This is a genomic window from Calditrichota bacterium (assembly GCA_013112635.1).
Lineage (GTDB): Bacteria > Calditrichota > Calditrichia > Calditrichales > J004 > JABFGF01.
Genome location: JABFGF010000010.1, coordinates 1 through 57671, shown reverse-complemented (window position 1 = coordinate 57671; position 57671 = coordinate 1). Strand labels below are relative to the sequence as shown.

Here is a 57671-nt window from a genome sequence, read left to right as displayed (position 1 = left end):
TATGGCTATGGCTTTTGCATACCCAACTGGACTTTTTGATTTCCGTTTAGAATTGACTGGAATGGTGTTTCTTCAACAACCCAATACTTATGTTTATAGTGCTGAAGAATGGGCGTTTTTGTCACCGAGTATTCGGTATAAGCCAATTAACTGGATTGCACTTGATTTTGGTGTGGATTTTAGGATATCTCCAGATGATAGAAATAATACTTCTGGTATTCCTGACGTGAGCTCTCAAGTCGATTTACCTCCAAACTTTCCTGATTGGACTGTTCAATTAGGTTTAAATATTGATTTAAACCTTGTTGGAGAAAGTGCTACAAGCGATTTGAGCTATGAAGAAAAAAAAGCACGAGAGAAAGTAGAAATGTTTGAGGCTGTAGTTTCAGAACGTGAAAAATCTGAATCAGTGCAAAATGAAATTGAAAATCTTAAAAAAGTACGAAAAGAAGCAGAAAAAGAAATTGATGAACTAAAGAAAATATTAGATGATGATCAATAATAAAAACTTGAGATTCGACTCTAATACTATTAGGAGGTTGAGATGAAAAAAGTCAGCCCTGTTTTGCTGATACTATTGTTTTTAATGTCAAATTTATTTGCTCAAGCGCCTGTTGGTAGTAAAAGTTTGATGCACACACATACTGCCAGGACTTTTGATGCCGGTCGGTTTGAAATTCATAGTGATTTGAATTTCTTTTCAAAATTGGCTGAATTCCTGGGAGACGCAAGCGCTAAGCCAGAAGATTTTCAAGAAAAAAACTATTGGCTTATAAACAGTGGATTGGCTCTGACATATGGTGTTTCGGATAATTTTGACCTAACAATTGCACCAGGTCTTTATCAAGATACTCATTCTGCAAATGAGTTCAATCTTCCTGATGATATAAAAGTATCTCTAAAGGCTGGCTCGTTTGATTTTGCAAATCGACATATGTATGGTGCTTTTATTGCTGCCACAAAATTTCCTGTTGGGGAAGATCATAATTATCCTTTCACGTATTATTCAAGTGGTGCTGTTGAGTTTGGCTTTTCCGGTGCACTATCCTACTATATGGATCCATACATTCCGGATCGCTCTTTTAGTACTCATCTTAATGTTGGATGGTGGAATCATAATGAGGCAGGCGAGGATTTGTACAAGGGGCTGACAGCATCAACAAATTCTTCTGAACTTATATATGCTCTTGGCTTTTTATATCCAACAGATATGTTTGATTTTCAATTGGAGTTAAGTGGGGCAACATTTTTGGAAAAACCTGATAAATTCGTCTTTAGTAGAGAAGACTACATGTATGTTACACCTAGCATTAAATATAAACCGTTTAGCTGGTTTGCTTTTAATCTTGGGGTAGATGTTAGATTAAGTGCCGATGAGGATAAAAGCGTTGGGTTACCTACTTTTGAAAACTTAAACTTACCAAATTATACAGCATGGAAAGCGCATCTTGGATTTGAAATTACCTTGCTTCCATTGACCGCGGCAACACAAAGTGCTGCCCAGGTAGATAAAAACCAGTTCAATAAACGTGTAGAGTTTTTCCAGAAAATTATTGAAGACAGAGAAAAGTCTGAAAATATTAAAGAAGAGCTGGATAAACTCAAAGAAGAACGGGAATCTGCTGAGAAAGAGCTTGAAGAGCTCAAACAAATTCTCGAAGAAGAAGGAAATTAACAATTTTATCCCCTGGCTAATCACCAGGGGATTTTTTATTTATACTTATTAGCTCCCTTTCTTGCTTGCCTTTTAAATACTCCGTAACTTCCTCCCTTAAATTTTAATCATAATCAGGTATATTAAATGACTACTGAAATTATAAATCAGGTAAAAGAGTATAATAACAGAATCACCAATTTAAGAGGGTATCTTTGACTTAGATTTAAAAGAAAATCAGCTGAAAGAACTTGAAAAAGAAACCACAGCGGATGGATTTTGGGATGATAAAAAAGCTGTAAAAAAAGTTTATGACCAAATAAATAAACTCAAAGAGTGGATTGAATCCTGGAATAAGTGCAAGGGCATACTTGAAGAAATTGAAGTTATTCTTGAGCTGGCAGAAGAATCTGATGATGGTGAATTAAAAAGTGAACTTGACGATAATCTAAGTTCTCTAGAGAAGTCATTAAAAGCCCTTGAGTTTAAACGTATGCTGGGTGGCGATAATGATTCAAAAAATGCAATTCTCACAATTCATCCAGGTGCAGGAGGCACAGAAAGCCAGGATTGGGCAGAAATGCTAATGCGTCTCTTTTTGAGATATGCAGAACGAAAAAGTTTTAAAACTGATATTTTGGATCACCAAAGTGGAGATGAGGCAGGAATAAAAAGTGTTTCCATTGAGGTTACCGGGAATTATGCATACGGGTATTTGAAGGCTGAGGCGGGAGTACATCGCTTGGTACGCATTTCACCGTTCGATTCAAATAAACGTCGTCATACATCCTTTGCCAGCGTATTTGTTTTGCCCGAGGTTGATGAGGATGTTGATATTGAAATTAATCCTGCCGATCTTAGGATCGATACTTATCGGGCAAGTGGTGCCGGCGGCCAGCATGTAAATAAAACAGATTCCGCTATTCGTATTACACATTTGCCAACAAATATTGTTGTGCAATGCCAAAATGATCGCTCACAGCACAAAAACAAAGCAAGCGCATTAAAATTTTTGAAAGCACGTTTATTTCAAAAACAGCTTGAAGACAAGAAAAAGGAAATGCAGGATATTGAAGAAGGAAAAAAAGACATTGCATGGGGCAGTCAAATCCGTTCATATGTTTTTCATCCTTATAATATGGTAAAAGACCACCGGACAAATATTGAAACAAGCAATGTTCAAAATGTGATGGATGGTGACATAGATGATTTTATTGAAGCATATTTAGTTAATTTTGGAGATAGTTAGGAGAAGTTTTGGAAGATTTAAATCAACTTGTAAAAATAAGAAAAGAAAAAATTGACAAGCTACAGGAAAACGGATTTAACCCTTATCCGTATAGTTTTGAAAGAACACATCAAACCCTTGAAGTTAAAGATAATTTTGAAAAACTTGAAGGCCAATCGGTTTCTGTGGCCGGAAGGATAATGGCCGTGCGCATGATGGGTAAAGCCTCATTCTGCCATATCCAGGATATGCAAGGACGTATTCAGCTTTATATTGCCCGTGATGCAATCGGTGAAGACGTTTATAAAATGTTTAAAATGCTGGATATTGGCGATCATATTGGCGTAACCGGCACAGTTAAAAAAACCAAAATGGGTGAGGTCTCTGTTTTTGCTACTAGTTTGGAGCTGTTGTCTAAATCGATTAGGCCATTGCCAATTGCCAAAGAAAAAATGGAAGACGGCAAGAAGATTATTTATGATCAATTTGTGGACAAGGAACTTCGATATCGGCAAAGATATACAGATTTAGTTGTTAATCCCGAAGTACGTGACGCTTTTATCAAACGAAGTAAAATTATTACAGCGATTCGGGAAGTTCTTGACGGCAATGAATTTCTCGAAGTAGAAACGCCTGTTTTACAGTCAATTTATGGCGGGGCTGCTGCTCGTCCATTTACAACCCATCACAATACTTTGGATATGAAGTTATATCTCCGTATCGCCAACGAGCTTTATTTGAAACGGTTAATTGTTGGTGGCTTTGATCGTGTCTATGAATTTGCGAAAGATTTTCGAAATGAAGGTATGGATCGCTTTCATAACCCGGAATTTACCCAGGTTGAGCTTTATGTGGCCTACAAAGATTATAACTGGATGATGGATTTTGTAGAGAAAATATTTAGTCATGTTGCGAAAAAAGTTGTTGGCGGAACATCGCTGCAATTTAATGAACACGAAATTGAATTATCCGGACCTTGGCGCAGATTGCCAATTTTAGATTCAATTAAAGAATATACCGGCCATGATGTATCCAATCTTGATGAAGATGGTTTAAAAAATGTTGCCAAAGAATTAAATGTTGAGATTAGCCCGGAAATGGGTTATGGGAAAATTATCGATGAAATTTTTGGGGAACATGTTGAGCCGAAATTGATTCAACCTACCTTTATTACTGATCACCCGGTTGAAATGTCGCCGCTTGCGAAAAAACATCGTAGTAAACCAGGGCTTGTAGAGCGCTTTGAACCGATCATTGGTGGAAAAGAGGTTGGTAATGCTTTTAGTGAATTGAATGATCCTATTGACCAACGTGAAAGGTTTATGGCACAAATGGACCTTAAAGCCCGTGGTGATGAGGAGGCCCAGGTTATTGATGAAGACTTTTTGCGTGCGTTGGAAATAGGAATGCCACCCACAGCAGGATTAGGAATTGGGATAGACCGTTTAACCATGTTATTTACAAATCAGCCAAGTATCCGCGATGTGATCTTTTTTCCGCAGATGCGTCCTGAGCAAAAGAACCAGGAATAATAAACTAAATGTCATTCGAATATTTTATTGCAAAACGTTATCTCGGGGCAAAAAGGAAAACCGGATTTATTTCTATTATAACCTATGTTTCGATTGCCGGGATAATGATTGGTGTAACAGTACTTATCCTTGTACTCTCTGTTATGAATGGATTTGAAGGTGAAGTGCGCTCACGCTTGATTGGTGCTGATGCGCATTTAAGAGTCCGCAAATACTTTACTGAAACAATTGCCCAACCGGATTCTCTTATAAAACTTATAAAACAAAATAAGCAGGTTACGGGAGTTTCTCCGGCAATTTCGGAAGAGTCGATGATAAAATCGAAAACAACCCAACGCCCAACAATTGTAAAAGGCATTGATATAAATACAGCCGATGATGTAACTGAAATATCCAATAAAATTACTTATGGCGAGCTGGACTTTTCTATCAAGATAATTAATGAAAGAAAACTGCCTGGTATTGTTTTGGGAAGACATCTTGCTGATGCAATTCTTGCTTTAAATATTGGTGATGTGGTATCGGTTTGGTCGATGCCGAAAGAGGGTGGTATTTTTGCTCAACCAAAAATTAAACAGTTTTATGTTGCCGGATTGGTAGAATTTGGTTATTACGAATACGACAAAATTCTTTCATATATTTCGATTGAGGATGCCCAGGATTTATTTGATATGCAGGGTGTTTCATGGATTGACGTAAAGATTGAAGACTATGAAAAAGCAAATATCGTCGGCAAAGAAATAAGTGATGAATTGGGTTATCCGTACACATCCCAAACCTGGATTGAGCGGCATAAGTCTCTTTTTTCCTGGATGGAGATGGAGAAGGTGTTGTTTACATTAATTTTCAGTATGATTTTGATGGTGGCTGCATTTAATATTATAAGCTCTCTCGTGATGGTTGTAATGGATAAAACAAGGGAAATAGGTATCTTAAAATCAATGGGTGCAACATCTGGCAGTATAATGCGCATTTTTATGTTTGAAGGAATTTTGGTTGGTTTAATTGGAACGGTTCTTGGAAATGTAATTGCATACTCTGTTGCCTTTCTGCAAATTCAGTTTGATCTTATCTCACTGCCATCTGATGTTTATTTGATTGATGCAGTTCCAGTTGACCTCGAGTTTATAGACTTTATAGTAATCTCAGTAGTTTCGATGAGCTTAAGCTTTATTTCATCTGTTTATCCAGCCTATAAAGCATCAAAACTTGTACCTGTTGAGGCAATCCGCTATGAATAAGATGAATTCTACGTATGCTATCCAGGTAAAAAATCTTTATAAAAGTTACAGTAGTGGCCCGCAAAAAGTTGAAGTTATAAAAGGACTTAATCTTGAAATAAAAAGCGGAGATGTTGCTATAATTACCGGACCATCAGGTGTTGGAAAAAGTACTTTGCTTCATGTTTTGGGATTATTGGACAGGCATGACAGCGGCGAAATAAAAATCGGTGGTGTGGATATAAGCAGTTTAAATGAAGAGACAAATGCAAAGTTGAGAAATGAAACCATTGGTTTTGTGTTCCAATTTCATCATTTATTGCCGGAGTTTTCTGCTTTAGAAAATGTTTTAATCCCTTCAATGATTTATAAAAAAGAAAAAGAAACTCGGGAATATGCATTACATCTTTTAGATATGGTCGGTTTGTCACACAGGTTAAACCACAGGCCCAGAGAACTATCGGGTGGAGAGCAGCAGCGTGTGGCAGTTGCGCGAGCCATCGTTAATAAACCTCAAATTGTTTTAGCAGATGAGCCAACCGGCAATTTGGATAAAGCCAATGGCGAATCACTGTACAGTTTACTTTTAAAACTTAACCAGGAAATGAACCAAACTTTACTTATTGTTACTCATAATGAGCACATGACGGCAAAAGCGAACCACCTAATCGAATTAGAAGATGGTAAGGTGTCAAAAGAACGATTCCCTGAAAAATAAATAATTCATTTTTCTTTCCCATCCCATGTCAGAATCAAATCACAAAACCTTCGATATACAATATTTGAAAGGCATTGGGCCCAAAAGGGCTGATGTGCTGGCTGCTGCCGGGATAAAATCTATTAAAGATTTAATAGGTTATTTCCCACGCCGCTATATTGACCGTAGTACGATTTTACCTTTAAACAAACTAATCGAAGGCCAGGAAGTTACGGTAATTGGAAAAGTAGAAGCTTCCGGGATTAAGCGAGGGCGAAGGCCACAGTTTTATATAACTGTTACAGATGGAAAGGGTTTGTTGGAGGCTGTTTGGTTCAACGCTGTTTCCTACTACAAAAATGTTTTCAAGATTGGTGACTGGGTTTCACTATCTGGCAAAGTAATCTACTATCAAGGTTACCAATTAAATCATCCTGATTATGATAAGCTGGGTGAAGATGACTTTGAAAATATGACTAATACAGGCCGGATAATCCCATTTTACCCACTTACGGATTCTTTGCGAAAAGCAGGGATTAGCTCATCTACTTTTCGTAAAATTTTCATCCAGCTGTTTGAGAAGTTTTCGTCGGGATTTAAGGAACATCTACCTGATAAAATTCTAAAAAATCAGAAATTTACTGAGATAAATCATGCTCTGAAAGAGATGCACCTGCCATCAAGCCAAGCTCTTTTTGAACAATCTACAAAACGTTTTATTTACGAAGAATTTTTTTACCTGCAGCTTTTGTTTGCCCTGCAAAAGAAACACATGGCAGAAAAACCGCTTGGAATTTCTTTTTCCGGATCGAGTCCTATTTTAAAAAAGCTTTTCGATAATCTGCCTTTTGAAATGACTTCTGCGCAAAAAAAAGTTGTTAAGGAAATTCGGACAGACATGAAATCCAGCTCACCAATGAACCGCTTATTACAAGGTGATGTAGGCTCCGGGAAAACACTTGTTGCAATGATGGCCGCACTTATTGCTATCGACAATGGTTACCAGGTTGCTCTAATGGCGCCGACTGAAATTTTGGCTGAGCAGCACTTTTCTAATATTAAAAATTTTCTAAAACCATTTGGTGTTGAAGTAATTCTTTTAAAAGGCGGCAGAAGTCCAAAAGAAAAATCACTGATTTTACATAGAATTCAGCAAAACGTGAATGCCTTGATTATTGGGACCCATGCTTTGATTCAGCAAAAAGTAGACTTTCCTAACCTGGGTTTGGTAATCATTGATGAGCAACACCGCTTTGGCGTAATGCAGCGAGGCAGCTTAATTTCCAAAGGTACAGAACCTGATGTTTTGGTGATGACTGCAACGCCTATTCCACGGACGCTGGCAATGACAGCTTATGGTTCTCTGGATGTTTCCACAATAAATGAAATGCCGGCCAATCGTTTGCCAATCCGAACTGTGTGGCGTTTTGATAGCCAAAGCGGCAAAATTTATGAGTTTATCCGCAAGCAGGTAAATGCCGGTGAACAGGCTTATATCGTTTATCCACTTGTGGAAGAAAGTGAAAAACTGGATTTGAAGGCTGCTGTGGAAGCATTTAAATTTTTGGAAAATGGCCCACTACAAGGCATTTCGATTGGATTGCTGCATGGCCGGATGAAGGCCGAAGAAAAAGATGCGATTATGCAAAATTTTGCAAATGGTGAAATTAAAATTCTTGTTGCAACCACAGTTATTGAAGTTGGTGTGGATGTTTCAAATTCTACCATTATGCTAATCGAACATGCAGAGCGTTTTGGTTTAGCGCAATTACACCAGTTGCGTGGAAGAGTCGGTCGAGGCAAGAAACAATCTTACTGTATTTTAAAAACTCCAAACAATGTTGGAGAAATTGCCCGGGAACGCATCCGCACTATGACGGAAACAACAGATGGGTTTGTTATTTCGGAAAAGGATTTAGAGATCCGTGGGTGGGGAGATTTTTTTGGCAAAAAGCAAAGTGGAATGCCGATTTTCAAACTTGCAAATCCTATTCGTGACCGGGAAATATTGGAAGAAGCGCGTAAAGATGCGTTTATATTAATCGATGAGGACCCACATTTAAGAAGCCCTGAAAATGGAGGAGTGCGAAAAAAAGTATCCAGAGAATATAGCGAACGATTGGCTTTATTTAAGATAAGTTGAGAATTGAACAATAAAATTTACTTGTGTAAATTTATTGTCTTTAAATATTTAAACGTTGATTATATGTCTAAAAAGATTTCAATAATAATTCCGCATTATAACGGAATTGATATTCTGCGCGATTGTCTGCAATCGTTATATAAAAACTCGTTTACAGATTTTGAAACCATCCTAATTGACAATGGCTCAACAGATGGCAGTCAGAAATATGTAAAAGAGACCTTTCCACAGGTTGAGCTTATTGAAAACGAAAAAAACCTTGGTTATGCCGGCGCTTGCAACCAGGGAATGGAATTGAGTAAATCGGAATATATTTTACTGTTAAATAACGATACTGTTCTTCCTGAAAATTTTTTATTTGAAATGATTGCTGCCATTGAGGATGACAAAGCTATTGGAATGGTCCAGCCAAAAATAATATCAATTCAGGATAAACGATTTTTTGACTATTCCGGAGGTGCAGGTGGGGAGATGGATATTTTTGGTTATCCTTTTGCACGTGGCCGCATTTTTGATACAGTTGAAATGGATAAGGCGCAGTATGCTAATTTGGGCAGCAAAGTTTTCTGGACATCCGGTTGTGCATTACTGGTTCGTAAATCTGTTATAGATGAAATTGGACTATTAGACGAAGACTTTTTTGCCCATCAGGAAGAAATAGATTTAAATTGGCGGGCCCAATTGGCCGGCTATAAAAATGTGGTGACTTATAAAACACATATTTATCATTACTCCGGTTATACTTTGCGTAGTGATAATCAACGCAAAATGTATTTAAATCATCGCAACAACCTGATTATGATGATTAAAAACTATTCTCTTCCATCTTTGTTTTTCTTTTTCCCACCAAGGATCCTTTTCGAAATGGTTACTGTAATCGCAGATGCCGCCATGTGGGAAGGTAAAAGGGCACGAGCTGTTTTACTCGCTCTTTATTTTCTTTTAACAAACCCGTTATTCATCTGGAAAAAGCGTCACTCTGCTCAGAAATTGCGGAAAGTATCTGATCGTGCCATACTAAAAAATATGTATCCGGGAAGTATTGTTATCGATCATTTTCTACGCAAGCTCTCTCCATATGCCTGTATAAAACGTTTCAGATAAGTTCTCTTAAATGTTGATTCCTAAAATCTAAAATAAGAATGAACCTAAAACCGGATTAAAAGTTAACCATCTGTGATACTGGTAAAATCCAAAAAAGTATATTAAATGATTGATAAAGTTCTGTATATTCTTTACCTTTATCAGCTTTATTCATAGCAAAGACTCACCCAATATCAATAAGGAAAATTTTCGATGGACTGGAAAAAATCCAACAATATTGTTGCAGCTGCTGTATTTGTTTTTACATCTATAATCTACATCTTAACTGTTGCACCTACGGTTTCTTTTTGGGACTGTGGCGAATTTATTGCAACCAGTTACAAAATGTCTGTTCCTCATCCTCCGGGATCACCTTTGTTTTTACTTGTTGGAAGGATATTTACGCTCCTGCCTTATCCTGAGGATATTGGATTCCGGGTTAATTTAATCTCTGTTTTTTCCAGCTCAATAACTATTACTCTTCTTTATCTGGTAATTGTACATTTAGTTAGGGAGTGGAAAGGGAAGCTGGAATCACGTGAGGATTGGTTAACAGCAATATTTTCCGGTTTGATTGGTTCATTAACTTTTGCTTTTACTCACTCTTTTTGGTTTAATGCTGCAGAGGCTGAAGTTTATGCGGCTTCTATGTTGTTTACTGCTTTGCTGATTTGGCTCTCCCTTGTCTGGGCAGAAAAGGCCCACGAAGATGGCAATGAAAAATATCTATTAATGATTTCATATCTGGTTGGTTTGGCAATTGCCGTTCACCTTTTAAATGTTTTGGCTTTACCATTTGTAGCGATGATATATTACTACAAACGCTATGAATTTAAGATGCTGTCTTTTGTTATTATGACTTTTGTTACAATTCTGGCGATGGTTCTTGTTTATCCCGGGATTGTAAAATGGTTCCCGCTTATTGCTGAATTGAACCTATTTTTATTTATCATGGTAATAGTTGGAATTTTTGCCTTAACTTATTGGGCTGTATTAAATAAAAGACATTTAATTAGTTTTATTATGCTTTCTATCACCTTTATTGTTATTGGTTATACCAGTTATGGTATAATTCCAATCCGGTCCGCACTGAATCCGACCATTGATGAAAATAATCCAGAAACCACAGAAAAATTCTTAAAATATATTAACCGAGAACAATACGGTGATTCTGATTCTGATCGTGAAAAAGTATGGCAGTCTAACCCGACTAAAAGAAATTACGATTCTACTTGGGATTTCTTCTGGACATACCAGGTTAACCACATGTATAATCGTTACTTTATGTGGCAGTTTGCAGGTATGGATGAAAATGGTACCAATTGGAACTGGAGTTTTTGGGGCTTGCCTTTGTTGATTGGATTAATAGGAATGTTTTATCATTTTAGGGGTGACCCGAAACATGCCCTTGCTGTGTTGGCTTTATTTTTTATGACCGGACTGGCTATTATTTTGTATCTCAATCAACCCGATCCACAACCAAGGGAGCGAGACTATAGTTATGTGGGTAGCTTCTTTGCATTTGCAATCTGGATTGGTTTAGGCTATGCCGGAATCATCGAGATGATAAAAGAGATGATGGCTGATAAAGCTGAGAAAGTAAAAGAAATTGGCACTCCAATAATGGCTGGTATCCTGGCAGTACTAATGTTAGCATCGCCAATCCAGTTATTATCTGAAAATTATGAATCCCATGACCGAAGCGGAAATTATGTTGCCTGGGATTATTCTTATAATATTCTTCAATCTTGCGAAGAGGGCGCGATCCTATTTACAAATGGCGACAATGATACTTTCCCATTATGGTATTTGCAGGAAGTAGAAAATATCCGTACAGATGTGCGCATTGTTAACCTGAGTCTGTTGAATACTGATTGGTATATCCGCCAGTTGAGAGACTTGGATCCCAAAGTCCCAATGCGGGTAAATGAGAAATTATTAGATCAGGTTGCACCAATCCCATGGGAAACACAAGATGTAACTTTGAATGTTCCTAAAGATATATTTTACAAAGATAGTATTGAATTTAGGAAAAGTTTTGGCCCGGTACCGTTGACCACACCAAACGCCATAAAATTTAAAGTAACACCAACAATTACCTATGGCAGTTATAAACTTTTACGCACCCAGGATTATATGATTTTAAATATTCTGGCAGCCAATCAGTGGAAAAAACCTGTTTACTTTGCCACGACTGTTCCGCAAACGAACCTTGTTGGCGGTTTGCAAGAATATATGAGGATGGAAGGCTTGGTTATGCGTATTGTTCCAATCAAGAACTGGCAATTAGATCCTAAATTATTAAAGGTTAATTTGGTTGAAAAATATCAATATCGTTTTAACGATCCTTCGGTTTATTACAATTCACAAACAATAGGTTTACTCCAAAATTACCGGTCACCAATTATTGGGCTTGCCGAATATTATGTGCATCAGGGACAAAAAGATAAACTGGAAGATCTTTTAGAATTTGAATCTCAAAATATGCCTGAAGAAGTTATTCCCTGGACTGCTCATCAATTGCGCAACCGCCGGCATGCTCTGCGTGCTGTAATTAATCCGGCTTATACTGATTCACTTTTAACAAGTCAGAATACAAATACACTCAATGTTGTTGCACGTAATTTAATGAGTTACCGGGAGTTTGACTCTGCCGCAAAACTTTTAGAAAAGACGAACGAAACCAATCCGGGAGATCCTGAAAGCATAAGTATGTTATTGCGTCTTTATGACCTGAGTGGGAAAGCAGAAAAAGCAATTGCAACATTGGAAAAATGGGTAGCATTGAATCCGGATGATAAAGGTGCCCAAAATATGTTGAACAGCTACAGGAAACGACTGAACAAGTAAATGCGACATTTTAAGACAATTGCTAAGGCGATTATCTCGATAGGTTTATTCACATATCTATTTGCAACTGCCGATCAAAAACAGATTGTTCATGTTCTTGGCAACGTTTATCGTGCTGATGGTTTAGCTTATCTTTTTCTGGCTTTTTTTGCATATTTTTGCAGCATTGGATTAATGGCATTTCGCTGGAAAATAATATTAAAGCATTATGACCTGGATTTTAGTTTTAAAAAATTATTTGGCTATTATCTTGTGGGACTTTTCTTTAATAACTTTTTGCCATCGAGCATTGGCGGGGATATTATACGGATTTATAAAGTTGTTGGAAACTCCGAGGACAGAAGCCCGGGCTTTGCAAGCGTAATCCTGGAACGCATTCTTGGCGTCGCATCAACTCTTTTTTTGGCAATAATTTCGCTATACTATGTTTCGCACTATTTTCAAGATGACAGGATTTTATATACTTCCGCCGCTTTGTTTAGCCTGATTGTTGTATTTTTTGTTTTAATTACTCGTAATCGGCCTTTTGAATTTCTGCTGAAAGTTTTTGATAAATTTTCAATTTTGAATATTGGCGAAAAAATTAATAAACTTATCGAAGCCATTCACTTTTTAAAGGAAAAAAAACAGGTCTTTATTTGGGTCTTTTTGCTTTCATTACTTTCTCAGGTTGCCATTGTCTTTTTAAATTATGCTGTTGTTCTTGCCCTGGATATTGATGTTGATTTGACCTATCTGTTCCTGGTTGTTCCAGTAACATTTATTATTACCATGCTGCCATCGATTAATGGGGTTGGTGTACGTGAATATGGTTTTGTGTTTTTTCTTGCGGCTGTAAATGTTTCAAGTGCCGCTGCTATTTCTCTATCCGTGATGAATGTATTGGTTCCAATGTTTATTTCTATTTGGGGCGGGCTGCTTTTTTTAATGCAACGTAAAAATTCTAAAATAGATGAGGTAAAAGCCATTGAAAAGAATTTATAAATCTTTAGCGAACAGTTTGGTTGCAAAATATGATCAACTATTTAAATACTCGATTGGGCTATTTGTTGTTTTAAGCGGCTTCTTATTATCTTCATGCGATTATAAACCACCATCTATGGGACTTCAATATGAGGTCTTTGTATTTGCAGATTCTTTGTTGTGGCTGGATATCAAAGATGACGTTGAAGAAACATTTAATGCTTTTGTAAATACACCTCGTTTAGAACGCAGCTTTTACTTATCCTGGCGTCCTCTTACAGAACTAAACAATTTAAAGCGTCGTAAGAATTTGTTTTTTATTGGAACAACAGAGCCGGGAGAAGTAAATGATTATTTGAAACAAAGCATTCCACCACAATTTCTGCAGGATGTAAAAGATGATAAAAGTTTTTACTTTTTTAAAGATGATCTTTTTGCATCTGGGCAGTTTAGCCTTTTTATGCTTGGACGGGACAAAGCTTCTTTTAAAAAGAATTACTCTGAATTAAAAGGTGCATTGTTTAAACAATTTAACGCCAAATATTTTGCACGCTTAAAGAAAGAAATGTATGAACTTGAGGAGCAAAAGGATCAGGAAGAATACCTTGAAAATAATTTTGGTTATGGAGTAAGAGTGCAGCATGATTATTTTGTAGCACATCAAAATCCTGATGAAAACTATGTCTGGTTGCGCAGAATGGATCCTGATCGCTGGCTTTCAATTTGGCGTGTTGATGGCGATGAATCAATAATCACGCAAGATTCTTTAATTACATTACGTAACAGAATGACAACTAAATATTACAGTGGTGATGTTGTTGTTGCCAATGAGACAAATCTTGAAATTGTCTCTTTCCAGGATAGACCAACTTATAAAATGACCGGAACATGGCGTAACGATTCGCTTGTTGTTGGCGGTCCTTTTAGAACATACATAGTTGAGAATAAAGAAGAAAACGCATACTACCTGGTGGATATTGCCGTTATGGCCCCAACAAAAAATAAAAAACCATATCTCGATCAATTAGAAGTAATTGCTTCTACATTTAATTTTTCTAAAAAAGATAATAACCAGAATTAATTGAGGGGGAGTTAAAAATGGCCAATATTGCCGTGCTGCTTGGAAGTAAAAGTGATTTACCATTTGTTGAAGCAGCAGAAATATATTTTAAATATTTTAATCTGGATTATGAGATACGCATAAGCTCTGCACACCGCAATCCAAACGAAGTGGCCGAGTTTTGTGAAAGTGCCAAAGAAAATGGTTTTAAGGTGATAATCGCTGGTGCAGGTATGGCCGCTCATTTAGCAGGTGCAGTTGCTGCTCACACCACACTGCCGGTTCTGGGCGTTCCGCTTCCTGGTGGTATAATGGATGGAATGGATGCTTTGCTTTCTACTGTGCAAATGCCTGCAGGTGTTCCTGTTGCCACTTTTGCAGTTGGCAAAGCAGGTATGCGAAATGCTGTTGTATTTGCGGCGCAATTATTAGCAGTAAATGATGAAACTATCCATCAAAAATTAATCGATTTTAAAAAACAAGGAAGTCGCCTGTAGCCTGTTTGCGTGGGAAATGTGAATTATTTAAATTTGCTTTTTTTATAAGGTGCACTATTAAGACGGAAATGGAAAAAATAGTAATTTTTGGGTCAAATGGATTATTGGGACAAAGCCTGGTTAACCGATTTCATGAAAGCCATCAGGTAATCGCAGCATCGCTTAAGGTTTCTAATCTAAACGAAGTTGAAGGTGTTCCGTATCACCAGGTTGATATGATTAACAGGACGGAAATGAAAGACTTCCTAAGTTCGGAATCCCCTGATATAATCATAAATGCTGCAGCCTATACCGATGTTGATGGAAGTGAAAAAGAGCGTGAACTGTGTTGGAATACAAACGTTCGTGCCGTCGAGAATATTATTGATATTGCAAATACATTCAATCCAATCCTGGTTCAGGTTTCAACCGATTACGTTTTTGATGGACAACAGGGAGCATATACAGAAAATGACCCGGTTAATCCGGTTGGTAATTATGCTCGTAGTAAAATGGCAGCAGAAAATATTGTTACCTCAAGCAGCCTGGAGCATATTATTGCAAGAACCCAGGTTTTATACGGCACAGGAAATAAAGCAAAATTAAATTTTGCCACATGGGTTATAAGCAGGTTAATGCATAAAGAAAACATAAATGTTGTAACAGATCAGGTTGGCAATCCAACATATATTGATGATTTAAGCGAAAGTATTTTTCGCCTGTTACAAAGAAATGAATATGGCTTGTTTCATGTATCTGGTCCACAGGTTATTTCTCGTTATGAGTTTGCAAAAAAAATAGCAGAGGTTTTTGAACTGGATGGTACATTGATTAATCGAATAAGCACAAATGATTTAAAACAAGCAGCACCACGTCCTATGAATTCTTCTTTTGTAATTGATAAACTTGTAAACAGAATTGATTGGACATCTGGTGATGTGGTTTCCGGTCTGGAGCGATTGAAAACTAAACTGAATGGAAAAAATGGTTGACTCTTCTAAGGCTCTCATAATAGTTCCTACCTATAATGAAAGTGAAAATGTTAAAAAACTGGTTGAAGAAATTCACAGATATCAGAGCGATGTACATATTCTTTTTGTCGATGATAACTCCCCTGATGGGACTGCAGCGCTTATAAAAGAAATTCAGCAGGAAAATGATAAAATTCATATTCTTGAGCGACCTGGAAAAATGGGATTAGGCAGCGCATATCTTGCAGGATTTAAGTACGGGCTTGGAAAAGGATATGATTTTATTTTTGAGATGGATGCCGATTTCTCACACGATCCCAAGGAAATTCCAAACTTTTTAAACGCAATTGAAGAATATGATCTTGTATTAGGTTCACGATATATAAAAGGTGTAAATGTTGTAAATTGGCCTTTATACAGGTTACTACTAAGCTATTTTGCAAATGTTTACTCGCGTCTGGCAACAGGCTTACCGGTAAAAGATGCTACCGGCGGTTTTAAATGTTTTCGCCGGGAAGTGTTGGAAAGCATTGATTTTAGCAAAGTAAAATCCAATGGATATGCTTTTCAGATTGAGCTAAGTTTCAAAGCCTGGAAAAATGGATTTCGCTTAAAAGAAATACCAATAATTTTTATAGACCGGGTTGCCGGAGTTTCTAAACTTTCAAAATCCATTATGTGGGAGGCTATATTTCTGGTGTGGAAATTACGTTTCAGTAGCCTTTTTGGAAAAAAATAAGGGTCGTTATTATGGCAAATAATTCAGCAAAATTTACTTTAGAATTTGAAAAACCTGTTTTTGAGCTGGAAACAAAGATCAAGGAAATGAAAGAATATGCTCTTTCTTCCGGTGTTGACATGGCTGAAGATATTGAGCGTTTAGAGACAAAAACGGCACAACTGCGTAAGCAGGTTTATTCAAACCTTTCTCGTTGGCAAAGAGTTCAATTAGCACGCCATCCACAACGCCCTTATACTTTGGATTATATCGGCCAAATTACGGATTATTTTGAAGAGCTTCATGGTGACAGATATTTCTCAGATGACAAAGCGCTTGTGGCCGGTCTCGCTAAAATCGATAAATATTCTGTGATTGTTCTTGGTCAACAGAAGGGCCGTGATACAAAAAGTAATCTTGAGCGTAACTTTGGTATGTCTAATCCGGAAGGCTACCGCAAAGCATTGCGAGTTATGCAGTTAGCAGCGAAATTTGGTAAACCAATTATCACTTTGATTGACACACCAGGGGCATATCCCGGTTTAGGTGCTGAGGAACGTGGCCAAGCGGAAGCCATTGCTAAAAACCTACTTGAGATGTCACGATTACCAGTCCCGGTAATTTGTGTAATAATAGGTGAAGGTGCATCGGGCGGTGCTCTTGGAATTGGCATTGGCGATCGTATTTTAATGATGGAAAACGCCTGGTATTCCGTTATCAGTCCAGAAGGATGTGCAGCAATTTTATGGCGTGATTCTGCCAAAGCACCGGAAGCTGCTGAAGCCATGAAAGTAACAGCACCCGATCTTGTAAATTTAGAAATTGTAGATGAAGTTATAAAAGAGCCAGAAGGTGGAGCACATACAAATCTTGAGGCATCTGCTAAAGCGGTTAAAAAATCAATTGTTGCCCATTTAAAAGAGCTGGTTCAAATCCCAAGTGAAAAACTGATCGAACAGCGTATTGAAAAGTTTGGAAAAATGGGCGCCTGGGAAGAATGATTGAACAAACAGTTGATATTTTAGTGCGCTATGCAGAAACAGACCAAATGCAATTTGCACATCATTCAAATTACATTGTCTGGTTCGAACATGGCCGAATTCAACTTTTAAAAAAACTTGGCTTTCCTTATTCCGAGCTGGAAAAAAAAGGATATTTAATTCCTGTGCTGGAGGTTAAAGCCCAATTTTTAAAGTACGCTGTTTTTGATGAGTTGCTAAAGTTAAAAACAAAAATCCCGAAGCTCCCTTCAGCAAAACAGTTTTTTGAATATGAAGTTTACAATTCGGAAAATGAATTAATTTGTACCGGAAGTTCAGTTCATACTTTTATGAATAAGCAAAACAAAGCAATCCGGCCACCAAAGGAATTATTAAAGTGTTTGCGGCCATACTTTAATTAAATTAATAAGCACGGTATATTTTTATTTCTCTTGACTTAAGGATTGCTAAAAACTAAATTATCTCACGATAATAATTTTAGAGGATATTGCGTATAAGCAGTTTGTTAAAGGATCTAAATACATTTAAAAATGTAATTACTATATCTCAGGAATTGATCTGCCTTTAGCAAACTGCTTAATAATGTGTAATTTTTAAACCGGTTAAGTGGAAAAAGGTAAATTTTCCGTTTAATCGGTTTTTTTTTAGGAGGAAATATAATGAAGAAAATAATTGACTTACTGATTATGCTGATACTTTTATCAGCAAGTAGTTCTCTTTTTGCTCAGGGTGCCGGAACATCTGCAGTTCCTTTTCTAATGATCTCACCAGGTGCTAAAGCGGGTTCTATGGGTGAAAGTGGTGTTGCGCTTGCAACAGATGCGACAGCAGTTTTTTGGAATCCTGCAGGTTTGGCATTTCAATATGAAGATCCCGAAGAAGATAAAATCTTCGAAGCATCTCTGATGCATGTGGATTGGCTTCCGCAATTTAATTTTAGTGATTTGTTTTATGATTATCTGGCTGCAAGATACTATGTAGAAGATATTGGAATGATTGGCGGAAGTATAACATTCCTAAATCTTGGAGAGAATGTTTATACAGATGATGGTGGTTTTACGTTGGGTACTTTTGATTCAAAAGAATATGCTTTTACTCTTTCTTATGCTACTAAGCTTGAAGAAAACCTTGGTGTTGGTGTAAATGTAAAACTAATCCGCAGTGAGCTTGCTCCATCAAAAATTTTAGTTGAAAATGAAACAACAAATGGCCAGGCAACAGCATTTGCTTTAGATGTAGGTGTAATGTGGAAACCGGGTTATGACATTTTTGATAACCGTTTAACTGCCGGGTTAAATCTTTCTAATTTTGGACCTGCTATTACATATAATGATGATGCACAAGCCGATCCACTACCTACAAATTTACGGATTGGACTTGCCTATGAAGCTTTTGAAGATGAATACAACAGTTTGATTGTTACATACGAAACAACACGTATGTTGGTAAGAAGAACTGGAACAAGCGCCGACAATTTTGTTGAAGCAACTTTTTATTCCAGCTGGATAAAAGGCAGCGCCAAAAGCCGCTTGAATAGTTTTACACATGCTATTGGTGTTGAATATGTTTATGGGAAACTATTTGCAATCCGTGCAGGATATTTTAACGAACATCAGAGTTTTGGAAACAGGAAATTCTTAACTGCCGGCTTTGGATTAGAGATTGATATGATTGGAATTGATTTTGGTTATATCTCGGCAAATGAAGAAAGCCCTCTCGCCGGAACAATGCGTTATTCTGTTTCAGTAAAATTCTAAAAAACTTATATTCGATACCATCGCAGTTTGCGGTGGTATCGGAATAATTCACTTCCTAAATCTCATAAAAAAATCTATGTACAGATTTCTAATCTTTTGTTTTATAGTACTTATTTCTGCATCAGAATTATTCTCATATCAAAATATTAAGATCGCTGCAATCCGTGTTGAATTTCTTATTGATGATAATGATCTGACAACCGGTGATGGTACTTTTTTAGTTGATTCAGTGACGACTGATCCCTTTGCAATTGATCCTGCACCGCATAATAGAACATATTTCAAAGATCAGATAATTGCAGCAGGTAATTATTTCAACTCAGTTTCAAACGGTAATGTGCAAATTAGCGGTGATGTATTCCCTAAAAGCATGAATGGAGCTTATAGCTTAGCGCGTGAGATGAGCTATTATAATCCCAATACAACTCAATCAGAAATTGATAAGGGCATTGGTAATTTATTTGTAGATGCAATTACAGTTGCGGATGAAGACCCTGATTTTAATTATTCTGATTATGATCTGGTTGTAATTTTTCATGCCGGAGTAGGACGTGATATTGATCTGGGTTTTGATGAAACTCCGCAGGATATTCCGTCTTTATTTGTAACCGCTGATTTTATGAAAGAAAAATGGGATGATTCTTTTTCCGGTATTTCTGTTGATGGTGGTAATACTGTGATCCGGCAAGGAATAATTCTTCCCGAAACTGAAAACCAGCAGGATGTACAAGTAGCGCTAACAGGATTATTTGTTTCGAATATTGGCAGTTATTTGGGGTTATTGGATTTGTTTAGCCCGGGCGAGCAAAGATCTGGTATTGGACGTTTTGGTTTAATGGATGTTGGACTTTTCAATATTAGCGGCCTTATTCCTGCAATACCATCGCCGTTTAGCCGCAAAAAGCTTGGTTGGGAAAGTCCACATTATTTAACATCAAATCAGAATAGTATACAGATTGCGCAATATGGTTCTGCTGCGTCAAACACAGTTCCTTCATTGATTGAAATTGCTGTAAATCAGGATGAATCATTTTTGCTTGAATATCGCCATAATCAAAATTCAAATATAGATAGCCTGCAATTTGAGATTAGTAAAGACCGAGATGAATTTGCCGGGCATATGGAAGTGTTAAAAACTTTTTTTGAAGATGAGATTGAAATATCGGACTCAAGCGGAGTTCTTTTATCTGTAAAAAATTATGATATCGGACTGCCAGGAAAAGGCATTTTAATTTGGCATATAGACCAATCTGTAATTCGGAATAATGAAAGTAATTCTATAAATGATGATCCTGAATGGAGGGCTGTTGATTTGGAAGAGGCAGATGGCAGCCAGGATATAGGCGAGTCTTATTCCTTATTAGATGCAGGATATCAATCAGAGTTGGGGACATTATTTGACTATTGGTTCAAAGGGAATGATGCACCACTTTATAAAAATATCTTTTCGGCTGAGAGCAGGCCAAATTCATTATCCAATTTAAACCGGGCAAATACAGGAATTACCATTTCGAATTTCAGTTCAAACAAATCTGAGATAATGACATTTGATTTTAAGAAGGATTTTCATGTTCCTGGATTCCCAAAAAGTTTAAAAAGCAGTGGCAAGCCTTTCACGATTAGTGCCAAACCTGAACTAAACTCAGGTATTCCGGCAATAGAACAAGCTGACTGGGTTTTTACAATAAACGAATCGGGCGCAATAAATGCTTTTGGTAAAAACGGCGAAGGATTATTATTTCAAAACAAAAATATTTTAGCAAAAGTAGATGCAAATAGCACGGGAATACAGTCCATAGCTTTGGCTGATACTAATGGAAATGGCAACCCTGAGCTGTTGATCGCAATGTCCGGAGGAACACTTTCCGGCTTTGATATAACAGTTGCAGATGATTCACTGGCCAAAGAAATTTTTTCTACAACTGAAAATATTACAGCTGCAGTAAACTCACCAATCGTGGTAGACAGAAATCAAATTTTTTATGTTGACGGGATAAATATAAATCGCTTTTCAGTTAAAGGGCTGCCCAATGGTTTTATTGGTACATCTTTAAATATGAATGATGTATTGATAAAGGATTTAACTGCCATTCGCAGCACATTCGATTTCGATTTTATTGGTGCAGTTAATTCCAATGAAATCGTTTATGCAGTTAATTCTGAAAATACAGAAAATGAAACAACAGAGTATTTTGTTACGGACTCAACTGGTGTTCTAAAACATTCTTTTACATCGGATAAACTTCTTGGGCAATTTTCAATTGCTGTTTTGGAAAGTACTCCGGCAATCGTTTTTAATTCGCAAAAAGAACTACATGTAAAAAATCTTAATGGTTCGGCGGTTATAAATTTCCCAATTAGGCCAAACCTTCTGGAAGATGAATATTTTGTTGGAACGCCCGCAATAGTTGATGCATCCGGAGAAGATGACATTGTTATTATTGTTACTACAAACAAGGGACAGTTGTTTGCATACGATCAAAAGGGCAATTCTGTTGAAGGTTTTCCATTGTCCTTTGGTGGTTCTTTTTCAGAATCGGCAATAGTTGTTCAGCTTAACGATGATACAGCCTTAGAACTTGTTGCAGTTTCAAACTCTGGGATTGCAAGCGCAATTGAAATTCCTGGAACAAATACATCCAGTGAGATTATTTGGGGTTCATCGAATTTTAATAGCGCAAATAATGCAGATCTAGATACCTCGTATACAACTATTCCAATTAGTGACAACCTACTTCCAAAATCACGCTTTTTTAATTATCCAAATCCGAATGAAGGTGATGAGACAACTATTCGCTACTTTTTAAATGAAGCTGCTGAAGTAAACATTTTAATCTTTGATGCGGCCGGATATAAAATTGATGAGTTTAGCGGACCTGGATTAGCTTTTACTGCAAACGAGGTGAAATGGCAGGTTGGCAATGTGGCCTCCGGAGTTTATATCTGCCAATTGGAAGCTGTTTCGGAAACCCGGACAGAACGAAAAATGATCAAAATATTAGTTGTGCATTAAACGCATAGAAATGGAATTAATGAATTTTCGGATTTATGAACAACAGCAACGGTTTTTCTTGATATTAGGTAATAGATTTATATTTAATAAACCAAAACAAAATTTTAAACAGTTTCTTTTACTTTTCTCTTTTTACTTTTCTCTTTTCTCTCCATCTGTTTATGCTCAGTTTGATGCGCCTATTCACGCTGAATTGAAATGGCAAACTTTTGATACTGAACATTTTCAATTCCATTTCCATCAGGGAACAAAGCGCACTGCAATCGCCGCTGCTAAAATCATAGAAGATATTTACCCTGCTGTTACAGGTTTATATGATTTTGAGCCCAAAGGAAAAATACATGTTATAATTAAAGATACGGATGATTACTCTAACGGGGCAGCCTACTTTTTTAATAACAAAATGGAAATTTGGGCAACCAACCTGGATTATGTAATGCGTGGGACTAAGAACTGGCTGCGTGATGTAATTACCCACGAATTTACACACATGGTTTCTATTCAGAAAACTGTAAAAACCAACTTATCGTTTCCTTTTGGCTTTTTTCAGTGGTTTGGTTATGAAAAGGAAAAACGTAAAGACGTGGTTCGTGGCTTCCCAAATACTTTAGTTTCTTATCCGATTAGCTCAATCAGTATGCCGGTTTGGTTTGCTGAAGGGGTCGCACAACATCAAAGCGATGAAGGTAGGTTCGACTATCGAGATCCACACCGTGAAATGATAATTCGTGACCGGATTTTGAGCGAACAATTTTTGACTTATAACGAGATGTCCGTTTTTGGTAAAACCAGCCACGGCAATGAGTCAAGCTATAACCTCGGATTTTCTTTTTCAAAATATCTGGCAGACCGATTTGGCGAGAAAATCCTCTCTGATATTACCCGAATCTCATCCAAATGGTCATCTTATACCTTTAACGGAGTTTTGGAGGAAGCAACAGGTTTCCCTGTTGATACACTTTACAGCAACTGGAAAAATTCTTTAACACAGGTTTATTTATCTCGCACAGAAACGATCCGTAAAAATGAGGTAAAAGGCGAAGTTGTGGAAATTGAAGGATTTAGTAATCTTTATCCAGTTCTTTCACCGGATGGCTCGAAGATTGCCTATCTTTCAAATAAAGGCAAAGATTATTTTTCTCAAAATAAACTAATCGTGTATGACCGCATCAGCAAAGAAAAAGAGATTATCAATTCAGGGATTACATCTTCTATTTCCTGGGCTCCGGATGGAAACTATCTTGCCTACGCCAAAAAGGATGTTAACAAATATGGCTCCCTTATAAACGATCTTTATATATATGATATTTTGGAAGATGAAGAGATTCGTTTGACAAGAAATTTACGCGGTAGTAATCCTGCTTTTAGCAGCGATGGAAAAAAGATGGCATTTGTTACTTCTACAAATGGCCTACACCAGCTAAATGTTTATCACTTTCCACAGGATTTTTCTACTGAAAAAGAAATGTCCATTGCTTTTGATATTGAAACCGGGAAATTAATAAAAAATTATTCTGATGAAATGTCACAAAGAGAAGTTTTTTATTGGGCGGGAGAAATAAAGCAATTACTGGCCTTTCAGGATGGAAGACAAATTTATCATCCACGCTGGTCCAATGATGATAAACAAATTGTTTTTGATACATCGGTTGAGTATGGCCGTAACCTGGCTGTTTATGATTTTGAAGAAGGCAAATTCAGCATGTTTATGGAGGAAGAAGAAGAGCTGCGTTATCCTGTTTTTCAGCGCAACAGTGATTGGCTTTATTACTCTGCTAGTACGACAGGTATTTATAATCTTTACCGTTACAATTTAAAAACAAAGCATAAAGAACTTCTCACCAATGTTTCTGGTGGTGCTTTTATGCCTTCAGTTTCCGCTAATGGCGATATTGCTTACGCTTGTTATGATAGCATTGGTTACCATATTTACGAGATTTCCAATCCGGCTAAGATTGATCCCAATTTAGCTGTGTATAATGAAAATTACCTTGAATCAATTCCTGACAAAAACTATGATGATTCAAGCCTGCCAGAATTTGAATTTAAACCGTATAAACAATCTTTTACAAGTATGCAGTTTTTACCGCGACTGTTTATTGACTATAAAACTGTAAAGCCCGGATTGTATGTTATTAATTCGGATGTTCTGGACAAAACCACTATGATCCTTGGTGGCGCTGTAAACTCCGATTTTGATTATGATCTATATGGAAATATAAATTACAGTGATCTGCCATCGTGGTTTTTACCATCTTTTAGTCAGGCGTTATTTATTGAAGTTTTTAATATTAATGCGAACATCAAAGATGATGTAGAGTTTTTTGATGGTAACACGTATACAGGAAAGCGAAATGTAAATTTTAATTTGTTGCAATTTGATGTTGGTGCTGGTTTTACATTATTTCCAAAAGCCAATCTGACTCTGGGGTATATTAGCAGTTTATACAAAGCTAATTTAAATCCAGTCCAATTACATTCACCGACAGAGGGTACAAAGCCGATCTCAATTCCCACAATCCGCTATGATTATTTAAAAGGGCATACTTTCGCTGCTAAATTCTCTTTCGATGCGATTGGCCTGGACCGTTTCAAAGACATTAATCCTTCTAGTGGCTTTTATCTTTTTACAAAATTTAAACATGAATCAAATGAATTTTTAACAGGATTTAATACATCCGGTAGCAAACAAATAGGCCTTGAAGAATTTCAAACCTATGTTTTTAATACAATTGATTTGAATGCGGAGTTTTATTTTAAAAATCCATTGATCGAGTCTCATGCCATTGGATTGTATTTTAAAGGCGGATATATAGACCGGCATGTCCATAGTTTTTTTAACTACTTTGGCGGCGGAATAATTGGCTTAAAGGGCTATCCGTTTTACAGTATTGAAGGCCGTCAAAAAATGATCGGCAGTGTTACGTATCGTTTTCCAATACACCGTAATTTAGATTTGAAACTCGGTCATTTGCAGTTTGATAAATTGTATGCGGGTTTATTCTATGAAGCCGGTGATGCTTTTAATGGTACTAAAATAAAGTTTAATAAATTTAAACGTGATGCGGGGATTGAGCTTCGGCTGGACAGCTTCTCCTATAACTTATTCCCGACACGTCTGTTTTTTCAGGCAGCCTGGCCTCTTGATGAAGCACAAAATTATGATCAATCCATCGAAGAGTTGGTTACATATCCGCAGGAATGGCGTTATTATTTTGGCATGTTGTTTGAGTTTGATTTGCGGGAAAGGGTCAATAGTTTTCTTGGCAATAATGGGTCAGCATCAGATCGGTTAAAATTGCGGTAGAGGAACTTTTGTGGTTTGTCTATATACCATATAAATGAGATTTTTCAGTAACTCAATTAACCAGATAAGTCTCATTTTAATAAAGGATTTTTTTATGAAAGCTGTATTAATTCTATTATTGATTTTAGTATCAAATCTTAGTGCGGGTGAAAAATCTCAATCAATGCAAAAATTTTCTTCCGAATCTCTGATTGAGAAAAGTGAAAATACAAATTTAAGTTTTAACCAGGAGAAATATCAGTTAATTCAGGAAATAAAACTTCAAACACAGCAAGAATCTGAAGAAGAAGCACAAAAAAAATCCGGTTTAAAAGCTGCAATGCTTTCTGCGCTTGTGCCTGGAGCAGGGGAGTACTATGCAGAATCGTACTGGAAAAGTGCATTATTTGCTTTGATTGAAATTGGAGCCTGGTCCGCCTACTTTACCTATGAGAACAAAGGTGATGACAAAGATTTGGAAATGCGGCGTTTTGGTGATGAAAGCTGGAGCGAACAGCGCTATTGGACAAAGGTGTATAAACTGGCAATTGATAAAGGAAACCTGAATGAAGATCCCAATCTTTATGAACAAGGAACCCAGCTTGTTGATATGTCTAACGAAGCATTTATTGAAACTTTGCGTCAGCAGGAATCTGGCGGTAACTTAAACAAACATTTCTCACACACTTTACCACGTACAAAAACTCAGCAATATTATGAAATGATTTATAAGTATCCCAGTCAGTTCGGCGCCGGTTGGATTGAAGTAGGCGAGATGTGGACATATTATGATAACAGTGCTAATCAGGATAATCTGCTGCCGGATATAGCAAAATATAAAAGGCTTAGAAACACAAGCAATGATTATTATGCTACGGCAACTAATATGGCAACGGTAGTTTTGTTAAACCATTTGGCAAGCGCAATTGATGCAGCTTTTACGGTAAAAACATATAACGCGGAATTAAAATATTCATTTTATGCAGGACAAAGACAATATGCAGGTGAGCGTGTGAACACCTATGGTTTGGCCTTATCCTGGTAAAATTCTAAAGAAAGATTTATTCAATGAAAATTAAAATGGTATTGCTGATTATTAGTCTCTTAATTATTTCAGCTCAGGCCCAAAATAAAAATTCAGCTCTTTCCTATAATGAGTTACTTGTAGAAAACTTAAACAGCTTTAAAGCCAGTGAAGTTGTAAATAAGAATGCAGGGTATTATTTCCAATCTGAAAGCAGTGAAAGAAAATCTGTTGGACTTGCACTTCTGTATAGCCTTATTTTACCAGGTGCTGGAGAGTTTTATATTGGTAACAAAACACATGGTCAAATCTTTTTAGGCACAGAAATTCTCGCCTGGGGATCATACCTTATTAATGATAATCATGCGTCATCATTGGAAAAAGATTATAAAGCGTATGCACGTTTGCATGCCGGTGTAAATGGCTCGGGTCAGGATGAGCAATATTGGATTGATATTGGCAAATTTAATGATATCTACTCTTTTAACAACCGCCGTGCAAATGAACGAAATGTTGACAGAATTTATGAAGAGTCAAAATCCTGGCAATGGGATAGTAAAGAGAATAGAATTACCTATGCCCATAAAAGATTTGATACAACTGAAATAAAAAACCGTGATGTCTATTTCTTCACTGCAATTTTAGTAAACCATATTGTCAGCGGAATAAATGCTGTCCGCCTGGCTCGCAAGCACAATAAATCTATTGCCCAAAATGATTTTAATTATCATTTTGTTATAAATACATCTGTGCCGCAAAACAATTATGTCGGTATTGCAATTTCGCAGTCTTTTTGAAAGGATTTATGGAATTGCTAACATACTAGAATAATTATTTTAAAATTTAATCCCATTAATTAACACAGATATTAGTTACAGAAACTTGGTTTCTGTAAATTTGAATTATGAATGAACGAATAACTGCTTATCATATTTTACGCCAATTTGAAAACACAAAAGGCCGGCTTGATAATATTGAAGAGAATGAAATTTCTAAAACATCGCTATCAATCCAGGAACGGCGTCATTTAAAAAATCTTGTTTCAGGTGTTTTAAGAAATTTAACACTGTTGGACTGGTATGCCTCAAAATTGTATAAGGGGCACTTCCCAAAATTACTGGCAAAAATTAAAATAATTTTAAGGCTTGGATTATATGAATTAAATTTTATGTATCATGTTCCGGACCATGCATCGGTAAATGAATATGTAAAGCTGGCAAAATTGCGGGTAAATGAAAGGGCCGGTAAATTGGTTAATGCCATCCTTCGCTCATTTTTGCGTCAAAAAAAATCTTTAAAAAAAGAAAAATCTTCCCGGCAAAGTGCTGATATCTCCACAATGTATTCTTTCCCAAAGTGGTTAATTACGCGTTGGATTGATGAATGGGGAGTTTCATTTACTCAAGAGTTGTGCAAAGCTCTAAACCAATTACCTGAGTTTGATGTCCGTGTAAACCAGCAAAAAATAAGTGTTGAAGAATTTGAGCAAAGATTAAAAACAAACGACATTGAATATGAAAAGTCAAAAAGGTTTAAAGGGTATTTCAAAATAAAGCAGGTTGGAAGGATTAGGGAAGCCGGATTATTTGAAAAAGGTTTTTGTTCAATCCAGGATGAAAGCGCTGCAATTCCTATAAAACTACTGCAGCTTCAAAAAGGGGATAGCTTTTTAGACGCATGCTCTGCACCCGGAGGAAAATTTACACAAGCGCTGGAAGAAAACCCGGATTTAAAAATAGCTGTAGCTGTAGACTCAGATTTATCGCGTTTAAAGAAAGTAAAAGAAAATATAAAAAGATTAAATCTTTCGGGGTTTTTGGTTGTTGCTGATGCTAAAAATTTGCCTTTTAAAAGAAAGTTTAAAAAAATTCTGGTTGATGCACCTTGCTCCGGGCAGGGTGTAATTGGCAAACATCCGGATATAAAGTGGAGAAGAACTGAACAAGAAATAGAGGAATTTAGTAATCTGCAAACGACAATACTTGAAAATATTTCGAGAATTTTACTTAAAAGTGGTCAATTGGTTTACAGTACATGTTCAGTGGATAAAAAAGAGAATCAAATGGTTGTAAAAGGTGTTGTTGATGATCCCAAAAACAGTCTGCAAGTCAAGTCAATAAGCCCCAAATCAATTTCAAATGCAAGCGATCTCATTTCGGATGAATTTATAACAACCTTTCCGAATAAAAACAATATGGATGGTAGTTTTGCCGGCATAATTAAAAGATCCAAATAATAATCAATAAGGGCTGATTATTATTTTTATTCCACTATTTATCACTTTAAAAAGTCCTTTTTAAAAATACCTGTTTTTAGTTAACTTTAACGTCATAATTCCTTAAAGCAAATTTGGAAGAAAATTAATTTCTTAGTATTGCTAAAGCGGGCTTCAACTCGTATATTTGGCGACTACATGATTTGGACGGAAGAAGGATGCTTGAAGATTTAACCGGAAAACTGGAATCGACTTTACGGAAACTGCGCGGTTACGGTAAATTAACAGAAAAAAATATTTCTGATTCATTAAAAGAAATCCGGCGTGCATTACTTGAAGCTGATGTTAACTATAAAGTTGTAAAAGATTTTATCCAATCTGTACAAGATAAGGCACTTGGTGAAGATGTCATTAAAAGCGTTACACCAGGTCAATTAATTGTAAAGGTTGTAAATGATGAATTAATAAAACTTCTTGGTACGTCTACAACCCAGTTAAAAACTGCTGGGATTCCTCCTTCAATCATTATGGTTACCGGGCTTCAGGGTTCCGGAAAAACAACATTTACGGCAAAGCTGGCACATTTTTTACAGGCACGCGGAAGAAAACCAATGCTTGCTGCGTTGGATGTATATCGTCCGGCAGCAATTCAACAGTTAAGGGTACTTGGAGAAGGATTAAAAGTGCCGGTGTATGATGAAGGCATAGGTGATCCTGTAAAAATTGGCTTTAATGCCGTTAGTGAAGCAAGACGAAAATTGTGTGACACAATAATTCTGGATACAGCCGGACGTTTGCATATCGATGAGCAAATGATGCGGGAATTAGTGGATATTAAAAACAGAGTTCGTCCACATGAGATTTTGTTTGTTGCAGATGGCATGACAGGTCAGGATGCAGTAAACACAGCCAAAGAATTTGCTGATCGTCTGGATTATGGTGGTGTAGTTTTAACAAAGATGGATGGCGACAGCCGTGGCGGGGCAGCATTATCAATTCGCGCTGTTACGGGGAAACCAATTAAATTTATTGGTACCGGAGAAAAAGTAGACGCTATAGAGCAATTTCATCCGGATCGAATGGCTTCCAGAATTCTTGGAATGGGTGATATCGTTAGTTTTGTTGAACGTGCCCAGGATTCTTTTGATACAGAAAAAGCAGAAAAACTTGAAGAAAAGTTATTACGTAATGAGTTTACTTTAGAAGACTTTCAAGACCAGTTAAAGCAGATTAAAAAAATGGGTTCACTGGAAAATTTACTTGGAATGATTCCTGGTGTTGGCAATCAGTTAAAAAATGCCAAAGTGGATCCAAAAGCGTTTACACGGACAGAAGCAATAATCAGTTCAATGACCTTGCAGGAACGGCGCCAGCCAAAAATACTAAATGGCAGCAGACGCAAAAGAATTGCAAATGGCAGCGGAACCCGAGTTCAGGATGTAAACCAGTTAATGAAACAATATGAACAAATGAAAAAAATGATTAAACAAATGAAGGGCAAATCCATGAAGGGTTTAAAAGGATTGCCTTTTAATATGGCCTAAAAAAATTGGAGGTTGAATTTTGGTTAAATTACGATTAAAGCGAATGGGCAAGAAAAAGAAGCCTTTTTACCGGATCATAGCAGCCGATAGCCGCGCAGCACGTGACGGTCGCTTTATTGAGATGGTTGGAACGTATGATCCAATCGCAAAACCGCATGTTGTTGAATGCAAAGAAGACAGAATATTTCACTGGCTTGAAAATGGCGCCCAGCCAACAGATACGGTTAAAAACCTGTTGCAAGGTAAAGGGTTGTGGCTAAAATGGACATTGACAAAGCAAGGAGCTGATGAAGCTAAAATTGCATCGGAAATGGAAGCCTGGGAAAAAATACAAGTAGAAAAAGCAAAGCGTTCAGAAGACAAAGCAGCAAAAGCAGAATCTGACAAAGCCAAAAAGAAAGCGGCAGAAGAGACAGTTGAAGAAGCTGATGCTGAACCTGAAGTAGCAGAAGAGACAGTTGAAGAAGTTAAAGCTGAAGAAGCAGCTCCTGCAGAGGAAGTTGTTGAAGAAGCCAAAACAGAGACTGTACCGGAGGAAGCTGCTAAAAAAGACAACGAAGACGAAACAAAATAATATTAAACAAGATATAAGCTATTCAGATATTGCACTAAAGCAGGTTTAATTATTTTTGGAGGGTATTGACATGAAGGAATTCGTTGAGTTTATAGCTAAACATCTCGTTGATAAACCTGAAGAGGTTTCAGTTGCAGAAGTCGAAGGCGAAAGAGTTACCGTTTTTGAACTTCGTGTTGGGGATGGAGATTTAGGTAAAGTAATCGGCAAGAGAGGCCAAACTGCCAAATCTATCCGAACATTACTTGCAGCTGCATCTGCAAAAGCCGGCAAACGTGCCGTCCTGGAAATTCTTGAATAGTTAACGGCAGGGCATGTATTTAATAGGAAAAGTCTTAAAGCCGCAAGGTATTAAGGGTGAAGTAAAAACAGAAATAATTACTTCTTTTCCTGAACATTTTGAAGAGCTCTCAGAAGTGTTTTTAGATGAAGATGCAAATATTGCTATTGAGATTGAGAAAACACGGTTTGCAAAGAATTTTGTTTATATAAAATTCAGAAATATTCAATCCCGAAACGAAGCTGAAAAACTTCGAAACAAGAACCTGTATATTCCTGAATCTGAGTTGTTTCCCCTTGAAGATGACGAATTTTATCATCACCAAATAATTGGCTTAGATGCTGTTTCGGAACAGGGGGATTATATAGGGAAAATCACAGATGTTGAAACTTATCCAGAGAACGACATGCTGATCATAAAAAGCAAAGATAAGATGACACACTTGGTTCCCGTTGTTAAAGAGTTAATTAAAGACGTTGATATTGAATCCCAAATAGTTACTATCAAAGTTATCGATGGGCTTTTGGGTTGAGTTCTATGACATTGAGAATCGATATTGTAACCGGGTTTCCGGCAATTCTTCAATCAGCTTTAAACCAAAGTATGATTAAGAAAGGCCAGGATAAAAATGCAGTAAAAATCCATCTGCACGATCTTCGTGATTACACGGATGATAAACACCGGACAATTGATGATTACCCTTATGGCGGTGGAGCAGGGATGGTTTTAAAGGTCGAGCCATTTGTACGCTGCTTGGAAGATATTGATAAACAATCTAAAATATCCGATTCTAAGATATTGTTAATGTCTCCTCAGGGTAGGCAGTTTGTTCAAAACACTGCTACACAGCTTAGTTTGCATAAACACCTGGTTTTTCTTTGCGGACATTATAAAGGGATAGATCAGAGAATTCATAATTTTTTTGAAATCGAAGAAATTTCGATTGGTGATTATGTTTTAAGTTCCGGTGAAATAAGCGCCCTTGTTATTGTGGATTCTGTTGTAAGGTTGTTGCCGGGAGTTTTAAAAGATATTGATTCTGCCTGGACGGATTCATTTACGGAAGAGCTCTTAGACGCACCATATTTTACAAGGCCAGAAATTTTTAGAAGCGCAAAAGTTCCGGAGGTTTTGCTCAGCGGTAATCATACAAAAATTGAAAAGTGGCGGCTTAACCAAAAAATTAAATCAACGAAAAATAACAGACCCGATTTATACAATAAATATTTGAAAACGATAAAATAGAAAAGTTAATAAAATAACTGGGAAACAAAATGGATATTCTTCATAAAGTAACAGCAGAGCAGCTTCGCACAGATTTACCGGAATTTCATCCAGGCGATACAGTGGAAGCACACGTCCGGGTAATTGAAGGCGAAAAAGAAAGAATTCAGATTTTCGAAGGTGTTGTAATAAAACTTCACGGTGGCGGGATAAATAAAACTTTTACCGTAAGAAAAATTTCTCATGGTGTTGGTGTAGAAAGAATCTTCCCGCTCCATTCGCCTCGAATCGCTAAAGTTAATGTTCTTAAGAAAGGTAAAGTAAGAAGATCTAAACTTTACTACTTGAGAGAACTGCGAGGGAAAGCGGCACGAATTAAAGAAAGATAAACCCCGGCTAACCGGGGTTTTATTTTTATTAAAACCTTACTTATTCTCAAAATATAAATCAGCAGTTAGTAACCTTCTAATCAGAAAATTTGGGATGCTCAAAACAAAACCAACATTTCTTTTCTTCTTATCAGCGCTGATTTTTTTCTTTGGCTGCGCTTCCAAAAGGGCTCCGGGAGGCGGGCCGGTTGATAAAACTCCCCCAGAAATTATTGCCACTTTTCCTACACCCGATTCAATTGGAATTAAGGAATTATCTGTTATTGAAATCAGCTTTTCTGAATCAATAAACGAGTCCTCAATTGCCAATAGTGTTTTTATTTCACCACCTCTGGAATTTGATCTGGAGTGGCAATCTGATGTCGATTTGGAAATACATTTAAAAGACAGCTTAAAAGACAATCAAACATATGTGATTGTTATTGGATCGAGTGTTAAAGATTTAAGGAATAACAAACTTGCCGAAAGTATGCAGCTTGCTTTTTCCACCGGCGATAAAATAGACAGAGGCATAATATCCGGTAAAGTTTATGGGTTAAAAAGGAAAGAAACTTATTCTCTTTTTGCATTTGAGTTGTTTTCTGACACGATTTCTTTTGATAAAAATAAGCCAAATTATATTTCTCAAACAGGTGATGAAGGTAAGTATTTTTTAAACTATATGAAATTGGGAAACTATCGTGTTTTTGCAGTTAATGACCAGAATAACAATTTGAAGATCGATTCAGATTTTGAAAAAATCGGAATACCATATACGGATGTTTTGCTTGATTCATCAAAAAATACTTTTAGTAATCTAAACTTTAGAACTACAAAGATTGATACCACATTTCCCAAATTAACCACAATAAGGCCGATTAGTAACAGGCAGATAAATCTGCGTTTGTCAGAGCAGGTAATACTAAAGTCACTAAATCAAATAGAAATCCGTGATAGTATAACTTCTGCTTCAATTCAGGTTTTGGCCGTATCTGAAAATATAGAAGCAAATAATACACTGGAATTGTACACAAGTGCTATGGATAGCGGTAGTGTCTATTTGGTTTTTCTTAAGTCTTTTTCAGATTCAAGTTTAAATATGGCGCCTGATACATCTCAATCTTTTATAGCAGCGGCATTTAAAGAAGCAGATACATTTAAGGTGATAACTGTCAGCCCAAAAGATAGTCTTTGGAACGCGCGCCCAGCTCAAAGTTTTTATTTTGAGGTAAATAATCCTTTGGATAAACAATCAATAATAAATAGCCTGGTTATAAAAAAACAAAATGGCGATTCTGTTAAAGGTAAATTCACTTTTCCTTCTGCTTATGAAACAGAATTTACCCCAAATGAAGAGTTGATTCTTGATACCATTTATACTTTTCAAATTAATTATGCAACAGTAAAAAACGTTTGGGGTGATAGCCTACAGGATACCATTTTGACCCGTCATATTAAAATAAACAATGGTGATGATTACGGTGAAATATCCGGGCAGGTTAAGAATAAAAAAAATGATCCGGGTAAGATTTTTGTTACTGCGAAAAATACTACTTCAAAAAAGGATATTTACTCTGGTTGGACCTTAAAAAATAATAAATTCCTTTTAAAATATGTTACTGATGGGCATTATAAGCTTTCCTCATTTTTAGATGTTGACAGCAATTCTGTTTACTCCGCCGGTCATTTATATCCTTTTCAATTTAGTGAACCTTTTGTTGTTTCGGATGACACAACCAAAGTACGTAAAAGATGGGAAACTTCTGGCGTTGAGTTAACTTTACCTTCACCGGGTAAATAAAGTAAATTGAGTATGGAATTTTATAAAATCCAGGCTACAGGCAATGATTTTATTGTTGTGGATTCTGCAAATACCCAGCCTGAAATGTTTAATCCTTCAGCAATAAAAAATATGTGTGATCGCCATTATGGAATTGGTGCCGATGGTTTTATCGCACTTGAAAAAGTAAAAGATTTTGCTTTTCGGTTTTTGTATTACAACGCTGACGGATCTCGAGGCGAAATGTGTGCAAATGGCTGTAGAGCAGCAATTTCTTTTGCTATGAAATTTGGCTGGATTAAAGTTAATTCGAAATTTAATTTTTTAGCTGATGATGGGGAACATACAGGTATTTTTAAATCTGATAATGAAGTTCAGTTAAACATTCTTGTTATCGATGAAATCAAAGAAGTTGAATTGGATTTATTTGGTTTACCTCAATGGATTTCCAAAGGATATTTTATCGATACCGGAGTTCCGCACCTGGTATTAGTTTGTACATCAGAACTCAAAGAAAACAACATCGAAAAGTATGGGCGTTTTTTACGGCACCATAAATGTTTTGAACCAAGAGGCACAAATGTAAATTTTATTGAAATTTTATCTGATAATAATGTTTTTGTTCGTACCTTTGAACGAGGTGTTGAAGCTGAGACTTTATCATGCGGAACCGGTATTACAGCCTCTGCGTTGGTTGTAAGTGCAATGCAAAAAAAGCCAACGGATAAAATAAAGGTTTTGACAAAAGGTGGCGAACTAGAAGTATTAACTATCAATGGGCAAATCTATATAAATGGGCCGGCTGAAATTGTTTTCAAAGGCCACATCTAAATTTTATAAGTTTTTTTCAAAATAAGAATTTCTTATTTTAATACACCTCTTAAAAAAGCAAAACTAAATAGGTGGTAGCTATGAATAAAATAAAAGTTATTGTTTTATTGGTGCTCACTATAAGTTTCTTTATATCCTGCGCTGCTTCAAAAAAAGAAGAAACTAAGAAGCCGGATTTAAACCAGGCTGAAAAATATGTTTCTGATGGATTTAATCACTTTAAATCGGGTAATGACAGCCTTGCAGTTAGCGCCTGGCAAGATGCCCTGGATATAATTCCAAAAGATGCAGAAATACATAATTTTGTTGGGATTGCTTATCATCGTATGGGAAAGCTGAATGAGGCGTCACGTGCATTTAAAAGAGCCATTGATCTTGATGCAGCATATTATGAAGCTGCGAATAATTATGGCTACCTTTTGTTTTTACTGGAGAAGTATCCTCAGGCAAAAAAGAGTTTTAAATTAGCACTAAAAATTAATCCGGACTATCAACCGGCAAAAAAAAATTTAGAACTTGTAAACCAGGTGATGACGGGAAGTCTTGCAATGGAGGCATTTAACTATTCTGAGCAGGCTGCAAAAAAAACAGATTATGTTGATAAAATTCAGGTTTATGAAAGAGCACTTAACATCAATCCTGATTATGCAAAGGTACACAATAATTTAGGTGTTGCACTTTTTTATGAAGGCTATTTTGATAGCGCTTACTATCATCTGGAACAAGCAATACGTTTGCAAAAAGATTACCCGGAGGCAATTAATAATCTTGGTTTTCTAAACCGTGTGGATCAGAAATATGACATTGCAATCAATCTTTTTTTAAAAGCGCTAACAATTAAACCAAGTTATATTGCTGCATTAAATAACCTTGGAGAAGCGTATTTTTTAAGCAAAGATATGGAAAGTGCTGAAAAAGTTTTTAGTGCCGTACTAGAAATGGAAGAAACAAATGTTTTTGCCAAAAAGTTTTTAAAAAAAATAAATAAGGATTTAGGAGAATAAATGTACATAGTATTAATGGCAGGTGGGGCTGGTACTCGTTTCTGGCCAAGAAGTAGACAAAACATGCCAAAGCAGCTTCTTAAAATTTTTGGCGACAGGACAATGCTGCAGGAAACATATGACCGAATTAAAGATGTTACAGAAAATGAAAAAATACTAATAATTACCGGAGAAAATCTAAAAGACGAAATTAAAGATCAGCTACCTCAAATCCCGGAGAGAAATATTATAGCCGAACCATTTGGTAAAAATACAGCACCTTGTGTGGCATTGGCTGCAACAATTATAAATAAAAGAGAAAACAAAGAAAATGTTGCTATGGCCGTTTTACCGGCGGATCATCTTGTGAATGATGTAGATGGTTTTAAGAGCATTCTTAAGACAGCAGAAAAATACGCATTGGAATCCGGAACACTTATTACTTTAGGAATAAAACCATCTTATCCGGAAACAGGCTATGGCTATATTCAAAGAAATTCTAAATTGATTGAATTGGACGGGCATAAAATTTACCCTGTAAAAACTTTTGCGGAAAAACCAAATTTGGATACAGCAAACCGCTTTTTGGAAAGTGGGGATTTTTATTGGAATGCAGGAATCTTTATCTGGTCTACTTATTCTATACTATCAGAATTTGAACAACAGATGCCTGAATTGAATGAAGGCCTGCCGGAACTTTATGAAAAAGTTGATACGATGGAAATGGATGAAGGAATATTAAAAGTGTATTCCGCTGTAAAATCTATTTCCATTGATTATGCAATTATGGAAGGCGCTAAAAACGTCAGCGTCATTGAATCTGATTTTGACTGGAATGATGTTGGTTCCTGGGAAGCCGTATACAATTTGTCTGCAAAGAACGAGAATAAAAATGCCGTATATACAGAGGATTCAATCGAAGTTAATGCAAAAAACAATCTTTTCTATTCAGAAAATAAAAAACTGATTGCTGCAATAGATATAGATGATATTGTTATGGTTGAAACGAAAGATGCAATCTTGATTTGTAAAAAGGATAGCTCACAGCGTGTGAAAGATGTTGTTGACAGGCTACGCCATAAAGAGAAAGACCAATACTTATAACAACCATATTGGATGCTATATCGCATAGAGATAATTATTTGAATTTTAGTTGAATCTTTCTCATACTATCCCATTGCGTTTTTAAGATGAATTAAACCAAAGACCCAAGCTTTCATTTAACTTAAAAGTATGAACAACGACCAAACATTTCAAAAGCTTGTTTCATTTTTAGAAAGTAACGACATCACGGTTAAATCTGATCGTGGTAATTTTAAGGGTGGCATTGTTCGCTATTACGAGGACAAATATTTATATTTAAATCGTAAGCTGGACACTGAATCGAAAATTAAATTAATTATAAAAGAAATCGAAGATTTGAATTTTGACGCAAGCGAAATAAATGAAGATATCTTAGAAATCATAAAACACAACAATGAGAAATAACTAGAGAACAAAAAATTTAAATCACAATAGAATAAACCATAATCGAGGTATAGGATGGAATTTGAAAGTCGCGAGTCTTTTAGGGTAGATTCTGAAAATTTTATTTCATATCGTGTATTTAATGCTGATGATCAGGTTTTCTTTGAAGGAATGGCCACAACAACCGATATCAGTCGAACAGGGATTGCAATAATAACAACGGATTCTGTTGAAACCGGGTTAAAGATAGAGTTGGCAATTGGGGTTGGAAATGAAGTTGTAAAAACTATTGGAAAAGTTCGGAACCAGAAAAAAAATTCTGATAATGAGTTTCAGGTTGGCATTGAGTTTGATTTTCTTTCAGAATCTGATTTGGATAAGCTTTCTACAGTTTACCCGGATATAAACAAGTAACGAATGCACAAAATACTTTTAATTCTTTTTAGTGTAATAACAGCATCCGCCCAGACTCCTTTTTTTTTCGAGCCGAGGATTTCAGGTACTCCCTTAACACCTTCCAGGGAATATGTAGCAAAATATTTTCAAGAACTTGGACCTTCTGATTTACACATATACCAAAACCTTAACCTGTTGCAAAAAACAGCTAACGATATTGGTGATGAAAAAAACTTTATTGTTCTGAATCTTACAAACCCCAATAGCCCAAAATTTGATACAAAACTTTTTGTGCTAAAAAAAACAAATTCATTAATAAATGTGTGGGTTGAAAAAGCTGAATTGAACAATAATCATGTAACCGATAATGTAATTGATGATATTTTTAATGGATTAATTAATTCCACACCAACAGGTAGTATTGATCCAAATAAAGGTATTTATGAAATTGATGTTGATATTTTTGGATCACCCCCGGATTTTGATAACAATGGAAAAGTAGATTTCCTTTTAACTGATATAAAAGATGGCTGGGAAGGGCAAGGTGAGTTTATTGGTGGTTTCTTTAATAAAAATGACCAATTAAATGAACTGGGCTCTAATAAAGCGGATATTTTATATATAGATACGTATCCGGGAATTTACCGTGAGCAAAATGGAAGTGTTGGTTATCATACTGAAAGTGTCCTTGGCACTGTTTCTCACGAGTTTCAGCATTTGTTACATTATGGGAATGACCCTAATGAAAAAATATGGGTAAATGAAGGGCTGTCGGAAATTTCATCTTTTTTGTGTGGTTACGGTTTACGCTCTCCGGAACGCTACTTAAAAAATACTCATTTGCAACTTTCATCCTGGGATAATGAAAATTCTATACCACATTATTCACGTGTTGCATTGTGGACTTATTTTCTTTATGAAAAATATGGCCTTTCTTTGATCTCAGAAATTGCTAAAAGTACTCAGGTAGATATTGCAGGCGTAAATGCTGCGTTTAACAATCTGGGTCTTACTGAGAATATCGATGATGTAAGCAGAGACTTTTTTAAAACCGTTACGGTTAATGATCCTGTTTTAACACCTGAATTTTCGTTTGATTGGTCGGCTCTTCAGTATATCATTTCTAGGCCTACGGACCGTGCAATAAAATACTCCTTCCAGAAAGATACTGTACTTGCCCCATATTCCTTTAGGACAGTAGAATTTACAAATGGGGATTCTCTTAGTTTATCAGTAATCGGTGTATCTTCACAAAGTCTACTATATAATAAAGTGGGATTTAGTGATCCAGAGGTTCATATTGATCTTTTTTCTCAAAACCCAAACTTTGTAAACTTTGGAAAATCTTATCACACATTGGTTTTATATTTGTTTAATAATACATCTGAAGAACAAAATCTACAGGTGCAGGCGGAAGCAAAACAAAAGTATAATATAAAAACGCTTCAATATGGAAGTGACAAGCCAACCTTTCTGCTAACCTCATCCGGAAACAGAAATGCGATCCAATTTGTAACTGATGATGATATAACACTTTTGAAATCCATTGAATTTTATAATGGCAATGGCAATGGGGATATAAAATTCCATCTCTTTAACAATTCATTATCTTCAGGTTCAAATCCTTCATCTCAAACGATACTTCAAAAAAATGTAGTGAATATGGGATGGACACGTTTAGATTTGGAAGATTTTCAATATTTTCGTGACAGTGGAGATTTAATAAATGTAGGCTTAGAGTATTTAGATGATGGATCAATGGGATATGAAACTGTGACCGGTTCAAAACACCGTGGCCGTTCATATCTAAAATTATCAAATTCTTTTTCTTACAGTAAACTGGATGAGTTTAGTATCGATGGAGGTAATACCAACCTTACTGGAATTTGGATGATTCGTATCGAATTAGCAACTCCATACAAAGAAAGCGAGAAAATCCAAAATGTAACCATTGGCCCCAATCCTTTTCGTGCAAAAGGATCGAATCTTTTAAAAATCCGTTTCGATGGTAACCCCGCTGGTATTTCTGTTGATGTTTATAATACGATTGGGCAATTGGTTCACAGCCAAAAAGCTATTTCCAATATTGTTACTTGGGATGGTAAAAATACATTTGGCAGAGCTGTAGGAAGCGGGATGTATTTTATAAGTTTTCGCAGTAAAAGTAAGACAATTTACAAACGCTTTGTTTTGTTGCGTTAGCGGTATTGTTGGAAATTTTTGCACTTAAAACGGCTTAAATAAGCAAAACAACCATTTATTCTTAATAACAAAAGGTTTAATAAAAACACTTGACAGGTTTTTTTGAATGTATTATGTTAAGTCTCGAGCCCGGGAAGCACCTTTTAATTATGTTTCAAATTTACAATTAACTAAATTATTATCAAAGAACTTTAATTAAGTAAAGGAGGTATTGCATTCTTTAGTTAGTATTGCTTTTTTATAATTAATAAATATTTCATTCATTCACTCTCTATTATGGAGGTAACATGAGTAAGTTATTTACAGTTCTATTTTTATTATTATTTAGTGCATCTCTCTTCGCAGGCTCAACTATTGAAAAGAAAGCAAAGAGAATTGATAGTACTCAAGATGCTATCACATCAGAAGTAATTGCTAGCAGTTTTCATAAAACAGCTGCTGGTCATGTTTTAGGCTCTACAGTTTACGATTATGGTACAAATTCTGTTTTGAGCCGTATGATGGCAACTTCTGCAACTGGTATTCATATGGTTTATATGAACAGACAAGTAGCAGGTGGCGATCGTTTTGTTACATATGATTTTTTCGATCTATCAAGCGAAAGTTTCTTTGGAAACCAATCACTTACAGAAGACCGCAGTACAGGCTGGGGTAGAGTTGTAAATGGTAAAAATGATGAAGCGTTGGCTGTAACTCATGGTGGAGGAACTTCTTATTTTGCCGATGCAGGTGAAGCATTCTACTCTTTTACTGAAACCGCTTTTGGTGACGGACGTGTTTTCCCATGTATAGACAGGGTTGGCGATGTAATTGTAATTGCTGCCGGTAGTGATACTCTTTATATCAGTACGGATCATGGCTCTACATGGTCTGGGTCTACTTTTCCAGTAGTTCCTGATACGGCTCAAGCACCAAGTAATTCTGAACAGGAAGTATTAATTGATCCAACAGATGCAAACCATTTTATGTCTTCATTTGCAACTGAAGGATCTTCAGATGGCGAGGGTGCATGGATTGCCGAGAGTAACGATGGTGGTGCTACATGGACTTATACACAAGTAATTGATGAGCTTTGGAATAATGGAACCCAGTATTTTGTCTCTAACTTTGGACAGTATGGTTCTGTTTTTGATGCACAAGGTACTTTCCATGCAGTTTACAATGGTTATGGCCAGGCTGCTGTTGGTGCAGATACGGCAGTTATCGTTCCAGTTCTATATTGGAATGACAGAGATAAAGCAATTGTGGAAGTTGACGGTGGTCTTGGAAGAGATACATCATTTTCGGCCTTAGCAACAGGCCCATATCCTGGAAACGGAATTGGTAATGCATATCCTTCAATTGCTACAAATGGTGATTATGTTGCAGTTGTTTGGCAAAAACCTGAAACAGATGAAAGTGGAAATTTGATTTTTGCTAAGGATTTCCCTGGTGACTCTACTTCTGGTATTTTCTCAACAGATATTTGGATCGCTACTTCAACTGATGGTGGTGCAACTTTTTCAGCACCGAAATATCTTGCGGGAACAACAGGGACTTCTGAAACTTTCCCTAACCTGACAAGAAGCATTGTTATGGTTGATGATAAAATGTATGTTGACTTGTTATACTATGTTGATAACAGCCCAGGTGTTAGCCTTTTTGGCGAAGGTAGTGCAGCTATGGGTGATTGGGTTTATGAGCGGATAGAAGTTGATTTTGTAACTGGTATTGGAGATGGTGAATTTGTTGCACAAGGTTTTGACCTAAAACAAAACTTTCCAAATCCATTTAATCCAACCACTGAAATTAATTTTACTTTAAAGGCAGCTCAAGAGGTTACTTTAGAAGTATTTAATACTGTCGGTCAAAAAGTTGCCGTTTTATTGAATAACCAAAAGATGAAAAATGGTCTCAATAAAGTTACATTTAATGCAAATGGCTTTGCCTCTGGTGTTTATTATTATACTTTAACGGCTGGTGATTTAACATCTACTAAAAAGATGGTTCTAATGAAATAGTTTCATAGTATGGTTTTTTACATAACCTGTATGAAGGAGGTCCTTCATACAGGTTTTAATTTTGTAAGCTACTAATCGATTTATAAGTTCATTTGTTGTGAAGTCATGGGGGATGTTAAAAATTTAAATATATATGGACTTAATTCACGGTAAAGGCTTAAGGAGGATTTAATGTTTAAACTATTGCAAGTAATATTGCTTATTTTCTTTTTGGCAATATTTGCTCTTGCTGGTACTACTGGCAAGTTGAGTGGGATTGTTCAGGATAAAGCAACAGGAGATCCACTACCTGGGGTGAATGTACTCATTGAAGGGACATTATTGGGTGCATCAACAGATGTTGATGGGTTTTATACAATCTTACATATCCCGGCTAAGACATACACAGTAAAATTTATATATGTTGGTTATCAAGATATTAAAGTTGAAAATATTAGGATCGTTCCTGATATCACAAAAAGGCTAAATGCTGAATTGACAGAAGCAACTTTAGAATTGGATGAACAAATAATTGTTGTTGCTGAGAGACCTTTCTTTGAAGTTTCTGCAACAAATACAGTTCGGGTTTTGGATTCTGAACAGATTGAAAACATGCCAATAAAAGGTGTGAACCAAGCAGTAGCAGTTAATGCTGGTGTTGTTTCTGCTGATGGTAGTGGTGGTGAAACAGATAATGCTGCGTTAAATGTGCGAGGTGGGCGTGCAAATGAAACACTAGTTATTGTAGATGGTATCCCTATTAATAATATTCTCGGTGGCGGTGGAAATGGTGCACAAGGCACTCTTCCAGATGTAGCGATTGAACAAGTATCATCACAACTTGGTGGCTTTAGTGCTAAATATGGAAACGCACAGGCTGGAATTGTTAATATTGTTACTAAAAGTGGTGAAAAAAAATATTTTGGAGGTATTGAAGGTTTAAATTCTTCTCTGTTTGATGACTTTGATTACACATCAGTCTCTGCATATTTAGGCGGACCCTTATTCCCAGGCTCAAAAACTTATGGTTTTTTTGGATCTGTGGAACTCTTGGATACAAAAGATGATGATCCGAGTGCAATTAATCTCAAAATACCATCTGCAGGGATAAATTCTTCACTTCTCCCTGATAATGAAAGCCAGGTTTTACGTTATACCGGTAAAATTGATGGGCACTGGGGTAATCTTAGTGCAATATTAAGTAGCAACGGTTCTTTTCGGGAATCACGTATTCCTGTTGCTAACTATTATAAAAACAATTCTGCCCATAACCCTCGAGTAGATGAAGTTGATTTAGGAGCCTCGTTGAAATTGTCTTATACCTTTGATAATACTGCATTTGGGGACGCTATTATTAGATATCGCCGAAATAACTATGAAAGAGGCGACGGTGTTTGGGGAGATAATTTTTATGGGTATGGAGATCCAACAATAAACTCAGCAATTGATACACCGGGTGAAATAATCAGGCAAGATGATGTGGGTGTTTTTAACGCTGAAGGAGCTGTAAATAACAGATATACAAAATATCAACTTGATACTTACGGCTTCGATTTAAACTTTACAAAACAATTTGACAACAACCTGGTTGAAATAGGTTTTAACTACGACTTAAACACACTGCGTTATTATACTTTTTCACCACGTGGTTTAGCAATTGGCCAGGATGATTTTACTGAAGAAGAAAGGTATTTCAATCTTCAACCATTTTACTATGGTTATGATTTGTTTGGTGAAGAACTTGAAAGTAATCAGGAAAGAAATATTTCAGGGCAAACTTACACTGAATTTGGAGCACGTAATCCTATTCAATTGGCAGCATACTTCCAGGACAAGGTCGAGTTTGAGGATTTTATCTTAAATCTTGGTTTCCGGTGGGATTATTTTGATGCAGATGGTTACAGGTTTAGAAAGAAAGATGATATTTACGGTTTTGGTGCCAACCCAAACCGCTTGGAATTAGCAGATCTTGAGAAAATTCCTGTGGAAAACTATATAAGCCCAAGAATTGGTTTTGCTTTTCCTGTAACAGAAAAAACCGTATTTCATGCTCAGTATGGCATATTTAAACAAAGAGGTGATTTTTTTAGAACTTATGACTCCTGGTTAAGCATGAATGATCTTGAGAATGGAGAAGACCTTCTTATTGTTTACAATGGTCATACAGAAGCTGAAAATACCACACAATATGAGTTTGGATTTAAGCAACAGATTGCTGATTTTGCTTCTCTTGATTTGACAGCTTACTATAAAAATATTCGTGGGCTTTTAAATATAGTCCAACAACAAACCTCTTTTGGGCTAGATACTCTTAATTATCTAACTGCAGCAAATACAGATTTTGGTACTGTAAAAGGTTTGGCTGCAAGTTTTAACTTACGTAGAATCGGACCGATTTCTGCAAAACTTGATTATACACTGGCAGTTTCTGAAGGAACAGGTTCAAGTCAAACCAGTTCTTATACTGCGGCGTTTCGTAATGCAAATGGTGAAGTACCAAAACAGATTGCCCCTCTGGACTTTGATCAACGCCATACTCTTACTGCAAATATCGATGTTCGTGCGGGTGATAAAGAAGGACCTATGCTATTTGGGCAACATTTGTTTCAAAATACCGGAGCAAATTTTTTAATTACTTATAATAGCGGAAGACCTTATACGCCACTAGAGTATGTTGATGTTACTATTGATCAGACGCAACAGGGTGATGTTTCTCAGTTCATTAATAGTACATATTCAGAAGGGACATTTCGTGTAGATTTAAAAATTGACAAATTAATCACTGTTGGGAAAATGCAGATTGTACCTTATTTATGGGTTCAAAACCTGTTTAATCGCGAAAACTTTACATTTGTGTACCAGTCAACAGGAAAACCAGATGATTCTGCTTTTCTTAGTACTTCAGAAGGTATACAAAGAGTTCGTGCTTCAGGAGAACCTTATATTGAAGATTATAAAGCACTTGAAAAAGATCCTCAAAATTATGGAGTTCCACGTATTGTACGCCTTGGACTGAAAATTAGGTTTTAAAAGGAAAAAAAATCATGAAAAAAACTAAATTTTTTATATTTTTATTAGTAATATTTTCTACTTTACTTTTTGCTAAAGATGTTAATGATAGTAAAAAGTCAAAATTAGGAAAGGTTACACTAACAGGTCAAACAGCACGCATGAATATTAACAGGGTTGACCTTGCTGTTACCAATGATGGACAAACAGGGAATGACGCAGATTCTTTTTACCCCAATGGAACAGACTTATCTTTTATATTTTCCGGAGGTCCGGTAATGTCTGGTTATGTAAATGGGAGTTTAAGGACAGCTTGGATGGCTCCTGCATCCAGGATTCAGGAATTGCAACCAGGCAATGCCGGAACTAATCCTGATGCTGCGGAATTTGTTTTTTATACTGTAAATGGTTCAGATGCGCAAGGTAGTGAAAACTACATAAAATGGGCCGACGCTGTTGCAATTGGTGCAGATTTTTATGATGCGGATGGAGATGGGGCATATGACCCAAATATCGATAAGCCTGATATTATCGGTGATCGCACTTTATGGTGTGTTTACAATGATGGTGTACCTGCCTCGAGCAGAGACGTATTAAATACTCAGGCATTGGGAATTGAAGTAAGGCAATCAATTTGGGCTTTTCAAAGAAGTGACGCTTTAGGGGATGTTGTTTTTATTCGCTATAGTGTTGTCAATGTTTCGGGTAATGATATCGATGACATGATCATATCCGGATGGACAGATCCCGATTTAGGTACTCCAACTGATGATTTAATTGGTTGTGATACAACATTGAGCATGGGTTATATTTATAATTTCCAGGATGATGGTGATTATGGCCTCAACCCGCCTGCATTTGGTATTGATTTCTTTCAGGGTGCAATTATTGATGCCCCAGGTGATACGGCTTTTAATTTCAGGGGTCCACTACTCGGTGTTGATACATTACTTGATATGAAGAATCTTCCCCTGACATCTTTCATGTATTATGAAAACGGTGGTAATATATTACCGGGACCAACTAATAAGGATATTGCCAGAAATTATCAACTAGGTGGTCTTGATGCAAACAGCGATCCTGTTGTCCCGCAGGATTGGGGTGCTGGTGGCGATGCTAGCAGCAATGAAGGATTTTTCTTTAGTGGAGATCCAGTGACTGGTTCAGGTTGGGTAGACACTAACCCTGCAGATAAAAGGTTTATGGTCAATAATGGACCATTTCAATTGAAAGCTGGTGATAGGCAAGATATTGTTATGGCGTATGTAGTGGCTCAATCTGGAAGCGCTCTTCAGAGTCTTGATAAGTTAAAAACTACTGATGAGTTAGCACAGGCATCATATGATAATAACTTTTTATCCGCCCCTCCCATTCCAGTTCCGGATGTAACTGTACGTACTGGAGACAAAGAAATAGAATTGATAATTGATTATTCAGAATCTTTTAATTTTTCCGGAATACAAGATGTGGTTGGCGAAATTGACTTTGAAGGTTTTGAAATTTACCAATTCAACTCTTTGTCTACACAAGATGAAGTAAGCGGTGTTGAAAACGCTAAAATTATTGCACGCTTTGATTTAGATAATGATGTTGGGGATCTATATATTGACGATTCCAATGGTGAGCGTATAAAAGTATGGGAAAAACAAAGTGGTGATAATAGTTTGAGCAGTGCCGATTTAGAAGAAGCAGGTGTTGCAATACAAAGATTAAAAATAACCAATGATGCATTTAATTTGAATGAACCCTTAGTTAATGCAAAGCAGTATTACTTTGCAGTTGTTCCTTTTGGAATAAACAAAACATTAGCTTTCGAGAATGATAATACAGCAGCAGGAGATGACCTTGTTTTACCTGGAGGGTTATTTGCTTCAAATAGAATTTCCGGGTTTATAAGGGCAACACCGGGTACTTCGGTTTTTGCACCGTTTAATGCGGATCAAGCAAACAAATCTTCTGGTGAAAGCCAAGGGTCTGTAAGTGTTGATGTAGTTGATCGTGGCTTAGTAACTGGTGATGAGTATGAAGTTTCTTTCTTTGACGATGCAAAATATTGGAAGTTAATGAATAAAGATAATGATGTGACTCTTCTTGATAGTATGACTTTTCAAGGGTTGGCTGGCACAGAATGGTCATTTCCAATTGTTGATGGCTTGTCGGTTAGGGTTTATGATGTTGATGAAAGAGCAGTCTCTGTAGATACGTCTGCCGCACCATGGTTAATTGGAGCCAATGAGTCTTCTTTTTCTGATTCAGCCCTATATGACGATGGCGTTGATTTGGTTAAACATGTCGATAATCCGTTTACTTTAACAGATTGGATTAGAAAAGAAGAGTATTTTCCAGTACGTGTTGTATTTGATACAACAGATAATTCAAAATTCGGTGCGTTTTTAAGAGGTAATTTTTCAAGATATCGCCGGAAAGGTGATACTTTTGTTTCGGCGTATGATATGAGTGATGCGGATAATCCCAGAAAACTAAATCTTTGTGCCTGGGCTCCAAGTGGCGCAACATTATATACAGAAACATCCGGACCTATTCTATATATAATGACATCGGATTATGATTCAACAGATATTTACAATCCAACCAGAAGTGACAGCCGTGTTTTTACAGACGAAGCATATATGGCAGTAAAGCTTTTTTCAAAAGCCGATTCGTTATTACAATCGAATATTATGACACTGGATATTGAGGTGAATTATCCTAATACAGATTTAGACGTTTTTAGGTTTGAAAGTGCGGAATTAGTTACGGAATTATCAACTTCTGATCGCAAAGGTATCCTCGATAAAGTACGTATTGTTCCAAATCCATATTACGGATATTCTTCATACGAAGTTAGCTATGACGCACCATTAATCAAATTCACAAATGTTGATAAACAAGCTACAATTAGAATTTTTAATTTAGCTGGGCAGCTAATAAAAACTATTGAGAAGAATGATACAAATACTAACGTTGCTTGGAATTTAAGGAATGAAGCAAATTTAAAAGTTGCTTCTGGGATGTATATAGCTCATATAGAAGTTCCTGGTGTTGGAGAAAAAATTCTTAAGTTTGGAATTGTTCAACGTGAAGACCGTATAGACAGGTTCTAGCCCAAATAATGTAAGAAAAAAGTGGAGAAAAAAATGAAACTACTATGTATTTATATACTTGCTATCTTTTTTTTAGCTAGCAATATTTATGCAGGTGATCCAAATAGAATTGGAACAACTTCAGGGACACAATTGCTTATTCCTATAGGTGCACGATCAATAGCTCTTGGTAATTCTACTATAGCTAATGTATCTGGAGTTGAAGCTCTGTATTGGAACCCTGCCGGAGCTTCTAAAATAGCACGGTCAGAGGTGATGGTTAATCAGATGCAATATATTGCTGACATAAATGTAAGTTTTATCGGTGGAATATTAAGTACGAATGAAATCGGGACTTTTGGTTTTTTTGTCAACAGTTTAGATTTTGGTGATATAACTGAAACAACAACTGATTTACCTGAAGGAACTGGTAGGACTTATTCCCCGACCTTTGTAACAGCAGGAGTTACATATAGCCGATATTTAACAGATCGAATTTTGGCTGGCGTGACTGGTAAATATATTTCAGAAGAAATTCAACAAACCAGTGCATCAGCACTAGCATTTGATTTTGGTATTCAATATGCATTTAATAATGAATTACGATTAGGTGTTGTATTAAAGAATTTAGGTGGTAAAATGCAATATGATGGTCGTAATCTTGAGACTGAGTCTCAAATTCCCGGATCAAATGTTGGCGCAGATAATGGTTTTTTTAGAGGAATAGCAGTTGAGTCAAATATACCAACTATATTTACTATGGGCCTAGCTTATAAAGTTAATATTAACGAAAGTAATAATGTTAATTTTATGGGGTCTTTTTCTAATTTTAATGAAGCAAATGACGAAATATACGCCGGTGCTGAATATGCCTTAAACAATACAGTATTCTTGCGTGGTGGTTATCATGCTTTAACAGAGCAAAATGACGATAATCTTTTCGGTGCTACATTTGGTGCTGGGTTAAATTATGAAATTGATGAATTTGTTGTTACTATAGATTATGCATTTTCACAAGTAACAGATTATTTTGACAGTAATAATGTTTTTACAATTAAGTTTGCATATTAAAGTGTATTACAAAAAGCTTCTTTTTCTAAGAAGCTTTTTGTTTTTTCCCCTTTTTTTGGTTATCGAAGTGGACTTCTGCCTAAGACACTTTTAAGAATGAATAGGTGTACAATTTAAACAGTTGTAAAATTTAGATGCCATAAGAAGTACGATTAATATTAATTAAGTAATGTTAAGACGAAAAATTTTGTTTATAAATTGTTTTAACAAGCATATAGCTCCTGTTGGAGCTCTTTTTTTAAGTCTTTGTTTAGATAACGTTTGATTTTGTACTTTATTAAACGGTAATTAGCATATCATTTTTAGGGTATGATTTATTTCTATGGGATACTAATGAAACTAGTCTATTTAATTCTAAATATTGTTACATTTTCAATTTTTACTCATGGACAGTCTGTTTTCAATGTAGATTTTGATGCGCGGCAATTTTCTGAAAGTGATTCTACCGGGCGGATAGAAATATATTATACGTTCTATCACAATGGTATGAAATCCAACAAAAATGTTAATGTAAATGGACTATTGGCAATAAAGTTATTTTTAAATGCAACTAACGAAATAATTATCAATAAAAAATATTCTTTTGAACAAGATATTAACCTGTATCCAATTGCAACTACAGGTATACTAAAGTATTCATTAAAAAAGGGTACATATAATTGCGAACTTAAGGCAACGGATTTAAATAACTTGAAAAGTTCAGATAGTATTTCTTTTATATTTACAATTAATGGCTACAATCCTAAACAATTTTCTGTTAGTGATATCCAATTTGCCACTTCGATAATAAAAACAAGTAAAAATAATTCTCCATTTTATAAGAATAATTATGAAATTATTCCAAACACAAGTGGCATTTATGGAGAAACACTTCCAGTTCTCTATTTTTATTCAGAGCTTTATAATTTAAATAGAGGAACTGAATCTAAATCATTAAAACTAAGATATTCCGTTTATAATCAATATGAAGAAGAGGTTTTTTTTAAAGTAAAAAAAGTTATATCAAGCGAAAGATCTATCATATTTGCTGAATCTGTCAATGTTTCTAAATTTCCTTCAGGAAGTTATAAACTAGAATTGTCTCTCTCAGATTCTGTAACCAATAAAATGGCAAAAAATAGAAAACGATTTACAATAATAAACCCAAATATAAATGAAACTAAAACAAATATTGGTACTTCACATTTGATGTTGTCAGAATTTGGCACTATGAGAAATGAACAATTAGCAGAGGTTTTTTTAGTCTCACGTTACTTGGCTTCACAAAAAGAAATAGCTTTCTGGGGCACTTTGAAAGATTCTACTGAAAAACAAGAATTTTTGTATCAGTTTTGGAAAAAGCGTGATGCAACACCGGGGACTATAAATAATGAAACTAAACAAATTTATTTCAATAGAGTTGAGATAGCCAATAAAAGGTTTGATACATTTAATAAAAAAGGTTCTCTGACCGATCGAGGAAGGGTTTTTTGCATTTATGGAGAACCAAATGAAATAGAACGATATCCAAATAAACCTGATTTAAAACCTTACGAGATATGGCACTACTATACAAATGACGGAAACACTATATTTGTTTTTGCAAAAATTAACTTATTTACTGAAATGCAACTGATTCATTCCAATAAAATTGGAGAACTCCAAAATCCAAGTTGGCAAGATTATTTAAACAGATAAAGCGAAAGTAATTCTTTTCTTAAATATTCTCTCTTTTATTCAATTTGTTTTATCAAGAATACTTGTAAATTATAGAGACATTCAATCATTATCATTATTTTTAATAATGGTTTACAAAGCAAAATGGGAATTCTAAAAATCATTCCTTGTTATACCAATCTAATATTCCTCTACAAAAACTTAAAATTTGATAGAAGATGTTACAGTTTTATTCAAAACAACTTAAAATCACGGTCAATTTAATTTGAGGAGTCACATATGATTAAACATTTCATACCCTTACTTTTTCTAGTATTTTGTCAGGTAGCAATTGCTTCAATTTCCGATAACGTTGCAAATAATGAACAAAACTATGTTGCAGGACATTTTATTGTGAAATTTAAAAAGATTGCCAACAATAAAACCGACAACGCCAAAAAAATAGTTATTTCTAAATACAATGTTCAAAAAAGTGAAAAAGTATTTAAGGCAATGCAAAATGAAACAGTTGCCCAAAAATTGAACCTACATAATGTTTTTGTTATGAAAACTGATATTAGCGCTGACATAGCAAAAATAGTAAAAGATTTAAATACTAATCCAGATATTGAATATGCAGAGCCCGTTTATATTAATAAAATGGACGACACAATTCCTGATGACCCATCATACAATCTATTACATCACCTTCCCCAAGTAAAAGCCCCACAAGCTTGGGATAGTGGGTATGGAAGTTCTGATATTATTATTGCTATCCTTGATTCTGGTGTTGATTGGGACCATGAAGATTTGGCTAATATAATTTGGTCTAACGATGATGAAATTAGTGGCAATGGTTCCGATGATGATGAAAATGGCTTTATTGATGATATACGCGGTTGGGATTTTGTTGATGGAATAACTGATTTAGCCACTGGAGAAGATGGAAGTGACGAAGATAATAATCCAATGGACTTTGGTGGTCATGGCACACACGTTAGTGGAATAGCCGCAGCCCAAACAAATAATGCAATTGGTGTTTCATCCGTTTCTTCAGGCGTAACTATTATGCCATTAAGGATTGGCTGGAGGGATAGTAATGGTGATGGCTTTGTTCGAAGTGATTTTGCTGCTTCTGCCTATATTTATGCTGCTGATAATGGGGCTCATATAACAAACCAGAGTTCTGGGAATAGTGGACAAGCAATTGTAGATGCAGCTTTTTATGCCTTTTTAAATGGGGTACTTGTTGTAGAATCTGCAGGAAATGGAAACGCAATAACCCCAAGTGCTCTTGGTTTACAAGATTGGGTAATATCTGTCGCATCAGTTAATAAATCTGATGTAAAAGCCAGCTATTCGAGTTTTGGAAGTTATGTTAAAGTATCGGCACCTGGCGGGGATTTTAATCCGGGGATTTATAGTACCATTGTTTACCCATCAGATTTATATTCAGGAAAATATACGTACTTTAATGGTACTTCAATGGCATCTCCTTTAGTATCTTCTGTCGCTGGATTAGTCAAGTCACATAATCCCGAAATGAGTGTCCTTGATTTGTTTGATATTGTTGTTCAAACAGCAGATAACATTGATGATAAAAACCCATCGTACATAGGCAAACTTGGTTCAGGAAGGGTGAATGCATTTCGTGCACTAACCGAAGAGATCCAGACATTTTGGCCTAATTTAAGTGTTGACAGTATTAAGGTAATTGAAAATGAACCAAAGTTTGGTCTTGGTAATGGAAGGCTTGATCCGGGGGAAACAGTAAGTTATCAGGTATTTATTAAAAATCAATGGCGTGAAGCTACAAATGTTGCTGCAACTTTAACAGCAATTGAGGATTGGCCTATAGAAATAACCGATGGCTCGGACAATATTTCTTCGATTGGGAGTGTTTTGGCCACACCAAATAACACCGCTATGATTTCTTTTACAATAAAAGCGAAGGATAATGCATTTCCATCGTTTGCAGACTTAAATTTGAACCTTAGTATGGACAATGGTTATAATAAAGACATTAAATTACAAGTAGCAGTTTCACCAACAGTTTTACTTGTTGCTGACCATGAAGGAGACGTGCTTGCTGAAGCAAATCTTGAACATTATGTAGATTTTTTTAATAGGCATAATATTTCTTTCGAACTCTTTACAAAAATTGGATCAAATTTATCATTGGAAAAAATGAAACAGTTTTCTTCTGTTTTCTGGTCCTGCGAATGGACTTTCCCATCCTTGGATGATTCAGATCGTTTGTTGTTGGGTGATTATTTAGATGGAGGCGGCAAGCTTTTTATTTCTGGTCAGGATTTAGCCTGGGACTTAGCAGAAAACCAACTTAGTTCTTCGGGTGGACAATCATTAACTTTTCTAAATACCTATTTAAAAGCCGAGTATAAAGCAGATGGTAATGGGCCGAATTCCTTAACGGGGGTTGTTGATGATCCAATAGGTGATGGTATTGAATTCAATACATATCTTGATAAAAGGGACGGAGACCAGCAGTTTCCAGATGAAATTTTACCACTTGATGGAGCAGTTGCAGTATTAAATTACCCAAGTGGTAATAATGGCGCAATTCGCTATGATGATGAATATAAATTGGTTTATTTTTCTTTTGGTGGGCTTGAATCAATTGTTGAAAACAATGCAAAGCTTGCAATTGCGGAAAAAACACTTTTGTGGCTTATAGGACTAGATATTAGTCATAACCCGATTCCTGATCTCGAAACACAAGAGGCAATAACCGTTACTGCCGAGATAGCATCGATAGACACAACAATCAATGCAGTTAAATTGTTTTGGAATACTGATTCTTTACCACCTTTTGAAGTTGTGGAAATGTCAAACACTTCAGGAAACACCTGGCAAGCAGATATCCCGCAACGGACAACGGATTCTGATATATATTATTTTATTCAGGCTTATCTTAATGATGAAAGTGTATCACCTGCAGGAAATAATTCATTTTATGCTGGTGCTGATATTTTTCCACCATCCGTTGAAGTTCTTTCACAGCCATATTGGAACACAATAAACAATGCAAAAGCAAATGGATATTTGTTTGAGGTAAGGGCTACGGACAATATTGGTATTGAAACTGAAAATGTTAAAATGATTTGGCAAGTTAATTCAAATACAGAAAACACTATAATCATGGATGCTACAACAAATGATGATGAGTATTCAGCTATTCTTGATTATGGTATGACATTGCAAAAAAATGATAAGATAAGTTATTATTTTCAGGCAACGGACCTTTCTGTAAATGCCAATATTGCAAACTCTGATACATTTAGCTTTATAATTGATACGGTTGAAGTGATAGATGGGTTTGAAAATGGAACATCAAAATGGAACATTGGGGATGGCTGGGGTATTTCAAATTTAAAGAATTCTGGAAGCCATTCAATCGATGATAGCCCAACAGGCAATTATGAGAATAATAGTAATAACTCTTTGACTTATAACTATTCATTTGACCTTTCATCATACCAGTCGGCTTGGTTAGAATATTTTGTCCGTTTTGATATTGAGGATGGTAAAGATACGTGTTATGTTGAAGTTTCAATTGATAACGAGAACTGGGATATTGTAGATTCAATGACTGGTCGGGAGCTTCCTCGCTTTAAGCAAAGGCTAAACGTACTCGACGGTTATGCTGGTTTTGATAATGTCACAGTTCGGTTCCGGATGAAAACAGACGCTGATGGCCAAGCAGGTGGTATTAACATCGATGATATCTCAATGAGTGTGAGTTATGATATTAGAACAGGGATTGAAGTAGTGGATAGAATAGTACCTAAAGATTTTTCTTTAGATCAAAATTTTCCAAATCCGTTTAATCCTGAAACAACATTACAGTTTGAGTTACCAAAGAAAGCAAAAGTTACAATTTCTATTTATAATACTTTTGGGCAACGAATAACAGAACTTGCTTCTAATGAAGATTTTTTACCTGGTAAATACCGTATTAAGTGGAAGGCTGAAAATAACCACGGCGCAAAACTGGCCAGTGGTCTCTATATATATAACTTAAAGGCCGTAACAGAAGATGGTAGTTCCAGATCTTTCACAAAGAAAATGCTACTAATAAAATAATAACTTCTGCGTTCAGAACTTACAATAAATTATCCTCACCTGGTTCCAAATATTATTTGGGGCCAGGTGGTTGGGTAATACCTAATAATATTTCTCTTTTCTTTTACCCTGTTTTAGCTACCATTATTTTCTCGAAATTATATTTTATACTACCTTTGCAGGTAATCTAAAACAGTTTAAAAGTAGACATTCCAACTTTTTATGACTATATTGGGATAACCTTAAAAAAAATCCCAAAGGACAAATAATCATGAAGAAAGTTAATATAGTTTTGGCATTTCTTTTTATTTTTTCTATTTCAATAGGGTCCAAAGATATTAAAAATAATACTAAAGCAAAACTGGGAAAGGTTACCGTAACCGGACATACAGCGCGTATGGATATAAACAATATCGACCTGGCTTTAACCAACGATGGGCAAACCGGTAATGATTCCGATTCCTTTTACCCCAATGGAAGTGATTTAAGGTTTTTATTTTCCGGTGGTGTTGCACTCTCTGGTTATGTTGATGGTGATTTACGTACAGCCTGGATGGTGCCAGCAAGTAGAATCCAGGAAATGCAACCAGGCAATTTGGGTAGCGATCCGGATGCTCCGGAATATGTTTTTTATACTGTAAATAGCTCGGACAGTCTTGGTAGCGAAAACTATAATAAATGGGCCGATGCTGTTGCAATTGGCGCAGATTATTATGATGCGGATGGAGATGGGAGTTACGATCCGAATATAGACACACCGGATATTATAGGGGACCGTACATTTTGGTGTGTTTATAATGACAGTGTACCGGCTTCGATCAGAGACGTATTTAATACTCAGGCATTAGGACTTGAAGTAAGACAATCAATTTGGGCATTTGAAAAAAGTGATGCCCTGGGGGATGTTGTGTTTATTCGTTATAGTGTTGTAAATGCTTCAGAAAATGATATTGATGATTTGATCATTTCGGGATGGACGGACCCTGATTTAGGTGGTGCAACGGATGATTTAATCGGCTGTGATACAACACTAAATATTGGCTATGCTTATAATTTTCAGGATGATGCTGATTATGGTACAAACCCACCGGCTTTTGGAATTGGTTTTATTCAAGGGCCAATTGTCGATGCCCCTGGTGATACGGCTTATAATTTTGGAGGGCCATTACTTGGTGTGGATACATTGTATGATAAAAAAAACCTTCCACTTACATCTTTCATGACTTATGAAAGTGGCGGCAATATTATACCTAATCCATTAAATAAAGAGATTGCACGGTACTACCAGGAAGGCGGCCTTGATGCAGAAGGCGAACCAATTATTGCATCAGATTGGGGGATTGGTGGAGACTCACATAGTGATGTGCGCTACTTTTTCTCCGGTGATCCCGTCACTCAAACTGGTTGGTTAGACACCAACCCTGCAGATAAAAGGTTTTTAGTAAACAGCGGTCCTTTTCAACTAAAGGCCGGAGAACGCCAGGATATTGTGATGGCCTATATTGTAACACAAGGCGAAGATGCCCTGGACAGTGTCACCAAATTAAAGGAAACCTCTGCACTTGTGCAAAGCTCTTTTGATAATAACTTTCAGGTTGCCCCTCCTATGCCCGCAGCAGAAGTAACAGCCCGCAATGGAGATAAGAAGATTGAGCTGCGTATCGATTTTACAGAAAACTTTAATTTTAGAAATAAGCAGGATTTATTGGGGGCCATTGATTTTGAAGGCCTGGCCATCTACCAGTTCAATTCCCCATCAACAGCCGATGAGGTAAACGGTATTGAAAATACAAAACTCATTGGCCAATATGACCTAAGCAATGATATCGGCGATCTTTTTGAAGATCTGGAAAATGGGGAGCGTGTCAAAATTTGGTCAAAACAGGGTAATCTGAATGGAGCGGATTTGCATGAGGCCGATGTAGCAGTAATCAACTTTTCAATTTCCACAGATGCTTTTAATAATAACGCCGCCCTTGTCAATGGCAAACCCTATTATTTTGCCGTAGTACCATTTGGGATAAACAGGGTTCAATCTTTTAATAACGAAATCACCCGCACAGCTGATGACTATGTTTTAAAAGACGGTTTATTTATGGGGGACAGAGAGTCAGGGTTTATAAGCGCGGTAGCCGGTACAAATGTTTTTACACCTTACAATAGTGCCCAAGCGGAGAAAACCGGTGGTTCGAGCCAGGGTTCGGTTTTTATTGATGTTGTTGAACATGACCAAGTAAGCGGTGATGAGTATGAAATTACATTCTTTGACGA

Annotated in this window: 42 protein-coding genes (1 of these 42 running past the window's edge); all 42 read left to right on the top strand. The window is 36.2% G+C overall.

What is annotated here, in order from left to right; translation table 11 throughout:
• A protein-coding gene (locus HND50_19415; GenBank protein ID NOG47420.1) for a TMF family protein crosses the window boundary here: on the top strand, positions 1 to 502 show its end. 647 nt of this gene lie to the left of the window's left edge; the window shows 502 of its 1149 coding nt (coding positions 648-1149); the start codon falls outside the window, past its left edge; its stop codon occupies positions 500 to 502.
• 42 nt (positions 503 to 544) lie between these two features.
• The gene (locus HND50_19410) at positions 545 to 1675 is read left to right on the top strand and encodes a hypothetical protein (GenBank protein NOG47419.1); all 1131 of its coding nucleotides are present in this window, start codon (positions 545 to 547) and stop codon (positions 1673 to 1675) included.
• Positions 1676 to 1801: 126 nt separating this feature from the next.
• A protein-coding gene (gene prfB, locus HND50_19405) for a peptide chain release factor 2 (GenBank protein NOG47418.1) occupies positions 1802 to 2903 on the top strand; the annotation gives its coding sequence in 2 pieces (ribosomal slippage) (positions 1802 to 1870 and positions 1872 to 2903; 1101 coding nt in all).
• A gap of 8 nt (positions 2904 to 2911) precedes the next feature.
• Positions 2912 to 4414, top strand: coding sequence for a lysine--tRNA ligase (gene lysS, locus HND50_19400; protein NOG47417.1), 1503 nt, complete (start codon positions 2912 to 2914; stop codon positions 4412 to 4414).
• Between the two features lie 8 nt (positions 4415 to 4422).
• The gene (locus HND50_19395; GenBank protein ID NOG47416.1) at positions 4423 to 5655 is read left to right on the top strand and encodes an ABC transporter permease; all 1233 of its coding nucleotides are present in this window, start codon (positions 4423 to 4425) and stop codon (positions 5653 to 5655) included.
• 1 nt (position 5656) lies between these two features.
• A complete protein-coding gene (locus HND50_19390) occupies positions 5657 to 6352 on the top strand; it encodes an ABC transporter ATP-binding protein (protein ID NOG47415.1) in 696 nt (231 codons plus the stop codon).
• A 25-nt stretch (positions 6353 to 6377) separates the two neighbouring features.
• The gene (recG, locus tag HND50_19385) at positions 6378 to 8474 is read left to right on the top strand and encodes an ATP-dependent DNA helicase RecG (protein NOG47414.1); all 2097 of its coding nucleotides are present in this window, start codon (positions 6378 to 6380) and stop codon (positions 8472 to 8474) included.
• 63 nt (positions 8475 to 8537) lie between these two features.
• Positions 8538 to 9578 carry a glycosyltransferase family 2 protein gene (locus HND50_19380; GenBank protein ID NOG47413.1) on the top strand — a complete coding sequence of 347 codons (1041 nt, stop codon included), beginning with the start codon at positions 8538 to 8540 and terminating at the stop codon, positions 9576 to 9578.
• A gap of 192 nt (positions 9579 to 9770) precedes the next feature.
• A complete protein-coding gene (locus HND50_19375) occupies positions 9771 to 12407 on the top strand; it encodes a DUF2723 domain-containing protein (GenBank protein ID NOG47412.1) in 2637 nt (878 codons plus the stop codon).
• Positions 12408 to 13391, top strand: a complete 984-nt coding sequence (locus tag HND50_19370; GenBank protein NOG47411.1) for a flippase-like domain-containing protein — start codon at positions 12408 to 12410, stop codon at positions 13389 to 13391.
• Positions 13375 to 14451 (top strand): DUF4837 family protein, encoded by a 1077-nt coding sequence (locus tag HND50_19365; GenBank protein NOG47410.1) that lies wholly within the window; start codon positions 13375 to 13377, stop codon positions 14449 to 14451. Before HND50_19370 ends, HND50_19365 begins: the two co-directional genes overlap by 17 nt.
• A 17-nt stretch (positions 14452 to 14468) precedes the next feature.
• Positions 14469 to 14927, top strand: a complete 459-nt coding sequence (gene purE, locus HND50_19360; protein ID NOG47409.1) for a 5-(carboxyamino)imidazole ribonucleotide mutase — start codon at positions 14469 to 14471, stop codon at positions 14925 to 14927.
• A 68-nt stretch (positions 14928 to 14995) separates the two neighbouring features.
• Positions 14996 to 15898 carry a dTDP-4-dehydrorhamnose reductase gene (gene rfbD / locus HND50_19355; GenBank protein NOG47408.1) on the top strand — a complete coding sequence of 301 codons (903 nt, stop codon included), beginning with the start codon at positions 14996 to 14998 and terminating at the stop codon, positions 15896 to 15898.
• A complete protein-coding gene (locus HND50_19350) occupies positions 15891 to 16616 on the top strand; it encodes a polyprenol monophosphomannose synthase (protein NOG47407.1) in 726 nt (241 codons plus the stop codon). Before rfbD ends, HND50_19350 begins: the two co-directional genes overlap by 8 nt.
• 11 nt (positions 16617 to 16627) lie before the next feature.
• A complete protein-coding gene (locus HND50_19345; GenBank protein ID NOG47406.1) occupies positions 16628 to 17596 on the top strand; it encodes an acetyl-CoA carboxylase carboxyltransferase subunit alpha in 969 nt (322 codons plus the stop codon).
• Entirely contained in the window at positions 17593 to 17997 is a 405-nt protein-coding gene (locus HND50_19340; protein NOG47405.1) for an acyl-CoA thioesterase, read from the top strand. Before HND50_19345 ends, HND50_19340 begins: the two co-directional genes overlap by 4 nt.
• A 258-nt stretch (positions 17998 to 18255) precedes the next feature.
• Complete coding sequence (locus tag HND50_19335; protein NOG47404.1) at positions 18256 to 19353, top strand: PorV/PorQ family protein; 1098 nt, start codon at positions 18256 to 18258, stop codon at positions 19351 to 19353.
• Positions 19354 to 19429: 76 nt separating this feature from the next.
• On the top strand, positions 19430 to 22366 hold the full coding sequence (locus HND50_19330; protein NOG47403.1) for a T9SS type A sorting domain-containing protein: 2937 nt from the start codon (positions 19430 to 19432) through the stop codon (positions 22364 to 22366).
• A gap of 19 nt (positions 22367 to 22385) precedes the next feature.
• Positions 22386 to 25673 (top strand): hypothetical protein, encoded by a 3288-nt coding sequence (locus tag HND50_19325; GenBank protein NOG47402.1) that lies wholly within the window; start codon positions 22386 to 22388, stop codon positions 25671 to 25673.
• A gap of 94 nt (positions 25674 to 25767) precedes the next feature.
• A complete protein-coding gene (locus HND50_19320) occupies positions 25768 to 26697 on the top strand; it encodes a hypothetical protein (GenBank protein NOG47401.1) in 930 nt (309 codons plus the stop codon).
• Positions 26698 to 26720: 23 nt separating this feature from the next.
• Positions 26721 to 27473 (top strand): hypothetical protein, encoded by a 753-nt coding sequence (locus HND50_19315; GenBank protein NOG47400.1) that lies wholly within the window; start codon positions 26721 to 26723, stop codon positions 27471 to 27473.
• Positions 27474 to 27580: 107 nt separating this feature from the next.
• Positions 27581 to 28912: a 16S rRNA (cytosine(967)-C(5))-methyltransferase RsmB gene (gene rsmB / locus HND50_19310; GenBank protein ID NOG47399.1), complete on the top strand. Its 1332-nt coding sequence runs from the start codon at positions 27581 to 27583 to the stop codon at positions 28910 to 28912.
• A gap of 197 nt (positions 28913 to 29109) precedes the next feature.
• A complete protein-coding gene (gene ffh / locus HND50_19305; GenBank protein NOG47398.1) occupies positions 29110 to 30435 on the top strand; it encodes a signal recognition particle protein in 1326 nt (441 codons plus the stop codon).
• A 16-nt stretch (positions 30436 to 30451) separates the two neighbouring features.
• Positions 30452 to 31009, top strand: coding sequence for a 30S ribosomal protein S16 (rpsP, locus tag HND50_19300; GenBank protein NOG47397.1), 558 nt, complete (start codon positions 30452 to 30454; stop codon positions 31007 to 31009).
• 70 nt (positions 31010 to 31079) lie between these two features.
• On the top strand, positions 31080 to 31310 hold the full coding sequence (locus HND50_19295) for a KH domain-containing protein (GenBank protein ID NOG47396.1): 231 nt from the start codon (positions 31080 to 31082) through the stop codon (positions 31308 to 31310).
• A gap of 13 nt (positions 31311 to 31323) precedes the next feature.
• Positions 31324 to 31821: a 16S rRNA processing protein RimM gene (gene rimM / locus HND50_19290; GenBank protein ID NOG47395.1), complete on the top strand. Its 498-nt coding sequence runs from the start codon at positions 31324 to 31326 to the stop codon at positions 31819 to 31821.
• A gap of 11 nt (positions 31822 to 31832) precedes the next feature.
• Positions 31833 to 32534, top strand: a complete 702-nt coding sequence (gene trmD / locus HND50_19285; protein ID NOG47394.1) for a tRNA (guanosine(37)-N1)-methyltransferase TrmD — start codon at positions 31833 to 31835, stop codon at positions 32532 to 32534.
• A gap of 29 nt (positions 32535 to 32563) precedes the next feature.
• Entirely contained in the window at positions 32564 to 32902 is a 339-nt protein-coding gene (rplS, locus tag HND50_19280) for a 50S ribosomal protein L19 (protein ID NOG47393.1), read from the top strand.
• A 94-nt stretch (positions 32903 to 32996) separates the two neighbouring features.
• On the top strand, positions 32997 to 34682 hold the full coding sequence (locus tag HND50_19275; GenBank protein NOG47392.1) for an Ig-like domain-containing protein: 1686 nt from the start codon (positions 32997 to 32999) through the stop codon (positions 34680 to 34682).
• 12 nt (positions 34683 to 34694) lie between these two features.
• Positions 34695 to 35492 carry a diaminopimelate epimerase gene (locus HND50_19270; protein NOG47391.1) on the top strand — a complete coding sequence of 266 codons (798 nt, stop codon included), beginning with the start codon at positions 34695 to 34697 and terminating at the stop codon, positions 35490 to 35492.
• An 80-nt stretch (positions 35493 to 35572) separates the two neighbouring features.
• The gene (locus tag HND50_19265) at positions 35573 to 36496 is read left to right on the top strand and encodes a tetratricopeptide repeat protein (protein ID NOG47390.1); all 924 of its coding nucleotides are present in this window, start codon (positions 35573 to 35575) and stop codon (positions 36494 to 36496) included.
• Positions 36497 to 37579 (top strand): NTP transferase domain-containing protein, encoded by a 1083-nt coding sequence (locus HND50_19260; protein ID NOG47389.1) that lies wholly within the window; start codon positions 36497 to 36499, stop codon positions 37577 to 37579.
• 129 nt (positions 37580 to 37708) lie between these two features.
• Positions 37709 to 37963: a hypothetical protein gene (locus tag HND50_19255; protein ID NOG47388.1), complete on the top strand. Its 255-nt coding sequence runs from the start codon at positions 37709 to 37711 to the stop codon at positions 37961 to 37963.
• Positions 37964 to 38017: 54 nt separating this feature from the next.
• Positions 38018 to 38356 (top strand): PilZ domain-containing protein, encoded by a 339-nt coding sequence (locus tag HND50_19250; GenBank protein ID NOG47387.1) that lies wholly within the window; start codon positions 38018 to 38020, stop codon positions 38354 to 38356.
• Positions 38357 to 38359: 3 nt separating this feature from the next.
• Entirely contained in the window at positions 38360 to 40540 is a 2181-nt protein-coding gene (locus HND50_19245) for a T9SS type A sorting domain-containing protein (GenBank protein ID NOG47386.1), read from the top strand.
• A 287-nt stretch (positions 40541 to 40827) separates the two neighbouring features.
• Positions 40828 to 42540: a T9SS type A sorting domain-containing protein gene (locus HND50_19240; GenBank protein ID NOG47385.1), complete on the top strand. Its 1713-nt coding sequence runs from the start codon at positions 40828 to 40830 to the stop codon at positions 42538 to 42540.
• Positions 42541 to 42711: 171 nt separating this feature from the next.
• Positions 42712 to 45549, top strand: coding sequence for a TonB-dependent receptor (locus tag HND50_19235; protein NOG47384.1), 2838 nt, complete (start codon positions 42712 to 42714; stop codon positions 45547 to 45549).
• A gap of 14 nt (positions 45550 to 45563) precedes the next feature.
• Positions 45564 to 48632 carry a T9SS type A sorting domain-containing protein gene (locus tag HND50_19230; GenBank protein NOG47383.1) on the top strand — a complete coding sequence of 1023 codons (3069 nt, stop codon included), beginning with the start codon at positions 45564 to 45566 and terminating at the stop codon, positions 48630 to 48632.
• Positions 48633 to 48665: 33 nt separating this feature from the next.
• Positions 48666 to 49682 (top strand): PorV/PorQ family protein, encoded by a 1017-nt coding sequence (locus HND50_19225; protein NOG47382.1) that lies wholly within the window; start codon positions 48666 to 48668, stop codon positions 49680 to 49682.
• Between the two features lie 486 nt (positions 49683 to 50168).
• On the top strand, positions 50169 to 51359 hold the full coding sequence (locus tag HND50_19220) for a GWxTD domain-containing protein (protein NOG47381.1): 1191 nt from the start codon (positions 50169 to 50171) through the stop codon (positions 51357 to 51359).
• 258 nt (positions 51360 to 51617) lie between these two features.
• Positions 51618 to 55421, top strand: coding sequence for a S8 family serine peptidase (locus HND50_19215; GenBank protein NOG47380.1), 3804 nt, complete (start codon positions 51618 to 51620; stop codon positions 55419 to 55421).
• Positions 55422 to 55671: 250 nt separating this feature from the next.
• A partial coding sequence (locus HND50_19210; protein NOG47379.1) for a hypothetical protein occupies positions 55672 to 57671 on the top strand: 2000 nt, incomplete at its 3' end.

Excerpts from the sequence above, each read along its gene's own strand:
- HND50_19395 (NOG47416.1), top strand. The coding sequence starts at position 4,423 with ATGTCATTCGAATATTTTATTGCAAAACGTTATCTCGGGGCAAAAAGG.
- HND50_19340 (NOG47405.1), top strand. The coding sequence starts at position 17,593 with ATGATTGAACAAACAGTTGATATTTTAGTGCGCTATGCAGAAACAGAC.
- HND50_19295 (NOG47396.1), top strand. The coding sequence starts at position 31,080 with ATGAAGGAATTCGTTGAGTTTATAGCTAAACATCTCGTTGATAAACCT.
- HND50_19215 (NOG47380.1), top strand. The coding sequence starts at position 51,618 with ATGATTAAACATTTCATACCCTTACTTTTTCTAGTATTTTGTCAGGTA.
- HND50_19410 (NOG47419.1), top strand. The coding sequence starts at position 545 with ATGAAAAAAGTCAGCCCTGTTTTGCTGATACTATTGTTTTTAATGTCA.
- rplS (NOG47393.1), top strand. The coding sequence starts at position 32,564 with ATGGATATTCTTCATAAAGTAACAGCAGAGCAGCTTCGCACAGATTTA.
- HND50_19315 (NOG47400.1), top strand. The coding sequence starts at position 26,721 with ATGAAAATTAAAATGGTATTGCTGATTATTAGTCTCTTAATTATTTCA.
- rimM (NOG47395.1), top strand. The coding sequence starts at position 31,324 with ATGTATTTAATAGGAAAAGTCTTAAAGCCGCAAGGTATTAAGGGTGAA.
- HND50_19330 (NOG47403.1), top strand. The coding sequence starts at position 19,430 with ATGTACAGATTTCTAATCTTTTGTTTTATAGTACTTATTTCTGCATCA.
- HND50_19350 (NOG47407.1), top strand. The coding sequence starts at position 15,891 with ATGGTTGACTCTTCTAAGGCTCTCATAATAGTTCCTACCTATAATGAA.
- HND50_19230 (NOG47383.1), top strand. The coding sequence starts at position 45,564 with ATGAAAAAAACTAAATTTTTTATATTTTTATTAGTAATATTTTCTACT.
- rsmB (NOG47399.1), top strand. The coding sequence starts at position 27,581 with ATGAATGAACGAATAACTGCTTATCATATTTTACGCCAATTTGAAAAC.
- HND50_19220 (NOG47381.1), top strand. The coding sequence starts at position 50,169 with ATGAAATCCAACAAAAATGTTAATGTAAATGGACTATTGGCAATAAAG.
- HND50_19370 (NOG47411.1), top strand. The coding sequence starts at position 12,408 with ATGCGACATTTTAAGACAATTGCTAAGGCGATTATCTCGATAGGTTTA.
- HND50_19275 (NOG47392.1), top strand. The coding sequence starts at position 32,997 with ATGCTCAAAACAAAACCAACATTTCTTTTCTTCTTATCAGCGCTGATT.
- HND50_19325 (NOG47402.1), top strand. The coding sequence starts at position 22,386 with ATGAATTTTCGGATTTATGAACAACAGCAACGGTTTTTCTTGATATTA.
- ffh (NOG47398.1), top strand. The coding sequence starts at position 29,110 with ATGCTTGAAGATTTAACCGGAAAACTGGAATCGACTTTACGGAAACTG.
- rfbD (NOG47408.1), top strand. The coding sequence starts at position 14,996 with ATGGAAAAAATAGTAATTTTTGGGTCAAATGGATTATTGGGACAAAGC.
- HND50_19270 (NOG47391.1), top strand. The coding sequence starts at position 34,695 with ATGGAATTTTATAAAATCCAGGCTACAGGCAATGATTTTATTGTTGTG.
- HND50_19335 (NOG47404.1), top strand. The coding sequence starts at position 18,256 with ATGAAGAAAATAATTGACTTACTGATTATGCTGATACTTTTATCAGCA.
- HND50_19265 (NOG47390.1), top strand. The coding sequence starts at position 35,573 with ATGAATAAAATAAAAGTTATTGTTTTATTGGTGCTCACTATAAGTTTC.
- purE (NOG47409.1), top strand. The coding sequence starts at position 14,469 with ATGGCCAATATTGCCGTGCTGCTTGGAAGTAAAAGTGATTTACCATTT.
- HND50_19250 (NOG47387.1), top strand. The coding sequence starts at position 38,018 with ATGGAATTTGAAAGTCGCGAGTCTTTTAGGGTAGATTCTGAAAATTTT.
- HND50_19240 (NOG47385.1), top strand. The coding sequence starts at position 40,828 with ATGAGTAAGTTATTTACAGTTCTATTTTTATTATTATTTAGTGCATCT.
- HND50_19375 (NOG47412.1), top strand. The coding sequence starts at position 9,771 with ATGGACTGGAAAAAATCCAACAATATTGTTGCAGCTGCTGTATTTGTT.
- HND50_19260 (NOG47389.1), top strand. The coding sequence starts at position 36,497 with ATGTACATAGTATTAATGGCAGGTGGGGCTGGTACTCGTTTCTGGCCA.
- HND50_19245 (NOG47386.1), top strand. The coding sequence starts at position 38,360 with ATGCACAAAATACTTTTAATTCTTTTTAGTGTAATAACAGCATCCGCC.
- HND50_19380 (NOG47413.1), top strand. The coding sequence starts at position 8,538 with ATGTCTAAAAAGATTTCAATAATAATTCCGCATTATAACGGAATTGAT.
- HND50_19235 (NOG47384.1), top strand. The coding sequence starts at position 42,712 with ATGTTTAAACTATTGCAAGTAATATTGCTTATTTTCTTTTTGGCAATA.
- HND50_19345 (NOG47406.1), top strand. The coding sequence starts at position 16,628 with ATGGCAAATAATTCAGCAAAATTTACTTTAGAATTTGAAAAACCTGTT.
- HND50_19255 (NOG47388.1), top strand. The coding sequence starts at position 37,709 with ATGAACAACGACCAAACATTTCAAAAGCTTGTTTCATTTTTAGAAAGT.
- recG (NOG47414.1), top strand. The coding sequence starts at position 6,378 with ATGTCAGAATCAAATCACAAAACCTTCGATATACAATATTTGAAAGGC.
- HND50_19225 (NOG47382.1), top strand. The coding sequence starts at position 48,666 with ATGAAACTACTATGTATTTATATACTTGCTATCTTTTTTTTAGCTAGC.
- HND50_19390 (NOG47415.1), top strand. The coding sequence starts at position 5,657 with ATGAATTCTACGTATGCTATCCAGGTAAAAAATCTTTATAAAAGTTAC.
- HND50_19320 (NOG47401.1), top strand. The coding sequence starts at position 25,768 with ATGAAAGCTGTATTAATTCTATTATTGATTTTAGTATCAAATCTTAGT.